This window comes from Dactylosporangium sp. NPDC051541 (genome assembly GCF_044454505.1).
GTDB lineage: Bacteria > Actinomycetota > Actinomycetes > Mycobacteriales > Micromonosporaceae > Dactylosporangium.
This window is the reverse complement of the sequence record NZ_JBITDU010000004.1, coordinates 506,151-560,807: the sequence shown is the minus strand read 5'-3', so window position 1 is coordinate 560,807 and position 54,657 is coordinate 506,151. Positions and strand designations below refer to the sequence as shown.

The 54,657-nt window shown below is 73.0% G+C and carries 58 protein-coding genes and 1 pseudogene; 37 read left to right on the top strand and 22 right to left on the bottom strand.

What is annotated here, in order from left to right; translation table 11 throughout:
- Positions 1-21: 21 nt before the first annotated feature.
- On the top strand, positions 22-630 hold the full coding sequence (locus tag ACIA8L_RS22090) for a pyridoxamine 5'-phosphate oxidase family protein (RefSeq protein ID WP_395907317.1): 609 nt from the start codon (positions 22-24) through the stop codon (positions 628-630).
- On the top strand, positions 627-815 hold the full coding sequence (locus ACIA8L_RS22085; protein ID WP_395907314.1) for an antitoxin: 189 nt from the start codon (positions 627-629) through the stop codon (positions 813-815). The genes ACIA8L_RS22090 and ACIA8L_RS22085 overlap by 4 nt, the downstream gene beginning before the upstream one ends.
- 48 nt (positions 816-863) lie before the next feature.
- On the opposite strand, the gene ACIA8L_RS22080 is transcribed toward ACIA8L_RS22085, so the two are convergent.
- On the bottom strand, positions 864-2,234 hold the full coding sequence (locus ACIA8L_RS22080; protein ID WP_395907312.1) for an MFS transporter: 1,371 nt from the start codon (positions 2,232-2,234) through the stop codon (positions 864-866).
- 80 nt (positions 2,235-2,314) lie between these two features.
- Between ACIA8L_RS22080 and ACIA8L_RS22075 the strand changes: the two genes are divergently transcribed.
- Complete coding sequence (locus tag ACIA8L_RS22075) at positions 2,315-4,933, top strand: AAA family ATPase (protein ID WP_395907310.1); 2,619 nt, start codon at positions 2,315-2,317, stop codon at positions 4,931-4,933.
- A gap of 39 nt (positions 4,934-4,972) precedes the next feature.
- The gene (locus ACIA8L_RS22070) at positions 4,973-5,566 is read left to right on the top strand and encodes a hypothetical protein (protein ID WP_395907307.1); all 594 of its coding nucleotides are present in this window, start codon (positions 4,973-4,975) and stop codon (positions 5,564-5,566) included.
- A 24-nt stretch (positions 5,567-5,590) separates the two neighbouring features.
- Here the strand turns inward: ACIA8L_RS22070 and ACIA8L_RS22065 are convergent, their stop codons facing one another.
- Complete coding sequence (locus ACIA8L_RS22065) at positions 5,591-6,355, bottom strand: SDR family NAD(P)-dependent oxidoreductase (protein ID WP_395907305.1); 765 nt, start codon at positions 6,353-6,355, stop codon at positions 5,591-5,593.
- A gap of 83 nt (positions 6,356-6,438) precedes the next feature.
- Here ACIA8L_RS22065 and ACIA8L_RS22060 point away from each other — a divergent pair, with 83 nt between their 5' ends.
- The gene (locus ACIA8L_RS22060; RefSeq protein ID WP_395907303.1) at positions 6,439-6,867 is read left to right on the top strand and encodes a MarR family winged helix-turn-helix transcriptional regulator; all 429 of its coding nucleotides are present in this window, start codon (positions 6,439-6,441) and stop codon (positions 6,865-6,867) included.
- Complete coding sequence (locus tag ACIA8L_RS22055; protein ID WP_395907301.1) at positions 6,860-7,762, top strand: aminoglycoside phosphotransferase family protein; 903 nt, start codon at positions 6,860-6,862, stop codon at positions 7,760-7,762. Before ACIA8L_RS22060 ends, ACIA8L_RS22055 begins: the two co-directional genes overlap by 8 nt.
- A 3-nt stretch (positions 7,763-7,765) precedes the next feature.
- Here the strand turns inward: ACIA8L_RS22055 and ACIA8L_RS22050 are convergent, their stop codons facing one another.
- The 4 genes from ACIA8L_RS22050 to ACIA8L_RS22035 all read right to left on the bottom strand — a co-directional run bounded on the left by ACIA8L_RS22050 (position 7,766) and on the right by ACIA8L_RS22035 (position 12,219).
- Complete coding sequence (locus ACIA8L_RS22050) at positions 7,766-8,356, bottom strand: phosphoesterase PA-phosphatase (protein WP_395907298.1); 591 nt, start codon at positions 8,354-8,356, stop codon at positions 7,766-7,768.
- Between the two features lie 93 nt (positions 8,357-8,449).
- Positions 8,450-9,685, bottom strand: coding sequence for a hypothetical protein (locus tag ACIA8L_RS22045; protein ID WP_395907295.1), 1,236 nt, complete (start codon positions 9,683-9,685; stop codon positions 8,450-8,452).
- Entirely contained in the window at positions 9,682-10,218 is a 537-nt protein-coding gene (locus tag ACIA8L_RS22040; protein WP_395907293.1) for a SigE family RNA polymerase sigma factor, read from the bottom strand. Before ACIA8L_RS22040 ends, ACIA8L_RS22045 begins: the two co-directional genes overlap by 4 nt.
- Before the next feature lie 171 nt (positions 10,219-10,389).
- A complete protein-coding gene (locus ACIA8L_RS22035; RefSeq protein WP_395907290.1) occupies positions 10,390-12,219 on the bottom strand; it encodes a hypothetical protein in 1,830 nt (609 codons plus the stop codon).
- 366 nt (positions 12,220-12,585) lie between these two features.
- Between ACIA8L_RS22035 and ACIA8L_RS22030 the strand changes: the two genes are divergently transcribed.
- The 10 genes from ACIA8L_RS22030 (at position 12,586) to ACIA8L_RS21985 (ending at position 20,208) form a co-directional block, all read left to right on the top strand.
- Positions 12,586-13,248 carry a DUF1775 domain-containing protein gene (locus tag ACIA8L_RS22030; protein WP_395907287.1) on the top strand — a complete coding sequence of 221 codons (663 nt, stop codon included), beginning with the start codon at positions 12,586-12,588 and terminating at the stop codon, positions 13,246-13,248.
- Between the two features lie 69 nt (positions 13,249-13,317).
- Positions 13,318-14,211 carry an ABC transporter ATP-binding protein gene (locus ACIA8L_RS22025; RefSeq protein ID WP_395907284.1) on the top strand — a complete coding sequence of 298 codons (894 nt, stop codon included), beginning with the start codon at positions 13,318-13,320 and terminating at the stop codon, positions 14,209-14,211.
- A complete protein-coding gene (locus tag ACIA8L_RS22020) occupies positions 14,208-14,930 on the top strand; it encodes an ABC transporter permease (RefSeq protein WP_395907282.1) in 723 nt (240 codons plus the stop codon). Before ACIA8L_RS22025 ends, ACIA8L_RS22020 begins: the two co-directional genes overlap by 4 nt.
- A 20-nt stretch (positions 14,931-14,950) precedes the next feature.
- Positions 14,951-16,078, top strand: coding sequence for a sensor histidine kinase (locus ACIA8L_RS22015; RefSeq protein WP_395907281.1), 1,128 nt, complete (start codon positions 14,951-14,953; stop codon positions 16,076-16,078).
- Positions 16,079-16,101: 23 nt separating this feature from the next.
- Positions 16,102-16,761 carry a GntR family transcriptional regulator gene (locus ACIA8L_RS22010; protein WP_395907279.1) on the top strand — a complete coding sequence of 220 codons (660 nt, stop codon included), beginning with the start codon at positions 16,102-16,104 and terminating at the stop codon, positions 16,759-16,761.
- Between the two features lie 94 nt (positions 16,762-16,855).
- Positions 16,856-17,281: a MarR family winged helix-turn-helix transcriptional regulator gene (locus tag ACIA8L_RS22005; protein WP_395907277.1), complete on the top strand. Its 426-nt coding sequence runs from the start codon at positions 16,856-16,858 to the stop codon at positions 17,279-17,281.
- A gap of 97 nt (positions 17,282-17,378) precedes the next feature.
- Positions 17,379-18,281, top strand: a complete 903-nt coding sequence (locus ACIA8L_RS22000) for an NmrA family NAD(P)-binding protein (RefSeq protein WP_395907275.1) — start codon at positions 17,379-17,381, stop codon at positions 18,279-18,281.
- Positions 18,282-18,285: 4 nt separating this feature from the next.
- Complete coding sequence (locus tag ACIA8L_RS21995) at positions 18,286-18,720, top strand: hypothetical protein (RefSeq protein WP_395907273.1); 435 nt, start codon at positions 18,286-18,288, stop codon at positions 18,718-18,720.
- Positions 18,672-19,664, top strand: coding sequence for an NAD(P)/FAD-dependent oxidoreductase (locus ACIA8L_RS21990; RefSeq protein WP_395907270.1), 993 nt, complete (start codon positions 18,672-18,674; stop codon positions 19,662-19,664). Before ACIA8L_RS21995 ends, ACIA8L_RS21990 begins: the two co-directional genes overlap by 49 nt.
- Positions 19,665-19,764: 100 nt before the next feature.
- On the top strand, positions 19,765-20,208 hold the full coding sequence (locus ACIA8L_RS21985; protein ID WP_395907268.1) for an Hsp70 family protein: 444 nt from the start codon (positions 19,765-19,767) through the stop codon (positions 20,206-20,208).
- Here the strand turns inward: ACIA8L_RS21985 and ACIA8L_RS21980 are convergent.
- Positions 20,205-21,125 carry a polysaccharide deacetylase family protein gene (locus tag ACIA8L_RS21980; RefSeq protein WP_395907265.1) on the bottom strand — a complete coding sequence of 307 codons (921 nt, stop codon included), beginning with the start codon at positions 21,123-21,125 and terminating at the stop codon, positions 20,205-20,207. The two genes, ACIA8L_RS21985 and ACIA8L_RS21980, sit on opposite strands and share 4 nt — an antisense overlap.
- Positions 21,126-21,192: 67 nt before the next feature.
- Between ACIA8L_RS21980 and ACIA8L_RS21975 the strand changes: the two genes are divergently transcribed.
- From ACIA8L_RS21975 to ACIA8L_RS21955, 5 genes are all read left to right on the top strand, one after another.
- The gene (locus ACIA8L_RS21975; RefSeq protein WP_395907262.1) at positions 21,193-21,621 is read left to right on the top strand and encodes a helix-turn-helix domain-containing protein; all 429 of its coding nucleotides are present in this window, start codon (positions 21,193-21,195) and stop codon (positions 21,619-21,621) included.
- A 10-nt stretch (positions 21,622-21,631) separates the two neighbouring features.
- The gene (locus tag ACIA8L_RS21970; RefSeq protein WP_395907260.1) at positions 21,632-22,048 is read left to right on the top strand and encodes a VOC family protein; all 417 of its coding nucleotides are present in this window, start codon (positions 21,632-21,634) and stop codon (positions 22,046-22,048) included.
- Positions 22,049-22,057: 9 nt separating this feature from the next.
- Complete coding sequence (locus ACIA8L_RS21965; RefSeq protein ID WP_395907257.1) at positions 22,058-22,720, top strand: hypothetical protein; 663 nt, start codon at positions 22,058-22,060, stop codon at positions 22,718-22,720.
- The gene (locus ACIA8L_RS21960; protein WP_395907254.1) at positions 22,717-23,238 is read left to right on the top strand and encodes a GNAT family N-acetyltransferase; all 522 of its coding nucleotides are present in this window, start codon (positions 22,717-22,719) and stop codon (positions 23,236-23,238) included. Before ACIA8L_RS21965 ends, ACIA8L_RS21960 begins: the two co-directional genes overlap by 4 nt.
- Positions 23,239-23,320: 82 nt before the next feature.
- Entirely contained in the window at positions 23,321-23,953 is a 633-nt protein-coding gene (locus ACIA8L_RS21955; protein ID WP_395907253.1) for a DUF998 domain-containing protein, read from the top strand.
- A gap of 303 nt (positions 23,954-24,256) precedes the next feature.
- Here the strand turns inward: ACIA8L_RS21955 and ACIA8L_RS21950 are convergent.
- Positions 24,257-24,436 (bottom strand): annotated as a pseudogene (locus ACIA8L_RS21950) (helix-turn-helix domain-containing protein); the annotation flags it as partial.
- A 24-nt stretch (positions 24,437-24,460) separates the two neighbouring features.
- Here ACIA8L_RS21950 and ACIA8L_RS21945 point away from each other — a divergent pair.
- Entirely contained in the window at positions 24,461-25,666 is a 1,206-nt protein-coding gene (locus tag ACIA8L_RS21945) for an MFS transporter (protein ID WP_395907251.1), read from the top strand.
- Here ACIA8L_RS21945 and ACIA8L_RS21940 read toward each other — a convergent pair.
- From ACIA8L_RS21940 to ACIA8L_RS21930, 3 genes are all read right to left on the bottom strand, one after another.
- Entirely contained in the window at positions 25,629-26,117 is a 489-nt protein-coding gene (locus ACIA8L_RS21940) for a metallophosphoesterase family protein (protein ID WP_395908057.1), read from the bottom strand. The two genes, ACIA8L_RS21945 and ACIA8L_RS21940, sit on opposite strands and share 38 nt — an antisense overlap.
- Before the next feature lie 14 nt (positions 26,118-26,131).
- Positions 26,132-26,686, bottom strand: a complete 555-nt coding sequence (locus tag ACIA8L_RS21935; protein ID WP_395907248.1) for a TetR/AcrR family transcriptional regulator — start codon at positions 26,684-26,686, stop codon at positions 26,132-26,134.
- Between the two features lie 72 nt (positions 26,687-26,758).
- On the bottom strand, positions 26,759-27,190 hold the full coding sequence (locus ACIA8L_RS21930; protein ID WP_395907246.1) for a hypothetical protein: 432 nt from the start codon (positions 27,188-27,190) through the stop codon (positions 26,759-26,761).
- Between the two features lie 86 nt (positions 27,191-27,276).
- Here ACIA8L_RS21930 and fdh point away from each other — a divergent pair, with 86 nt between their 5' ends.
- The 3 genes from fdh (at position 27,277) to nrfD (ending at position 32,413) form a co-directional block, all read left to right on the top strand.
- Positions 27,277-30,480, top strand: a complete 3,204-nt coding sequence (gene fdh, locus ACIA8L_RS21925) for a formate dehydrogenase (RefSeq protein ID WP_395907244.1) — start codon at positions 27,277-27,279, stop codon at positions 30,478-30,480.
- A 17-nt stretch (positions 30,481-30,497) separates the two neighbouring features.
- On the top strand, positions 30,498-31,247 hold the full coding sequence (locus tag ACIA8L_RS21920; RefSeq protein WP_395908055.1) for a 4Fe-4S dicluster domain-containing protein: 750 nt from the start codon (positions 30,498-30,500) through the stop codon (positions 31,245-31,247).
- Between the two features lie 122 nt (positions 31,248-31,369).
- On the top strand, positions 31,370-32,413 hold the full coding sequence (gene nrfD / locus ACIA8L_RS21915) for an NrfD/PsrC family molybdoenzyme membrane anchor subunit (RefSeq protein ID WP_395907241.1): 1,044 nt from the start codon (positions 31,370-31,372) through the stop codon (positions 32,411-32,413).
- On the opposite strand, the gene ACIA8L_RS21910 is transcribed toward nrfD, so the two are convergent.
- The 5 genes from ACIA8L_RS21910 to selD form a co-directional block, all read right to left on the bottom strand.
- Positions 32,410-32,928, bottom strand: a complete 519-nt coding sequence (locus ACIA8L_RS21910) for a hypothetical protein (RefSeq protein WP_395907239.1) — start codon at positions 32,926-32,928, stop codon at positions 32,410-32,412. The genes nrfD and ACIA8L_RS21910 overlap by 4 nt on opposite strands.
- Positions 32,925-33,482 carry a hypothetical protein gene (locus ACIA8L_RS21905; protein WP_395907237.1) on the bottom strand — a complete coding sequence of 186 codons (558 nt, stop codon included), beginning with the start codon at positions 33,480-33,482 and terminating at the stop codon, positions 32,925-32,927. The genes ACIA8L_RS21910 and ACIA8L_RS21905 overlap by 4 nt, the downstream gene beginning before the upstream one ends.
- Positions 33,483-33,560: 78 nt before the next feature.
- The gene (locus ACIA8L_RS21900; protein WP_395907234.1) at positions 33,561-33,962 is read right to left on the bottom strand and encodes an RDD family protein; all 402 of its coding nucleotides are present in this window, start codon (positions 33,960-33,962) and stop codon (positions 33,561-33,563) included.
- A gap of 23 nt (positions 33,963-33,985) precedes the next feature.
- On the bottom strand, positions 33,986-34,387 hold the full coding sequence (locus tag ACIA8L_RS21895; RefSeq protein WP_395907232.1) for a DUF2752 domain-containing protein: 402 nt from the start codon (positions 34,385-34,387) through the stop codon (positions 33,986-33,988).
- Positions 34,388-34,497: 110 nt separating this feature from the next.
- Positions 34,498-35,496: a selenide, water dikinase SelD gene (gene selD / locus ACIA8L_RS21890; RefSeq protein ID WP_395907230.1), complete on the bottom strand. Its 999-nt coding sequence runs from the start codon at positions 35,494-35,496 to the stop codon at positions 34,498-34,500.
- 125 nt (positions 35,497-35,621) lie between these two features.
- Between selD and ACIA8L_RS21885 the strand changes: the two genes are divergently transcribed.
- The 6 genes from ACIA8L_RS21885 to ACIA8L_RS21860 all read left to right on the top strand — a co-directional run bounded on the left by ACIA8L_RS21885 (position 35,622) and on the right by ACIA8L_RS21860 (position 40,438).
- On the top strand, positions 35,622-36,281 hold the full coding sequence (locus ACIA8L_RS21885) for a GntR family transcriptional regulator (protein WP_395907228.1): 660 nt from the start codon (positions 35,622-35,624) through the stop codon (positions 36,279-36,281).
- Positions 36,278-37,066, top strand: a complete 789-nt coding sequence (locus ACIA8L_RS21880) for a DUF1932 domain-containing protein (protein WP_395907226.1) — start codon at positions 36,278-36,280, stop codon at positions 37,064-37,066. Before ACIA8L_RS21885 ends, ACIA8L_RS21880 begins: the two co-directional genes overlap by 4 nt.
- Before the next feature lie 103 nt (positions 37,067-37,169).
- On the top strand, positions 37,170-38,126 hold the full coding sequence (locus ACIA8L_RS21875; RefSeq protein WP_395907224.1) for an ABC transporter substrate-binding protein: 957 nt from the start codon (positions 37,170-37,172) through the stop codon (positions 38,124-38,126).
- Positions 38,123-38,887: an ABC transporter permease gene (locus tag ACIA8L_RS21870; protein WP_395907222.1), complete on the top strand. Its 765-nt coding sequence runs from the start codon at positions 38,123-38,125 to the stop codon at positions 38,885-38,887. The genes ACIA8L_RS21875 and ACIA8L_RS21870 overlap by 4 nt, the downstream gene beginning before the upstream one ends.
- Complete coding sequence (locus ACIA8L_RS21865) at positions 38,884-39,657, top strand: ABC transporter permease (protein WP_395907219.1); 774 nt, start codon at positions 38,884-38,886, stop codon at positions 39,655-39,657. Before ACIA8L_RS21870 ends, ACIA8L_RS21865 begins: the two co-directional genes overlap by 4 nt.
- On the top strand, positions 39,644-40,438 hold the full coding sequence (locus ACIA8L_RS21860) for an ABC transporter ATP-binding protein (protein ID WP_395907217.1): 795 nt from the start codon (positions 39,644-39,646) through the stop codon (positions 40,436-40,438). The genes ACIA8L_RS21865 and ACIA8L_RS21860 overlap by 14 nt, the downstream gene beginning before the upstream one ends.
- On the opposite strand, the gene ACIA8L_RS21855 is transcribed toward ACIA8L_RS21860, so the two are convergent.
- Positions 40,394-40,921, bottom strand: a complete 528-nt coding sequence (locus ACIA8L_RS21855; RefSeq protein WP_395907214.1) for a helix-turn-helix domain-containing protein — start codon at positions 40,919-40,921, stop codon at positions 40,394-40,396. The two genes, ACIA8L_RS21860 and ACIA8L_RS21855, sit on opposite strands and share 45 nt — an antisense overlap.
- 36 nt (positions 40,922-40,957) lie before the next feature.
- Between ACIA8L_RS21855 and ACIA8L_RS21850 the strand changes: the two genes are divergently transcribed.
- From ACIA8L_RS21850 to ACIA8L_RS21830, 5 genes are all read left to right on the top strand, one after another.
- A complete protein-coding gene (locus ACIA8L_RS21850) occupies positions 40,958-41,851 on the top strand; it encodes an alpha/beta fold hydrolase (RefSeq protein WP_395907212.1) in 894 nt (297 codons plus the stop codon).
- Between the two features lie 26 nt (positions 41,852-41,877).
- Entirely contained in the window at positions 41,878-42,435 is a 558-nt protein-coding gene (locus ACIA8L_RS21845; RefSeq protein WP_395907210.1) for a CGNR zinc finger domain-containing protein, read from the top strand.
- A 44-nt stretch (positions 42,436-42,479) separates the two neighbouring features.
- The gene (locus tag ACIA8L_RS21840) at positions 42,480-42,971 is read left to right on the top strand and encodes a hypothetical protein (protein WP_395907208.1); all 492 of its coding nucleotides are present in this window, start codon (positions 42,480-42,482) and stop codon (positions 42,969-42,971) included.
- Positions 42,972-43,038: 67 nt separating this feature from the next.
- Positions 43,039-44,553, top strand: coding sequence for an MDR family MFS transporter (locus ACIA8L_RS21835; protein WP_395907206.1), 1,515 nt, complete (start codon positions 43,039-43,041; stop codon positions 44,551-44,553).
- 44 nt (positions 44,554-44,597) lie between these two features.
- Positions 44,598-47,807 carry a DUF4132 domain-containing protein gene (locus ACIA8L_RS21830; RefSeq protein WP_395907204.1) on the top strand — a complete coding sequence of 1,070 codons (3,210 nt, stop codon included), beginning with the start codon at positions 44,598-44,600 and terminating at the stop codon, positions 47,805-47,807.
- A 298-nt stretch (positions 47,808-48,105) separates the two neighbouring features.
- Here ACIA8L_RS21830 and ACIA8L_RS21825 read toward each other — a convergent pair whose 3' ends face one another.
- The 4 genes from ACIA8L_RS21825 to ACIA8L_RS21810 all read right to left on the bottom strand — a co-directional run bounded on the left by ACIA8L_RS21825 (position 48,106) and on the right by ACIA8L_RS21810 (position 51,626).
- Positions 48,106-48,333 (bottom strand): hypothetical protein, encoded by a 228-nt coding sequence (locus tag ACIA8L_RS21825; protein ID WP_395907202.1) that lies wholly within the window; start codon positions 48,331-48,333, stop codon positions 48,106-48,108.
- Positions 48,334-48,405: 72 nt separating this feature from the next.
- Positions 48,406-48,993 (bottom strand): dihydrofolate reductase family protein, encoded by a 588-nt coding sequence (locus ACIA8L_RS21820; protein ID WP_395907200.1) that lies wholly within the window; start codon positions 48,991-48,993, stop codon positions 48,406-48,408.
- A 260-nt stretch (positions 48,994-49,253) separates the two neighbouring features.
- The gene (locus ACIA8L_RS21815) at positions 49,254-50,048 is read right to left on the bottom strand and encodes a hypothetical protein (RefSeq protein WP_395907198.1); all 795 of its coding nucleotides are present in this window, start codon (positions 50,046-50,048) and stop codon (positions 49,254-49,256) included.
- 789 nt (positions 50,049-50,837) lie between these two features.
- Positions 50,838-51,626 carry a hypothetical protein gene (locus ACIA8L_RS21810; protein ID WP_395907196.1) on the bottom strand — a complete coding sequence of 263 codons (789 nt, stop codon included), beginning with the start codon at positions 51,624-51,626 and terminating at the stop codon, positions 50,838-50,840.
- Positions 51,627-52,303: 677 nt separating this feature from the next.
- Here ACIA8L_RS21810 and ACIA8L_RS21805 point away from each other — a divergent pair.
- Positions 52,304-52,528, top strand: coding sequence for a hypothetical protein (locus ACIA8L_RS21805; protein WP_395907194.1), 225 nt, complete (start codon positions 52,304-52,306; stop codon positions 52,526-52,528).
- A 254-nt stretch (positions 52,529-52,782) separates the two neighbouring features.
- Here the strand turns inward: ACIA8L_RS21805 and ACIA8L_RS21800 are convergent.
- Positions 52,783-54,657 (bottom strand): fibronectin type III domain-containing protein (locus ACIA8L_RS21800; RefSeq protein WP_395907192.1); only part of this gene is annotated, 1,875 nt, incomplete at its 5' end.

The following is a 54,657-nucleotide window of genomic DNA, read 5'->3' as shown; positions in this document are numbered from 1 at the left end:
ATGGGAGGCGATCACGGACTCATGGCGGGATCGGCCGGCGAACGGCTGATGCAGGAACGAGCGGGGACGGTGGAGCGGGCCGAGCGCTTCTATCGGCAACAGGTGTTGCCGGCACTGAACGAGCACATGATGGAGTTCGTCGGGCGGCAGGAGATGATGTTCGTGTCGACGGCCGACGCGCTCGGGCACTGCGACTCCACGTTCCGGGCCGGGCCGCCCGGCTTCGTGAGCGTGCTCGCGCCGGGCCGGTTGGCGTGGCCCGAGTACCGCGGCAACGGCGTGATGGCCAGCGTCGGCAACCTGGTCGAGAACCCCAACGTCGGGCTGCTGTTCGTCGACTTCTTCCGGGACGTGATCGGCCTGCACGTCAACGGGCACGCCACCGTCGCCTCCGACGTGGAGATGCGCCGGGACCACCCGCACCTGCCGGCCGACGAGGTGCCGGGGCGGCGGGCGGAGCGCTGGGTGAACGTGTTCGTCGAGGAGGCGTACATCCACTGCGCGAAACACATCCCGCGGCTGCGCAAGGTCACGGCCGAGGACCGAGCGTGGGGGACCGACGACACACGGCGCAAGGGCGGGGACTTCTTCCACGCCGCGGCCGAGGGGTTGGGTACGGTAGGCCGATGAACAGCTTCTTCGACAAGGTCAAGGATCTCGCCGACCAGCACGACGAGAAGGTCGACCAGGCTCTGGACAAGGTCGGCGACGTCGTCGACGACAAGACCGGCAACAAGTACAGCGACCACATCGACAAGGGCGTCGACTTCGCGCAGGAGCACACCGGCGAGGGCGACACGGCCCGGCCGGCCTGACACCCCGAAAGGGCCTCCGCAGCGGTACCGCGCGGAGGCCCGTCGAGCTCACCGGCGCGGCAGGAGCCGCGTCAGCAGGGCCAGCGCCAGCTCCAGCACCACCAGCGCCACCAGACTCGCGCGGAAGCCATCCGTGATCGTGGCGGCGGAGTAGAACACGATCCCGATGAGCGCCACCCCGAGCGCGTTGCCGGTCTGGTTCACGGTGGACAGGACGCCCGCCGCCGCTCCGGTGTGTTTCGGGGGCACCGTCGACAGCGCGAGCGTCGTCAGGGGCGCGAGGGCGAGCCCCATCCCGAGCCCCTCCAGCGCCAGCCCGGGCAGCAGCCAGCCGAGCCCGCTCCCGGCCGCGAGCGCCATCGCCCCCAGCCCGGCGGCCATCACCAGCCCGCCGACCGTGACCGTGGCCCGCCCCAGCCGGGCGGCGACCCGGTGCGCGTTCAGGGACGTGAGCAGATACCCGGCGCCGACGGCCATGAACACCGCGCCCGACCCGAGCGCCGACAGCCCCCGCCCGGACTGCAGGTACAGCGCCAGGACCAGGAAGAACGACGCCTGCCCCATCCAGAACGCCTGCACCGCGACCAGCCCCGCGGCGAACGCCCGGCCCTGGAACAGCCCGGGGTGCACGAGGGGCTCGGCCCGGTACCGCTGCAGCATCATGAAGGCGGCGAACAGCCCGGCCGCGACCGCCAGGCTCACCCACGTCCACAGCGGCCAGCCCTGCTCGCGCCCCTGGATCAGCGGCAGCAGCAGCGCGACCAGCGCCGCCGTCACCAGACCGGCCCCGGCCAGGTCGAGCCGCGTCCCGCCGCCCCGCGACTCGGGGACGGCCCGGAGCATCACGAGCGCGGCCGCGCCGACCGGCAGGTTGATCAGGAAGCAGGTGCGCCAGTCCAGGCCGAACACGTCGGCGCGGATCAGGACGCCGCCGACGGCCTGGCCGAAGACGGCACCCAGGCCGAGGGTGAGGGCGTAGCGGGCGAACGCGCGCGGCTGGGCGGCGGCCGGCACGGCGATGCGGAGGATCGCCAGGGTCTGCGGCATGATCAGAGCCGCGCCGGCCCCCTGCAGGACCCGGCCGGCGATGAGCAGGCCCGGCCCCGGCGCGAGGCCGCACAGGACCGACGCGACCGTGAACGTGACCAGGCCGATCGCGAGGACCCGGCGGCGGCCGTACAGGTCACCGAGGCGGCCGCCGGTGATCAGACCGGCCGCGAGGGCCAGGCCGAACCCGGCCACGACCCACTGCAGGGCGGCCGGGCCCGCGCCGAGGTCGAGCTGGATCGCCGGCAACGCCACGTTGACGATGAAGAAGTCCAGCGCGGTCAGGAACGTCACGGTCAGCAGGGCGGGCAGCACACCCCGCGGCGCGGCCGGGTTCGGGGCCGGCGGGGCGGAGATCGCGGTACTCGTCATGGCGGCGACGCTATGGATTGGCACACCCGTTGCGAATCGGGAACGCTTAGGTAATCGTCACCGGCATTAGAGTCGGTCCCGTGTTGGTCGGCCGGTCCCACGAGCAGGCGCGGCTGGCCGCCCTCGTCGAGGCGGCCCGCGACGGCACCGGTGGCGCCCTCGTCCTGCGCGGCGACCCCGGCATCGGCAAAACGGCCCTCCTGGACTGGGTCGCGGCACTGCCGACCACGACACTGCCAGATGCGACGTTGGTACTGCGTGCAGCCGGCGCCGAGTTCGAAGCCGACCTCCCGTTCGCCGGCCTGACGCAGCTCCTGCGCCCCGTCCTGGACCGCCTCGACCGCCTGCCCGGCCCGCAGCGCACCGCCCTGGCCACCGCCTTCGGCCTCGAGCCACCCACCGGCGCCCGCGACCCCGCACAGCCCGTGGACCGGCTGCTCGTCGGGCTGGCGGTGCTGTCGCTGCTGGCCGACGGTGAGCCCGATCGGTCGAGCCCGGAGCCCCGACCGGAGGTACGGTCGAGCCTGAAGCCCCGGCCGGAGGTCGTCGTGTGCCTCGTCGACGACGCGCAGTGGCTGGACTCCGTGTCCGCGGACGCGCTGCTGTTCGCGGCGCGGCGGCTCGGGGCCGAGGGCATCGCCATCGTGTTCGCCGCCCGGGACGGTGCGTTCCCGGCCCCCGGGGTGCCGTCGCTGGAACTGCAGGGCCTGGCCGACGCCGACGCCGTGCGGCTGCTCCAACCCGGGTTGGCACAGACCGTACAACTGCGGCAATTGGCTCTGGCTCATGGCAATCCACTCGCGCTCCTCACCGGTGGGGCACCACCCGCGGCGTTCCGGGATCAGGTCGCGGCACTCCCGGCGGGCACGCGGGCGGCCCTGCTGCTGGCCGCCGCCGACGACTCCGGGGAGCTCGGGCCGGTGCTGCGGCTGGCGTCGGCCGAGGACCTGCGGCCGGCCGAGGAGGCGCGGCTGGTCGAGGTCGGCGACGGGCGCATCCGGTTCCGCCATCCGCTGGTGCGGGCCGCGGTGTACAACGGGGCCGCGCTGGCCGAGCGGGTCGCCGCGCATCGGGCCCTCGCCGGCGAGCTGACCGGGGCCGGGTCGGCCGACCGGCACGCCTGGCACCGGGCGGCCGCCGCGACCGGGCCCGACGACGAGGTCGCGGCCCTGCTGGAAGCGTCGGCCGACACGGCCCGGGCCCGCGGCGGCTACAGTGCGGCGGCGGCCGCGTGCGAACGGGCGGCCGAGCTCAGCACCGACCCGAAAGCCCGGGCCCGGCGGCTCCTGCTCGCGGCCGAGAACGGGCTGCACGCGGGCGCGCACGGTGCGGCCGTCCGGCTGGCCGAGCGGGCCGCGGGCTTCGACGACGACCCGGCGTTCCTGGCCCGTGTCGGCGCGGTCGAGGGCATGGCCTGGTTCTGGCAGGGCGACTTCCGGGCCGCGTACGACCTCATCGCCTACGGCGGTCACCACCGCAACGCGCTGCACCCGGCCTGGTACCTCGGCGAGCCCACCATCGGCGAATGCCTCGACCGGCTCGCCGAGGCCACCGACGACCCGGTCGCGCGGTACATCGTCGCCGCCGCCCGCGGCCGCCCCCTCCCACCCGTCGCCGACCGGCGCACCGCGCACGACCCCGCCGTGGCCCCGCGCGACCTCGTCGAGCTGTGCGGGTTCGGCTTCGTCGCCGGCCAGGACAGCGAAACCCACGAACTGGCCGCCGCCCTGACCACCCGCTGCCGCGCCGAAGGCCTCGCGGGTCTCCTGCCGACGTTGCTGTTCTACCTGGCCGAGGCCGAACTGTTCGCGGGCCGCCACCGCGACGCGGCCGTGAGCGTGCACGAGGGCCTGGCGCTGGCCCGCGACGCCGGGCAGGCGCTGTGGGTGGGGCAGCTGTCGGCGGTACGGGCCGTGCTGCACGCCCTGGCCGGTGACGACGACGAGTGCCGGTCCGCGGCCGCCGACGCCCTCGCCGCGACCGCCCCCGGTGCCGAGCCGGCCGGCTACGCCTGGACCCAGTGGGCGCTGGCCCTGCACGACCTGGGCCGCGGCCGCCCCGAAGCCGCCGTGCCGCGCCTGGCCGCGCTGCAGGCGGACCCGTACGCGCACCAGGTCGTCGCCTACCGCAGCATCCCCGACCTGGTCGAGGCGGCCGTCCGCGCGGGCCGCGACCCGGAGGCCGACCCGGCCGTGGCCCGCCTGGCCGCGTTCGCCGACCGCACCGCCCAGCCGTGGGCCCAGTCCCTCGTCCACCGCTGCCGCGCCCTGCGCTCGGGCGACGAACACGAGTTCCTGATCGCCCTGAAGCTCCCGTCCCGCCCGTTCGAACGAGCCAGGACCGAGTTGTTGTACGGCGAGTGGCTGCGACGGGCCCGCAGAAAGTCCGACGCCCGCCCGCTGCTGCAACAGGCCCTGGAAACCTTCGACCGCCTCTCGGCCCGCCCGTGGTCGGCCCGCGCCCGCACCGAACTCGAGGCCACGGGCCTCCCGTCGGCCGCGGCCCGCCCCGAGCCGGCCGCCGCCCGCCTGACACCGCAGGAGCTGCAGATCGCCCGCCTGGCCGCGCAGGGCCTGTCCAACAAGGACATCGCCGCGCAACTGTTCCTGAGCCCGAAGACGGTCGCCTACCACCTGTACAAGGCCTACCCGAAACTCGGCGTGACCGCCCGCACCGACCTGGCCGCCCTGCCGTTGTGACGCCTTACACTCTTCGGCGCACGTCGATACGATGGGTGGATGACAGTTCGGCCGGCCGCACTCATCGCGCTGCTGCCGGTGCTGTCGGTCGTGGCTGGCTGTGAGGTCGGGCCGCCGGAGGGGGCGGCCCCCGGTGCGACCGCTGTTGCTTCCACAAACGGGTCGACCGAGGATCTGCCGGGCTCGACGCCGGTCGGCACCCGGCTGCGGTTCGGCGAGAAAGCGGTCATCACGGTCGGCGTGGGAGACACGCGGACGCGGGTCGGGGTCGTCGTCACCGGTGTGGAGCAGGGCGCGTCGGAGGACGCCGCAGCGCTCGCGACGATGGTGCCGGACCGTTCGGCCGCCGACCCGGTGTACTTCATCCGCGCGGTACTGACCAACGACGACGGCATGAGCAGCGGCGGTTCCTACAGCGGCCCATTGCTGTACGGCGACCTGGCCGACGGCGGCGACGCCGGCGGATTCCAGCTGATCGGCTCGACGGTGGCGCTGCCGCACTGCGTGTCGGTGTCCCGGCAGCCGCCCGAGTGGAACGTGGTGGGCGCGCGTAACGAGATCTGCCGGATCATCTTCGCGCGCCCGGAGGCCGTCAGGCTGCCGGTTGGCCGGGGTTCCATCCGTTGGTCGTAGGCCACTCCGTGCTGCGCCCGGGCTTTACGCGGGGGTCAGGAAGTGGCCGTCGGCGCGGATGAGTTCGCCGGTGACGTTGCTGTTGGCGGCTGAGCACAGGAACACGACGACGCGGGCGATCTCGTCGGCGGTGCTGACCCGGCCGGTGGCGGCGGCCGTCTCGGCGGCCCGGAGCGCCTCCGGCGGCCATTGCCGCTCGCCCGGCACGAAGCCGGCCATGACCACGTTGGTGAGGACACCGTCGGCGGCCAGTTCCCGGGACATCGTGCGGGCGAGGCCGTGCAGGCCGGCCTTGGGGGTCGTGTACGGCGCGCTGCCCGGGCGGCCGTCGACGACGAGGCCGGTGGAGACGTGCACGATCCGGCCCCAGCCGCGGGTCCGCATCCCGCCGGCGACGGCCTGGGACAGCAGGTAGGGACCGAGCAGGTTCACCGTGAGGGAGTCTCGCATCTGCCGCGCCGGCACGGTCTCGAAGCGCTCGCCCGGCGCGGGGAACGGCGGCCAGCCCACGGCGTTGTTGACGAGCACGTCGACGCCTCCGAAGGCGTCCCCGACCGCGGCCACCGCGCGGGCTACGGCGTCCTCGTCGGCCAGGTCGACGGGCACCGGCACGGCCTGCCCGCCGGCCCGTTCGGCCGCGGCGGCCACGGCCTTGGCGCCGGGCTCGTCCCGGTGGTAGCCGACCGCGACCCGTGCCCCTTCGGCCGCGAAGGCGACCGCTACGGCCCGGCCGATGCGCCCCGATGCCCCGGTGACGAACACCCGGCGGCCCTGGAGTCCCAGATCCATCACGCACTCCCCGTCTCGATTGGTTAGCCGGCTAGATAATTACTTAGCCGGCTAAATGAAGTCAAGTGGTCTATCGTTCCGGCATGGCACGGGCGCTCGACCGGGAGTACTCCGCCGCACTCATGCGGGCGTCGCGGGGCATCAAGACGGCCTCGGCGGAGGCGCTGCGGGCGCTGGGCGTGCACATCGGCCAGAACTTCCTGCTCGACCAGCTGTGGCAGCAGGACGGCCTGACCACCGGCGAGCTGGCCCGGCGGCTCGAGGTCGAGGTCCCCACCATCACCCGGATGACCCAGCGGATGGAGGCGGCCGGCCTGGTCACCCGCGGCCGCGACGAGACCGACAAGCGGGTGGTCCGCATCGAGCTGACCCCGCAGGGCGAGGCACTGCGCGACCAGGTGCCGGCGGCCCTGGACGCCGTCGCGGCCCGGTCGCTGCAGGGCCTCAGCGACGAGGAGTGCCGGCAGCTGATCGGCCTGCTGGAGCGCGTGGCCGGAAACCTGCGTGCTTGAGGTTCCGCAAGTCGTACGCCGCAAGGCCGAGGCCGCCGGTGCCCACGGCTGGCTCGCGGAACTGCCCGCGCTCGTCGGCGGGCTGGTGCGGGACTGGGGGCTGCGGGTCGGCGCGGTGTACTCGGGCGGCACCGAGGCCCTGGTCGTCGCGGTACACCTGGACGACGACCGCCCGGCGGTGCTCAAGCTGCTGATCCCGCGGCCCGGCGACCACGCGCGGCACGAGGCCACGGTGCTGCGCCTGGCCGGTGGCTCCGGCTGCGCTCACCTGCTGCGGGCCGACCTGGACCGCTCGGCCCTGCTGCTGGAGCGCTTGGGGCCGGCGATGGCGGATCTGGCAGTACCAATGCCGCAGCGTCTGGAGCTTTTGACGGACCTCGCCGCAAGCGTGTGGCGGCCGGCTCCGGACGCGGGCCTGCCGACCGGGCGGTGGAAGGCGCAGTGGCTGGCCGGGTTCATCACGGCCACGTGGGAACGCCTCGACCGGCCGTGCCCGGAGCGGACGGTGGCCAACGCCCTGGACTGCTGCGCGCGCCGGGCCGCCGCCCACGACGACGAACGGGCCGTGCTCGTGCACGGCGACGTCCACCAGTGGAACGCCCTGCGCGCCCCCGACGGCACCTACCGCCTGGTGGACCCGGACGGGCTCCTCGCCGACGCCGAGTACGACCTGGGCGTCCTCATGCGCGAGGACCCCGACGACCTGCTCGCCGCCGCCGACCCGCGCACCCGCTCGCGCTGGCTGGCCGCCCGCACGGGCCGCGACGAGCGGGCGATCTGGGAGTGGGGCAACGCCGAACGCGTCTCCACCGGCCTCCTGCTCACCGAGATCGGCCTCGAACCGGTCGCCGGTGAGATGCTCGCCGCCGCCAACCGCATCGCCGCTCTCACCTGATGCTCAGCGCAGCAGCGCGAAGACCGGGCCGGTCGTGAGCAGCCCGACGACCGCGCCCGCGATGACCTGTGGTGTGGTGTGGTCGCGCAGCCGGACACGGGACCAGCCGACCGCGGCCACCAGCACCGCCGTGCTCAGCAGGGCCGGGCCCAGCGCGAGCGCGAGCACGGCCATCGTCCCGGCCGCGACGGCGGCGTGCACGGAGAGCTTCCAGAAGTGGTTGACGACGGTCGCGACGAGGCCGCCGAGGAAGTGGGCGACCACGAGCGCGACGAGTTCCCGCGGCGCGTGCAGCGCGAGCTGCAGGCCGAGGCCGACCAGGACCAGGACCAGCCCCACCGCGAGCGGCTTCGTGCGCTGCTCGCGGTGGCCGATGTGCCGGTCGCTGAGCCGGCCCCGGCGCACGCCGTACCAGATCAGCGTGTACGGCAGGATCGCCGAGAACAGGCTGGCCAGCAGCCCCCAGGCCAGGCCGCGCGGCACCGAGCCGGTCGCGTGCACCCCGATGACCAGCGGCAGCAGGCTCGCCAGGACGGCCGGCGCGAACACCTCGGTGAGTAGCCGGGCCAGGCGGTTCGGGAACGCTTTCGTCATGGCCGGCCAGCATAGAGGGTGCCCGATCGATCGGTTGGCCCGGCGTGACGCCCGCCGGACCACCACGGCGGTGGGTCCGGCGGGGTCATCGGACTACGCGGCGGAGCCGCAGTGCCAGATCACCGGCGTGTACGACGCCTTCGTCGGCCCGTAGTAGGTGCCGAACACGTCGCCGTTGTCGGTCACGCCGCCGGTTGCGGTCTTGGTGTCGCCGGGCGCGGCCAGCCGCACCGGGGTGCCGTCCGGGCGGTAGGCGACCTGGACGCCGTCGGTGATCCAGCCGGTGGCGCTGATCTGCATGCCCAGCGCTCGGTTCTGGCCGTCCGGCACGGCCGGGACGGTGGTCAGCTGGTTGGTGGTGAGGTCCCACTTGGGGATGTAGCCGGGGATCCAGCCCGTGGCGTAGTTCCCGGCCGTCGGCCCGGCCGCGACCGTCCAGCCCTGGGGGTTGGAGAGCTTGGTGTCGTTGCCGGTGAGGTCCCAGAGGTGGATGTCCCGCATCTTGCCGTCGCCGATGTACCCCAGGAGGCGGGTGTCGGCGGTGACTGCGGCGACGCTGCCCAGCGGCGGCAGGGGTACCAGGGTCGGCTTCGTGCTCCCGGCCTTCCAGACGATGCCCTGAGTGGCGCCTTCGGGCTGGTCGTTCTCCGGCTTGATGGTGTCGGCGATGTCACCGTGCTCGTTGATCGTGACGTTGCCGAACTGCCGCCATCCGTCCGGGACCCCCTCGAGCCGGGTCATGACACCGTCGGCGTATCGGAAGTACCACCCGGCCGAGTTCGGATCGCTGTCGCCGGCCTCGCCCACCGCCACGCCGTGCGAGTTGATCGACTTGATCTGGACGCTGGCCGCGAACCGGAGGTTCTTCGGCACGCCGTCGACCCACAGGACGCTGCTGAAGTTCTCGCTGTCGTCGATCGCGTGGGCACTGACGTAGCGGCCGGACGGGTCGACGGTGTCGATCTGCAGACCGGCCGCCCCGGCCGGCTTCGTCAGGGGCGTCATCGGACACCGCGGCTTGACGTCGGTCACGCCCGACAGTCCCGGAGCCGACGGCGACGCCGGCGCGGCACTGCGCGATGGCGCCACGGCCGGTGCGCTCGTCTCCGGCCGGTCGGCGTCGGCCTTCGCGACGACGACGGCCATCGCCGCCACGAGCGCCACCGCGGCGACGCCGCTCGTCACGCCCGCGGCCCGCCGCCAGGCCGACATGCGCCGGCCGGTGCGCATCGCCGCCGCCAGGTCGACGCCGGCCCGCGGCGCCGGCACGCCGTGCAGCAGCGCGCGGACGTCGTCCTCGTCGAGCAGATCCGGTGGTGTCTTGGTCATGCGATCAGCCTCATCGTGGTCGTGCTCGGACGATCGGAACCCGGTTCGGGGCCGGACGCGGTGAGCGCGTCGCGGAGCGCGGCCAGGCCGCGCGAGCACTGGCTCTTGACGTTGCCCTCGGAGCAGCCGAGGGCCCTGGCCGTGTCCTGGACGCTCAGGTCGGCGAAGTACCGCAGCACCAGGGCGGCGCGCTGACCTTTGGGCAGCCCCCGCAGCGCGGCCAGGACGTGGTCGTACTCGCCGGCTTCGCTCGGCCCGGTGACCCGGTCCGGCGGTGAGGCCCGCAGCAGGACCCGGGACCAGCGCGACCGGCGCTCGTCGACGATCCGCCGGGTGAGGATCCGGTGGACGTACCCGTCCAGGTTCTCGACCGCGCTGACGTGCCGCCACTTGCTGTAGAGCACCGCGAGGGTGGCCTGCACGGCGTCGTCGGCCAGGTGCGGATCACCGCAGATGAGCCAGGCCGTGCGGTGCAGCCGGGGCAGGCGAGCACGTACGTATTCCACGTACTCGTCCTCTTTGTTCCGGTCCATGCAGCTCCTCAGAAGGGGATAACGAGCAGCGATCGCTGCCCCTTATCGCGCGGCACCCCTCCAGAGGTTGCACGCCCTACGCGATGGGCTCCACGCTCGACCGGTCGACGGGGCCGGGTGGGGTCGACCGGCCGGCCTCGGAGGGGGGCGGCGCGGCGACGGCCGGGGCCATCAGTTCTGGCGTTCGCGGTCGTCCTGCGAACGAAGAGCCTGCTCCGGTACCGCCGCCGCCGTCGAATCGGCGAGCAGCGCGTGCCTGGCCGCCTGGGCGCGCAGCAGGTGGGCGATCTCGGCCTCCGGCACGCCCGTGCGCAGGCAGGTGCGGCGCAGCTGGTCGTCGAGGGCGTAGTGGCCGGGGCGGAGCCGGTCCAGGCGGCGGCCGGCCAGGTTCAGGACGCTCGCCAGGACGTGTTCGCGGCGGACCGGGGCCGGGGTCTCGCCGGCGCCGGGCAGGGCGCTGTGCCACTGGCGCAGCCGTCTGGTCAGGACGACGCCGGCGACGGCCAGGGCGGCCAGGGTCGCGGCCGTCGCCGCCGTCGGGGTGACGTGGCCGGAGTGCCGGTGGCCGATGCTCAGGGCCAGCAGGGCGGCCGCGATCGCGCCGGTGGCCGCGCCGGGGAGGGCGGCCAGGACGATCGGGGCCGGGGACGACGGTGGGTGGATCTGCGCGAGGGTGGCCAGGAGCGGGGCCGTGTGGGGTGGCCAGGTCCAGGGGCGGGTCAGGACGTCGTCCAGGAGCCGGCCGTACGCGGTGCCGCGGGTCATGCGGAACGTCTGCCAGCGGCCGGCGGCCAGGGGCGGGTCGTTGTGGTCGCGGCCGGCGAGCAGGGCCGTGGCCACGCCGCGGTCGAGCTGGGCGCGGTGGATGAGGGCCGTCGGCCAGGCCGGCTGCTGCCCGCAGCGGTCCAGGATGGTGCGCAGGACCTGTGGTTCGTCGGCGGCCCGGGCCACGGCCTCGAAGTCGAGGGGGTCGGCCGCGGTCTCGGCCAGCAGGACCGCGGTCTCGGGGGCGCGGCGGGCCAGCAGGGTGAGCGGGGCCGAGCCGGGGCCACCGGTGCCCGCCATCCGGCGCAGGACGTCGCCGGCCGACGGGACCTCGGGGCTGGGGTCGTCGGCGTGGCCGCCCGCGTCCAGCAGCGGCAGGAGCGTGAGCAGGCGGGACAGCCAGCGCGGGTCGCGGGCGGCGGGTGCGGTGCCGGCCAGGGACTCGATCTCGGTGCGGGCGGCGCGGCGCACGCCGTCGTCGTCGCACGCCCCCGCGGCCAGGGCGGCCCGGAACAGCAGGCGGCGGTCCGGGAGCGTGGCCAGGTCGTCGATGATCTGCCAGCGCAGCTCCTCGGGGGCCGCCCGGCAGGCGTCGACGGCCTGGGTGAGCAGGTGGGCGGGCCACGGGCGCTGGGTTTTCAGACGGTCGCCGAGGGTGTCCCAGGTGCCGGTGCCGCTCGACGGGGATTCGGGGGCGACCGGGAGTACCACCGCCGGAATGTGAAATCCGGGAACGGGCTCGGCGTGCGAGAGGGTGACGACGGTCGAGGCCGGCGCCGCGTGCGTCAGCGGCCCCGGAAGCCCGGCGACGGCGGCCCGGACCGCGCCGCCGGCGTCGTCGAGCCCGTCGAGCAGCACCAGGTACCCGTGCTCGGTCGCCTCCTCGGCCGTGATCGCCGCGAGGATCATGTCGGCGGTGACGGGCCCGTCCGCGGCGAGGCGGGACAGGTCGACGTACACCGGCCGCTGCGCCGCGGCGGGGTCGGCGGCGGCCCGGCGCCAGGCGGCCCGCAGCAGCCACGGCAGCGGCCGCGGCCCGGCCGGCCCGGGCGCGGTGAGCAGCCATAGGCGTTCGCCGCGGCGGTCGAGGAGCGCGGCCGGGTCGACGCGCTCGCCGCCGTGGCCCAGCAGACCCGGCGCCTCGGCGCGGTCACCGGGCCCGGCTTCCAGGTGATGATCGGCTTGCCGGCGCAGCGCGCGTCGCGCCGCGTGCCGCTGCATCCGGTTCGCGGGCATCGACGTCGAAGCTCCGAAACGGTGGGGGACGGGACAATGTCCCCCCAATCGTGCGGTCGGCGATCACGAACCGTAGCCGGATCGGCCACCCGGTCCATCGAACGGGGGTCGCCCGTTCGTGGCATCAAGCGCTTGGCGGCGCCCGTTCGCCATCTCCACCTGGTCCCGCCATGCGCGTCCCCGCGCCGTCCGCACCCGCCGCCTGGTCTCCCTGCTCGCCGGCGGTGAGCACATGAGCCACATCGGCGAAAAGCTCGGCCGGAGTCGCGGGAACTTTTTGCTCCCGCGCGGCGACTATAGAAATCAATGCCGTCTGGGGAGGATCGGTCCGTGCAGATTCGCCGTGTTCTGAGAGCAGCGCCGGTCGTGCTCGCTGCCACCGTGGCCGGGCTGGTCCTCACCGCCCTGCCCGCCGCCGCCCACGTGGCCGTCAAGGCCGACAAGGCGCAGGCCGGCGCGGCCGACGTGACCATCTCGTTCAGCGCCGAGGGCGAGAGCTCCAAGGCCGGCATCGCCTCGGTCAAGGTGGCGCTGCCGGCCGGGATCGCGCCCGCCGACGTGTCCTACGTGTCGGGGCCGGCGGGCTGGACCCTCGCCGCGGACGCGGACGGCTACACCGTGAGCGGGCCGGCCCTGGCGGCCAAGAAGAGCGCCGACTACGCCGTCAAGGTGGCGAAGCTGCCCGCCGACGCCGCCGAGCTGACCTTCAAGACGCTGGTGAACTACACCGACGGCAAGGTCGACCGGTGGATCGACGCGCCCGGCACCGACAGCCCGGCGCCGGTGCTCAAGCTGGCCGCGGCTGCGCCGGTGGCGACCACGGCCGCGCCCTCGGCCCCGGCGACGTCCGCGGCCGCGCCGAGCACCCAGGCCGCGGTCACGACCCCGATCACGGACCCGACCGACGCGGCCGCCGACGACACCGACAGCTCGGCCACCCCGTGGATCGCGCTGGCCGTGGTCGTCGTCGTGGCGCTGGCCGCCGTGCTGTTCTTCCGCTACCGGAGGCGCAACTCCGAGACCTCATGACAGATGTCATGGAGGTGCGGGTGACGCGATGCAGCCGCACCCGCATCGATCCGCGGCCATGCTGAGGGCATGACGAACGAAGCAGTCCAGCTGACCGGCCTGACCAAGCGGTTCGGGCCGGTCACCGCCGTCGACGGCCTGGATCTGACGATCCGGCGGGGCGAGGTCGTCGCGCTGCTCGGGCCGAACGGGGCCGGCAAGTCCACGACGATCGACATGCTGCTCGGGCTGGCCCGCCCGGACTCCGGGGACGTCCGGCTCTACGGCGAGGCGCCGAGCCGGGCCATCGCCCGTGGTGCCGTCGGCGCGCTCATGCAGTCCGGCGGGCTGCTGCCCGACCTGACCGCCGAGGAGACCGTCCGCCTCGCCGCCGGCCTGCAGCGCGACCCGCGGCCGGTCGCCGAGGTCATCGCCCGCTCCGGGGTCGCCGAGTTCGCCAAGCAGCGGGTCGGCGGGCTCTCCGGCGGCCAGCAGCAACGCATCCGCTTCGCGATGGCCCTGGTGAGCAACCCCGAGCTGCTGGTCCTGGACGAGCCGACGACCGGCATGGACGTCGAGACCCGCCGGGCCTTCTGGACCTCGATGCGCGAGGAGACCGCGCAGGGGCGCACCGTGCTCTTCGCCACGCACTACCTCGAGGAGGCGGACGACTACGCCGACCGGATCGTGCTGCTGCGCTCGGGCCGCGTCATCGCCGACGGTACCTCCGCGCAGATCAAAGCGGCCGTCTCCGGGCGCACCATCCGGGCCACGATCCCCGGCGCCGACCTCGCGGGCCTGGCCGGGCTGCCCGGTGTCGAGCGGGTCGAGACCCGCGGCGACTCGGTGCTGCTGCACTGCGACGACTCCGACGCCGCACTGCGCGCCCTGGTCAACGCCACCGCCGCCCATGACATCGAGGTCACCAGCCGCAACCTCGAGGACGCCTTCATCGCTCTGACCGTCGCCGGGAGCCAGTCGTGAACCTCACCTACCTCCGCCTCGAAGCGGTCCGCCTGATCCGCAACAAGCGCGCCGTGATCTTCTCCACCCTGATGCCGGCCCTGCTGGTCGTCATCATCGGCGGGGTGTCCGTCGGCAACGACCCCGACGCGAAGGCGTACGTCATGGTCAGCATGGCGCTGTTCGGCGCCATGACGGCCGCGATGTTCGCCGGCGGCACCATCGCCATCGAGCGCGGCCTCGGCTGGAACCGCACCCTGCGGCTGACCCCGCTGTCGCCCGCCGCCTACGTGCTCAACAAGGTCCTGCTGTCGCTGGTCATGGGCATCCCGCCGGTGATCGTGACGTTCGCCATCGGCGCGCTCGGGCTGCACGTCCGCCTCACCGCGGCCGAGTGGGTGCTGTGCTTCGTGGGCTCCTGGCTCTCGTCGCTGCCGTTCGCCGCGCTCGGGGTGGTCGTGGGCTACCTCGCCAAGCCCGACAGCGTCCAGCAGGTCTCGGCACTGCTCAACCTGACCCTCGCGGCCTTTGGCGGCCTGTGGGTGCCGGTCACCCTGATGCCGCACGCGCTGCAGGTCATCGCCAAATTTACGCCGTCGTACTGGACCGGGCAGGTCGCCCGCAGCCCGCTCGACGGCGGCCACATCGACACCCAGGCCATCGTGGTGCTGCTGGGCTGGACCGTCGTGCTGGGTGTCATCGCCCTGCGCCGGTTCCGCGTGGACACCGCCCGCGCGTAGGACCGGTTACCTTGTTCGACATGCCGAACGCACAGCCCGCCGTCCGCTCCGGGCCCGGAAGGTTCTTCTGGCTCTGGGCGGCGGTATGGCTGTTCTACATGGCCGGCCCGATCCTCGACGCCTGGCACCGCCCCGCGGTGTGGGAGCGGATCGTGGGGCTGGTCGCCGCCCTGGTGTTCTGCGCGGTGTACCTCACCGGCTTCGTCGCCGTCCGCCGGCACTACCGGGCGACCGGCCGGGCGCCCACGGCGGCCGAGTCCGCGCTGCGGGTCGGCGGCCTCGTCGTCTCCGGCGCCGTCCTGACCCTCGTGGTCGGGGAGTCCGGGCTGACGACGCTGGTGTACATCGGGGTCACGGCCGTGTTCACCTACCCGCCGCGCACCGCGTGGAGCCTGGTGTTCGCGTCCGCGCTGACCGCCGGGGTCCTCCCGCGGATCGTCCCCGGCTGGGACGGCACGATCGACCTGGTCTTCGCGGTCATGGTCGCGGCCCTGGCCGTGTGGGGCGTGACCCGGGTCGTGCAGCGCAACGCCCAGCTCGCCGAGGCCCGCGAGGAGATCACCCGGCTGGCGATCGCGGCCGAGCGCAACCGCTTCGGCCGCGACATGCACGACCTGCTCGGCCACTCGCTGACCGTGGTGTCGGTGAAGAGCGAGCTGGCGGCCCGGCTGGTCCAGCTCGCGCCCGAGCGGGCGGAGGCGGAGCTGGCCGACATCCAGCGGCTGGTTCGCGAGGCCCTGGTCGACGTGCGGGCGGCCGTCGCCGGCTACCGCGAGATGTCCCTCGCCACCGAGCTGGCCTCGGCCCGCAGCGCCCTGGACGCGGCCGGCATCGAGGCCGACGTGCCCGTCACCGGCGAGGCCGTCGACCCGGACCGGCAGGAGCTGTTCGCCTGGGTCGTGCGCGAGGGCGTCACCAACGTCGTGCGGCACAGCGAGGCCAAGCACTGCTGGGTCCGCCTCGACCGGGCGGCCGTCGAGATCAGCGACGACGGCCGCGGCCCGGCCGGCCTCGACGCGCAGCCGGCCGAGGAGAGCGCCGGCCACGGCCTCGACGGACTCCGGGAACGCCTCGACGCGGCCGGCTGCGCGCTGACGGTCGGCCGCCGCGACGGTGGCGGCTTCCTGCTCCGCGCATCGTCGGCCTGACCGAAGGCGATATCGTCCAGATCGTGCCCCCACGAGAGGAACGAGACCGGGCCGGCTCGGCCGCCGCCCGCGACGCGCTGCGCGCGGCGATCCTGGCGGGGGAGTACTCGCCCGGCGAACGCCTGGTCGAGGCCCAGCTCAGCGTCCGTCTCGGGGCGAGCCGGTTCAACGTGCGGATCGCGCTGCAGGACCTGGCGGCCGAGGGTCTGGTCGAGATCCAGCGCAACCGCGGCGCCCACGTCCGCAAGGTCTCCATCGACGAGGCGATCGAGATCACCGAGGTCCGGATGGTCCTCGAGGGCCTGGTCGCGGCGCGGGCGGCCGAGCGGGTCGGCCCGGACCAGGCGACCGAGCTCGACGAGATCGGCCTGCTCATGCGGCGCGCGGTGACCGCCGGTGAGTACCGCCGCTACAGCGACCTCAACCACCGCCTGCACGCCCTGATCCGCGAGATCGCCGGCCACCGTACCGCCGACAGCATCATCGAAACCCTCCGCGGCCAGCTGGTCCGCCACCAGTTCATGCTGTCGCTCCTGCCGGGCCGCCCGCAGACGTCACTGCCCCAGCACGAGGCCGTGATCGCCGCGATCCGGGCCGGCGACCCGAAGGCCGCCGAGGACGCGATGCGCGAACACATCGCCAGCGTCATCGAAGCCCTCCGCTCCATAGACGCCCTGGGCTGATGCCATTATCCGGTCGTGCCGCCTCGGACGCCGCCGGGGTTGTCGTGGCCACGGCGGTAGACTGGCATCCGGCACCGGACGAGGGCAGGCGGCCATGGACTACGGCGACAAGCTCTTCTGGCTCTCGGTGTTGATTCAGCGCAAGTATGCGCAGATCTGCGCCGAGCTCGACCTGACCCCCATGCAGGCCACGCTGCTGTGCGCGATCAGGGACGAGCCGCGGCGGATGACGTACCTCGCCGCCTCGCTCGGCATGACCAAGAACGCGTTGAGCCAGCTCGTCGACCGCACCGAGCGGCGCGATCTGGTCAACCGGATGGGCTCCGAACAGGACCGGCGGGTCATCATGCTCGGCGTCACGCCGGCGGGGAAGGTGCTCGCCGAGGCGGTGTACGCCGAGACCGTCAAGCGCCTGCCCGACATCGCGGCGAGCCTCGACGCCGACGACCAGCGCGCCCTCGAGCGCGTGGCCACTGCCGTCGTCGACGCGTCCGGTGTCCGGGCGTCGACCTCAAGCTGACCTGCCGCGCTGGGCCCGCGGTACACGTGCGGCCTTGTATTGGTTCATGGCATGAACTAGATTAGTTCATGCCATGAATCAATGAAGGGCGGGCGACGTGACATCGCAGGACAGTGGCACGGTGGTGGTCTTCGGTGCGACGGGGCAGCAGGGTGGGGCGGTGGTCGACGGGCTCCTGGCCCGGGGAGCGCGGGTGCGGGCGCTCGTTCGCACGCCCGAGTCGGACAAGGCGCGGGCGCTGGCCGCCCGGGGCGTCGAGCTGACCGCGTTCCGGATCGACGACCCGGCGGCACAGGTCGCCGCGCTGGAGGCGGCCGGCGCGTTCTCCTTCATGACCCCCGACAGCAGCAGCCCCGCGGAGATCGAGGATGAGGTCCGGCTGGGCGCCGCCCTCGTCGACGCGGCGGTCGCGGCGCGCGTGCCGCACGTCGTGTTCAACTCGGTCAGCGGCGCGGAGCACGACTCGGGCGTCGCGCACTTCGCGTCGAAGGGCCGGGTCGAGGAGTACCTGCGGCAGTCCGGCCTGCGGGTCACGGTGGTCCGGCCGACCGCTTTCATGGAAAGCTTCTCGTTCGTGCCGCTGACCGTGGAAGACGGCGAGCTCGTGCTGAAGATGCCGTTTCCGGACGGCGTCGGCCTCAAGCTGGTCGCGCTCAAGGACATCGGCAACGTCGCCGCCGCGATCCTGCTCGGCCTCGCGAACGTGCCCGGCGGAGCCATCGAGGTCGTGGCCGACCAGCTGACGGGCAGCGAGATCGCCGCCGCGTTCGGCGCGCGGGCGGGGCTGCCGGCGCGCTACGAGGCCCGGCCGCTGAGCGACGTCAGCGATGTCGAGGACCGGGCGATGTTCCGCTGGTTCGCGCAGGCGTCCGCCTACCCGGCCGACCTCGCGGCGGTGCGGGAGATCGAGCCGGCCGTCTGGGACCTGCCCGAGTGGATTCGCTGCTCCGGCTGGACGGCGCCCGCGGACAGCGGCCGCCGGGACCAACGGGCTGGGTGATCGTGTGCGGCCGGTGATGCTGGTGCTGTCAGCCGCGGGTGAAGCGCTGGCCTCGGCCCTGCGCCGGCGATTCGGCGCGGACTACGAAGTCGTCGCGTTCACCGAACCGGGTGAGGCGCTGGCCGCGCTCGGCGCGATCACCGATCCGGTCGCGCTGCTGATCGCCGGGCCGGGCCAGGAGGACTTCCTGGTGGAGGCGCACGAGGAGCATCCCGGGGCGAAGCGGGTGCTGCTGGTCGCCCGGGGTGACTGGTCGGCCGGGCATCCGGCGACTCCGCCGCGGGCAAGGCGCTGCTCGAAGGGACCGCACGCGCCGGCGGCCGCCTGCCGGTGGCGTTTCATCGTGACGGGGCGGTGCTGGTCCGACCCGGTTGGCGTGACCTCGCGGACGTGCTCGGTCTGCCGACGTCGGCACCCGTCGACGGCTGCGACGTGGTGATCGTCGGGGCCGGACCGGCCGGGCTCGCCGCCGCGGTCTACGCCGCGTCCGAGGGTCTGCGCACCGTCGTGCTGGAGCCGCTGGCACCGGGCGGGCAGGCCGGCACCAGTTCGCTGATCCGCAACTACCTCGGGTTCCCGCGCGGCGTGTCCGGCGAGGAACTGACCAACCGGGCGTTCGAGCAGGCCTGGTTGTTCGGCGCCCACCTGGTGGTGTCGGCCGCGGCCACCCGGATCGCCGCCGACGGCGACGAGCGCCTGGTCTGGACCGGCGCCGGACCGCCGTTGCGGGCCCGGGCGGTGGTCATCGCGGCCGGCGTGTCGTGGCGGCGGCTGGGCGTCCCGGCGCTGGAGGACCTGATCGGGGCCGGGGTGTTCTACGGTGCGGCCGGGGCTGAGGCCGGGGCGCTCACCGGCGGCCGGGCGTACGTCGTGGGCGCGGGTAACTCGGCCGGCCAGGCCGCGCTGCACCTGGCCCGATACGCGGCCGAGGTGACGCTGGTGGTGCGCGGGGACAGCCTGGCCGCGACGATGTCGGATTACTTGATCACCGAGATCGACCAGCACCCGGCCATCCGCATCCGCACGTCGACCGAGGTCAGCGACGGCGGTGGCCGTGGCCGGCTGGAACACCTCGAACTCCGCGACCGCCGGACCGCCGCGGTTGTCACCGAGGACGCCGCAGCGCTGTTCGTGATGATCGGCGCCGTGCCCCGGACGGACTGGCTCGAGGGCGTCGTCGACCGCGACGAGCACGGCTTCATCCGCACCGGCGACTCCCTGGAGACGAGCCTCCCCGGCGTCTTCGCCGCCGGTGACGTCCGCGCCGGCTCGGTCAAGCGCGTCGCCTCCGCCGCCGGCGAGGGCGCCATCGCCATCCAACTGGTCCACCGCTACCTCGCCGACCACGACGGTCAAGCGGGAGGCGGTCCCTCGGGCCGATGACCTCGAGACCGGGGTCATCCTCAGGGCGACAGACGGGGCAGTCGAGCGTTTCGACGGGAGTCCGGTCCTGCCGTCGGCGGTGTGTGCCGATGCCGCGGGGGTGCTCCTGACCGGTCGTGACGCGGTCCTGCCGGGCCGGGTCCGGCCGGCGAACCTGGAGGGTGTTCCGAAGGGGTGCATCGACCAGGACCTGGTCTGGCTGGGCGATCGGGAGGTGCCGGTCGTCGAGCTGGTGGCGGCCGTGCTGCGGCGCGTCCGGGTCGAGGCGGAGCGGGTCGCGGGCGGAGCGGTTGCCGAGGCGGTGCTGACGTATCCGTCGGCCTGGGGTGAGGCCCGCTGCGCGCGGCTGCGGGCGGCGGCCCGAGCCGCCGGGTTCGCGGCGGTGACGCTCGTGCCGGAGCCGGTGGCTGCCGCCGCGTGGTTCGCCCGCGCCGGTTCCGGCGATGCCGGGACGGGTGAGCCCGTCGTCGTCTACGACTTCGGGGCCGGCACCTTCGACGTCGCCGTGGTGCGGCTCGGCGACGCCGCGAGCGCCGTTCGCTAGGCCGGCAGGTTCTCGAGGGTGTAGTACTGCTTCAGCCACGGAATGAGCTGGCGGTACGCCACGATCGTGTCCGGCTGCGCGTTGTCGTGGGACAGGATGATCGAGCCCTGCCGGACGTGCTTCTTGATCTCGGAGATCACCCGGTCGATGTGGGCCTGGTCGTTCTTGTCGGGCTTGTGGTTCCAGTCCTGCGGGTCGACGTCCCAGTAGATCGACTCCATGCCCATCGCCTTGGCCTTCGCGACCAGGTCGGCGCTGAAGTTGCCGCCGGGGGCGCGGAAGTACTTGATCGGGGCGTCCGCGCCGACCGCCGCGTGGATCGCGTCGTTCGTGTGCTGCAGGTCCCAGTCGATGTACGACGGGTCGCGCTTGGCCAGGTCGGTCAGGTGCTGCCAGGAGTGGTTGCACAGGGTGTGACCGTCGGCGTAGATCTGGCGGACCAGGTCGGGGTGGTCGCGGACCCGGAAGCCGACCATGCAGAACGTGGCCTTGACCCCGTTCTCGCGCAGGACCTGCAGGATCGCCGGCGTGTTGGCCGGGTCGGGGCCGTCGTCGAAGGTCAGCGCCACGTTCGTGCCGCCGGTGCGGGACAGCGAGGCGGCCGGGCCGTGCCCGTTGCCGGGCGGCCGCGCCGCGTAGCCGCCGCCCTCGGTCTTCGGCGGGGTCTTGCTCGGGGTGGGCTTCGCGGTCGTCTTCGTCGCGGACGGTGACGGCGGGGCGGCGGAGGTGGGCACGACCGGCGGCTCCGGCGACAGCGCGGGGCCGTCGCTGACGTGGGTGCCGACCGGGTAGGCCGGCTGCGCGTCACTGTGCGGTGGCTTGTGCGAGCCGCACGCGACCGCGCCGACCAGCACTCCGAGCAGCACCGCCGTCCCTGCGGCCACGGCGACGTATCGAGACCTCTGGTTGCCGAGCACTCGGCTACGCTAGCGGACCGGCACCGCTGCGCGCATCCCCCAAGCCGCCGCCCGGTACCGTGACCAGGTGTCCGTGCCCGTGGAACTGCTGCCGCATCTGCGCCGTGCGCGGGACCACATCGACCGGCACTACCGGGAGCCCCTCGCACTCGACGGGGTCGCGGCGGTCGCCGGAGTCTCGAAGTACCATTTCATCCGCTCCTTCGATGAGTCCTATGGTGAGACGCCGATGCGCTATCTCACCCGGCGGCGCATCGAACGGGCCCAGGACCTGCTGCGCAGCGCCAACCTGACGGTCACCGAGATCTGCATGGCGGTCGGTTTCACGAGCCTCGGGTCGTTCTCGGCGAAGTTCACCCGGATCGTGGGGGAGAGCCCGGTGGCCTACCGCAGCCGCTGGGCCGCCGCCGGGTCCGGGCACATCCCGGGGTGCTGGCTGTTCATGGCCGGCGTGGTCCGCAATTTCCGAGAAGGCGATCCCGGTCACCCCCGGTAACGTCGCGGCCATGATTACGAACGTCAACCTGGTCACCGTCTACTGCCTCGACCAGGACGCGACCCGCGACTTCTACGTGAACGTGCTCGGCTTCGAAGCGAGCCAGGACGTGACCCTCGGTGAGTTCCGCTGGGTGACCGTCAAGCACCCCAACCAGCCGGAGCTCGACATCACCCTCATGACCCCGGGCCCGCCGCTGGACGACGAGGCCGCCGCGTTCATCCGCCGCCAGCTCGGCAAGGGCGGCCTCGGCGGCCTCGGCCTGCGCGTCGACGACTGCCGCAAGACCCACGCCGAGCTGGTCGCGAAGGGTGTCGAGTTCGTGCAGGAGCCGGAGGATCGCCCGTACGGTGTCGAGGCCGTGCTCCGCGACAACAGCGGCAACTGGCTGGTGATCGTCCAGCCGTTCGCGCCCCCGGCGTTCTAAGGTCTGCGTATGGGTCGGCGGGCGGAGCACACGGCACGGCTGCGCTCGCTCCCGCTCGCCGACTGGCCGGCCTACCTGCGTGAGCACGGCGGGCTGCCGGGGCCGCGGGCCGACCTGGAGCTCGCACAGGCCGTCGCCGACACCGCGGACCCGGCGACCGCCGAGCGGCTGATCGACACCGACGAGGAGTACCTCGTGCTGTGCGGGACGGTCGCGCTGAGCCACGACCCGGCCCGCCTGCGGGTCCTCGCGACCGACAAGCGCTGGCGGGTCCGCGAGGGCGTCGCCATCGCCCTGCAGCGCATCGGCGACGCCGACCCGGCCCGTCTGCAGGCCCTCGCGGCCGACTGGGCCGGCGACCCGCACCCCCTCGTGCAGCGGGCCGCGGTCGCCGGCCTGTGCGAGCCCCGGCTGCTCAAGACCTCCTCCGCCGCCGCGGCCGCGATCGCGGTGTGCCGCAGCGTCACCGACTCGTTCACGGCCCGGCCCGCGCAGCAGCGCCGGGACGAGGACGTCCGCACTCTGCGCAAGGCACTCGGGTACACCTGGAGCATCGCCGTTGCCGCGGACAAACCGCACGGCCGGCCGGCGTTCGACCGGCTGGCGGCGTCGACCGATGCGGACGTGGCGTGGATCGTCCGCGCGAACCTGGGAAAGGCCCGGATGCGATGAGGACCGTCCACACCGCCGACCTCACCGCGGGGGACCGGGCGGAGCTCCGGGTGCTGCTCGACACCGCATACGCGGGGGACTTCAGCGACGCCGACTGGAGCCACGCCCGGGGCGGCCTGCACGTCCTGGCCGAGGCCGGCGGGCGGATCGTCGGGCACGCGGCCGTCGTGCAGCGGTCGCTGCTGCTCGACGGGGTGCCGGTGCGCGGCGGGTACCTCGAGGCGGTCGCCGTGCACCCGGACCATCAGCGGCTCGGGTATGCCGCGGCCGTCCTCGACGAGGCCGAGCGGATCATCCGGGCCGGGTACGACCTGGGCGCCCTGTCGGCCGGGCCGGACGCGGCCGGGCTGTACACGCGGCGCGGCTGGACCCGGTGGCCGGGGACGACGGCCGTGCTGACCCCGAAAGGGCTGACCGCGACGCCCGGTGACGACGCCACCACATTTGTGCTGCCGGTCGCCGGTGTGCCGATTGCGGGGGTACTGGCCTGCGACTTCCGATCCGGCGACGCCTGGTAGCAAACAATGTCGGCGGGCCATGTCGGATCCGGGCGGCCGCGTTCGAGGCATGGGTGAAGGACCCACCCGAGGAAGGACCGCCATGACGACCACCGCCGCCGTGACCCCCGAGATCCGCGCCAACCGCGTCACCCGCTCGCTGCTCGGCTACGGCGTCCTCGCCGGGCCGCTCTACGTCGGCGTGAGCGTCGCCCAGGCCCTGACCCGCGATGGCTTCGACATCACCCGGCACGCCTGGAGCCTGCTCAGCAACGGCTCCCTCGGCTGGCTGCAGATCACCAACTTCATCCTCACCGGGCTCATGGTCGTGGCCGCGGGCGTGGGACTGGCCCGGGCCGGTGGCCGCTGGACCGGCCGGCTGGTCGGCGTGTTCGGCCTGAGCATGGTCGCGGCCGGAGTCCTGCGGGCCGACCCGGCCCAGGGCTTCCCCGCCGGCACCCCCGACGGGGTGGGCGAGGTCACCTGGCACGGCGTCGGGCACCTGGTCGCGGGCGCGATCGGCTTCCTGTGCGTCGCCGTCGCGGCCTGGCTGTCGCCGGTCCTGAAGCTGTACTCACGGCTGTCCGGCACCGTGTTCCTGCTCGCGTTCGCCGGCATCGCCTCGGGCGCCGCGAGCCCGCTGCTGGTCCTCGGCTTCGTCGCCGGCGTCGTCGTGATCTTCACGTGGCTCGCGGTCGTGTCGATCCGGTGGTACCGCGGCCTGTCCGGCCAGTAGCCGGAACGCGTGGACGGTCACGGCGACGGGGACGGCCCCGGGGGTGTGCGCCGGCCGGGCGGCCGCGTGCAGGGCGTCACCCAGGGCCTGGATGCCTTGGCGGTACCGCTCCCAAGCCTCCGGCGCCACCCACAGTTCACCGTCCGTGGTGACGCCGGGCTGCTCGGGGTCGCGCCGGGCGGCCCGCTCCCGCAGTCCGTGCACGAGGGTCTCGGCCAGGAACGCGGTCCCCGCGCGCACGTCGGACAGCGGTGACCCGGGCACCGTGCGGTATCGCCGCTCGTGCCCGCCCCGCCGCTGGCGCTCCTCGGCCAGCTCGACCAGCCCGGCCGCGGCCAGCCGGCGCAGGTGCTGGCTGGCCAGGGCGTGCGAGACGGCCAGCTCCCGGGCCAGCTCGGCCGCCGACATCGGGCCCGGCCACATCAGGTTGAGCATGCGCAGCCGCACGGGATGGGCGAGGGCCCGCAGGACATCGTCAGCCATACCCCCAATTGTATGCTTGGGGGTATGGGGTGGCCGACGGCGCGGGTGCTGCGGGACCGCAACGCGCGGCTCTACCTGAGCGGTGTGTTCGTGTCCGGCTTCGGCGACTCGGCGATGTCCCTGGCCGCGGGCGTCTGGGTGAAGACCCGGACCGGCTCCGACGCCCTCGCCGGGGTGGTCGCGGCCGGGCTGTGGTTCGCGCTGCTGCTCGGGCCGGTCCTCGGCGGGGTCGCCGACCGGGTCGACCGGCGCCGGCTGCTGGTCGTCGTCAACCTGGCCCTGGCCGCGGTGATGGCCACGGTCGCGGCCGGGCACGTCTGGCTGATCTTCACCGCCCTGACCCTGGTCGGGGTCGGTGCGGTCCTCCTGGAGGCGGCGGAGGCGGCGCTGCTGCCGGCGGTCGTCGAGGCCGACCTGCGCGGCGACTTCAACGGCTTGACCCGCACAGTCACGGAGGGCATGAAGCTCTTCGCCCCGGCCGCCGGAGCCGCGCTGTTCACGGTGCTCGGCGGGCCCTCGGTGGCCCTGCTCAACGCGGCGACGTTCGTGCTCGCGGCCCTCGCCTTCGCGCGGCTGCGGCCCCGTCCGGCGGCGACTCCCGACGGGCCGGCGACCGACACGCCGGCGACCGACGAGCCCTCGACCGGTCGGCCGCGGCCGGCCTCGGTCCTGCGCGATCCCGAGCTGCGGGTGCTCATCCTGGTCGCGGCGGTGACGATGGTCGCCTCCAGCCTGTCCAGCAGCGCCACCTACGCCCTGCTCGACGCGATCCACCGGCCGCCCGCGTTCGCGGGGGTCCTCACCCCGGCCCAAGGCCTCGGATCGGTGGTCTGCGGGCTGCTCGCCGGGGCGCTGATGCGGCACCTGGGGGAGCGCGGCTACTCGGCGCTCGGGCTGGTCCTGGTCGCGGCCGGGGCAGTGGGCCGGGCCACGCCGTGGACCGGGGTGGTGATCGCCGGGTGCGTGCTGATGGGGCTGGGGCTGCCGGCGCCGCTGATCGCCGCCATCACCGCCGTGCAGCGGGTGATACCGCAGGAGCGGCTGGGGCGGGCGGCGGCGACCGCCAACTCGGTGATGTTCGTGCCGACCGGGCCGGCGCTGCTGCTCGGCGGGGTCGCGGTGGCGGTCGCCGACTACCGGGTGCAGACCCTGGCCGCGGCCGGGCTCGCGGCCCTCGCGGCCCTCGCGGCGGTCACGGTCGGGGCAGGCGGTGCAGTTCGACGGCGGTGACGGTACCCCCGGAGAAGGTGGCCGTCATGAAGGTGCAATGGGGCTGGCGGCGGCGGTCGGTCGGGGAGCCCGGGTTGAGCAGGCGCAGGCCGCCCGGGGCGACGGTGTCCCACGGGATGTGGGAGTGGCCGAAGACGAGCAGGTCACGGCCCGGGTAGGCGGCCGCGCACCGCTGCTCCCGGCCGGCCGCGGGGCCGGTCTCGTGCACGACCGACACCCGGACGCCGTCGAGCTCGGCCTCCGCGACCTGCGGCAGACGGGCCCGCAGTGCCGGACCGTCGTTGTTGCCGTACACCCCGATGAGCTTTGTGGCTCTTGCCTCGAGGGCGTCGAGGAGGGCTGTGTCGACCCAGTCACCCGCGTGGATGACAACGTCGGCCGCGCCGACCGCGGCCCAGACCGGCGCCGGCAGGTCCCGGGCCCGCTTCGGCACGTGGGTGTCGGCCAGCATCAGCACACGCACGGCTACGCGAACCCCTTGAGCAGCGCGGTCAGGCCCGCGTCGAACCAGGTGTCGTAATACGGAGCGGTCTCCGGCTCCGGGGGTTCGCCGCCGACCTGGGCCAGGGCGTGACCGAGCGTGAACACCGCGACCGACTGGACGATGGTGACCGCCCGCTCGTCGTCGACCCCAGCCGCGGCGAACCCGTCCAGCAGCGGTGCGATCAGTTCGCGGCCGCGCTGCTGGTCGATCGGGTGGGTGGCCAGGAGCGCGACGGCTCGGGGGTGGTTGAGGAGCATCTCCCGGTAGCCCCGCGCGAAGCTCCGCAGCGTCTCCGGCCACTTCTTGTGCGGGACGAACTCGACCGTGGCGGCCAGGAAGTCGACGACGGCGGCGAGGACGGCGTCGCGGCTGTCGAAGTGCCGGTACAGTGACATCGCGGTCACACCCAGTGCCGAGCCGAGGCGCCGCATCGTGAGCGCCTCCAGGCCCTCGGCGTCGATGACGGTGACCGCGGCGATCAGGACGTCATGGCGGTGGATGGTCGGCGGGCGGCCGGGGCGCCGGGCGGTGTCCACCCGGAAACCCTACGCGGGCCGCGGCGCCAACCGCCCGCCGCCGCGACGGATCACCACGCAAGAGATCGCGGCTCATGCGATCGTGGCCAGGATCGTCGTTCCCGCCATGGCGACGGTCAGCAGGCCGACGACCATGTGCTGCACGTCGATGACCACGGCCCGGCCCGCGGTCGGCAGGAGTTTCACCGTGCGGGCATAGTCGCGCCGGTACCGCTCCCGCTGCGCGTCGGACGCCGAGCCGAAGTAGGGCACCCACCAGCTGCGCACGTGGCCGAGCACCATGAGCGCGCAGAGGGCCAGGGACACGGCCAGGGACCACGGCCGGTGCAGGGCCACCCCGGCCGCCACGGCCAGGGGGAACGGGTAGTTGATCGCGGCCGCGAGGCGCCGGTCGTGGACGTTGTCCCGGCGCAGGTCGTTCAGCGGGAACATCGGCACCCAGTCGGTCACGACCAGCCAGAGCAGCCAGACGACGGGCACGGCGACACCCAGGGAGATGATCATCATAATTTCCTTACGTTGTAAACATACGTTGTACACAAATATGGAGCACCGGGCGGCGGGGCGCAAGAGGGAGTAGGGTCCAGGGCATGGAGTGGCTTCGGAAGTGGCCGGTTTACCGGCAGCTGACCGGGCCCGATCCGACCGGCCGCGGGGAGGCGGTGCGCTCGGCCGGGACCGCGGCCATCACCGCGCGGACCACCCAGGCCGACTCCGTCGCCAAGTCCGTCTGCCCCTACTGCGCCGTCGGCTGCGGGCAGAAGATCTTCGTCAAGGACGGCAAGGTCACCCAAATCGAGGGCGACCCCGACAGCCCTATCTCCCGCGGGCGGCTGTGCCCGAAGGGTTCGGCCAGCAAGAGCCTCGTCACCAGCCCGCTGCGGGCGACGAAGGTGCGATACCGGCGGCCCTACGGCACCGAGTGGGAAGAGCTCGACCTCGACACGGCCCTGGAGATGATCGCCGACCGGGTCGTGGCCGCGCGCGAGCAGACCTGGCAGGACAAGGACGAGGAGGGCCGGCCGCTCAACCGGACCCTCGGCATCGCCAGCCTCGGCGGGGCGACGCTGGACAACGAAGAGAACTACCTCATCAAGAAGCTGTTCACGGCCATCGGTGCGCTGCAGATCGAGAACCAGGCGCGCATTTGACACTCCGCCACCGTCCCCGGTCTGGGGACCAGCTTCGGTCGCGGCGGCGCCACGGGATTCCAGCAGGACCTGGCCAACGCTGACTGCATCGTGATCCAGGGATCGAACATGGCCGAGGCCCACCCGGTGGGCTTCCAATGGGTCATGGAGGCCAAGGCCCGCGGGGCCAAGGTCATCCACATCGATCCCCGCTTCACGCGCACCAGCGCCGTCGCCGACAAATTCGTGCCGATCCGGGCCGGGTCGGACATCGCGTTCCTCGGTGGTGTGGTCAACCACATCCTGAGCAACGAACTGGACTTCCGTGAATACGTCGTGGCCTACACCAACGCGGCCACGATCATCGGCGAGGAGTTTCGCGACACCGAGGACCTCGAGGGGCTGTTCTCCGGCTTCGATCAGGACAAGCAGGCCTACGACCCGCAGTCCTGGCAGTACGAGGGCCACGGCGAGGGCGAGGGCGAGCAGCACCACGACCCCGAGCACGGGCAGGACACCCGGGAGACCGCGGGCGGGCTGCAGCACGAGTCGCACGGGCCGCCGGTGCCGTCGAAGGTGGAGCGGGACGAGACGCTGCAGCACCCGCGCTGCGTCTACCAGATCCTCAAGCGGCACTTCGCGCGCTACACGCCGGAGGTCGTGCAGCAGGTCTGCGGCATCGACCCGGCGGACTTCGCGGCCGTGTGCGAGGCGTGGACCCGCAACTCCGGCCGCGAGCGCACGACCGCCCTGGTCTACTCGGTCGGCTGGACGCAGCACTCGGTCGGGGTGCAGTACATCCGCACCGGCGCCATCATCCAGCTCCTGCTGGGCAACATGGGGCGCCCCGGCGGCGGCATCATGGCCCTGCGCGGGCACGCCAGCATCCAGGGCTCGACCGACATTCCGACATTGTTCAACCTGCTGCCGGGGTACCTCCCGATGCCGACGGCCGGCAAGCACGACACCTTCGACGACTGGGTCGACTCGATCCGGCACCCGGGGCAGAAGGGGTTCTGGGGCAACGCGAAGGCCTTCGCGGTCAGCCTGCTGAAGGCCTACTTCGGCGACGCCGCCACCGCCGGGAACGACTACGGCTACGGCTACCTCCCGCGGATGACCGGCGACCACGGCACCTACCAGCAGGTGCTGTCCATGCTCGACGGCAAGATCAAGGGATACTTCCTGCTCGGCCAGAACCCGGCCGTCGGCTCCGCGCACGGCCGGGCCCAGCGGCTCGGGATGGCCCAGCTCGACTGGCTCGTGGTCCGCGACCTCTACGAGATCGAGAGCGCTACCTTCTGGCGGGACGCGCCCGAGGTCGAGACCGGCGAGATCGTCACCGAGGAGTGCAAGACGGAGGTGTTCCTGCTGCCCGCCGCCGCCCACGTGGAGAAGGAGGGCACGTTCACCCAGACCCAGCGGCTGCTGCAGTGGCGGCAGAAGGCCGTCGACCCGCCCGGCGACTGCCGCTCCGAGCTCTGGTTCTTCTACCACCTCGGCCGCCTCCTCAAGGACCGGCTGGCCGGGTCCACATTGGAGCGTGACCGGGCCGTGCGGGACCTGGCCTGGGACTACCCGACCCACGGCGTCCACGGCGAGCCGTCCGCCGAAGCCGTCCTGTGCGAGATCAACGGCTACGACGTCGCCTCCAGGGACCCGGTGTCCGGGTTCATGGAGCTCAAGGACGACGGCTCCACGGCCTGCGGCTGCTGGATCTACTCCGGGGTCTACGCCGACGGCGTCAACCAGGCCGCCCGCCGCGAGCCCGCCACCGCCGACGACCCGATCGGCCTCGAGTGGGGCTGGGCGTGGCCGATGAACCGCCGGATGCTCTACAACCGCGCCTCCGCGGACCCGCAGGGCCGGCCGTGGAGCGCGCGCAAGGCCTACGTCTACTGGGACGAGGCGACGGGGGAGTGGACCGGGCCGGACGTGCCCGACTTCGAGAAGACCAAGCCGCCGTCGTACCGTCCGGAGCCGGGGGCCGCGGGGCCGGCCGGGATCGCCGGCGACGACCCGTTCATCATGCAGGGCGACGGGAAGGGCTGGCTGTTCGTGCCCAGCGGCCTCGTCGACGGGCCGATGCCCACGCACTACGAGCCGGTCGAGTCGCCGGTCGAGAATCCGCTGTACAAGCAGCAGGCCAACCCGACCCGCAAGCGCTACCAGCGCTCCGAGAACCCGATGAACCCGGCCCGCAGCGAGGTCTTCCCCTACGTCTTCACCACCAGCCGGCTCACCGAGCACCACACCGCCGGCGGCATGAGCCGCACCCTCGACTACCTCTCGGAGCTACAGCCGGCGATGTTCGTCGAAGTCTCACCGGCCCTCGCCGCCGAGCGCGGCCTCGAGCACATGGGCTGGGCGCACGTCGTCACCAGCCGGTCCGCGGTCGAGGCCCGGGTCATGGTGACGGCCCGGATGCGGCCGCTGCGCATCGACGGGCGGCCCGTGCACCAGCTGTGGCTGCCCTACCACTGGGGCGGCTCCGGCCTGACCACCGGCGACTCCGCCAACGACCTGATCGGCATCGTGCTCGACCCCAACGTACTCATCCAGGAGAGCAAAGTCGGCACCTGCGACATCCGCCCCGGCCGCCGCCCGCGCGGGGCCGCGCTGCGGGCCCTGGTCGACGACTACAACCGGAGGGCCGGGCTGTGACGCAGACTCCCGAGCGGATGGGCTTCTTCACGGACACGAGCGTCTGCATCGGCTGCAAGGCCTGCGAGGTCGCGTGCAAGGAGTGGAACGCCGTCCCCGCCGACGGCCTCGACCTGCTCGGGCAGTCCTTCGACAACACCGGCCAGCTCGACGCCAACTCGTGGCGGCACGTGGCGTTCATCGAGCAGCCCGCGCCCGACGACTCCGGTGACATGCGCTGGCTGATGATGTCGGACGTGTGCAAGCACTGCACCCACGCGGCCTGCCTCGACGTGTGCCCGACCGGGTCGCTGATGCGCACCGAGTTCGACACCGTCATCGTCCAGGCCGACATCTGCAACGGCTGCGGCTACTGCGTCAGCGCCTGCCCCTACGGCGTCATCGACCGCCGCGAGGGCGACGGGCGGGCCTGGAAGTGCACGCTGTGCTACGACCGCATCGGCGACGGCCTGCAACCCGCGTGCGCCACCGCCTGCCCGACGGAGTCGATCCAGTACGGCCCCCTGGACGAACTGCGGGAACGGGCCCAGCTCCGCCTCGACCAGCTCGACCGCCCCGAGGCCCGCCTCTACGGCCACGACCCGGACGACGGCGTCGGCGGCCAGGGCGCGTTCTTCCTGCTCCTTGATGAGCCGGAGGTCTACGGCCTGCCACCCGCGCCGGTCGCCACGACGCGTAACCTGCCAGGCATGTGGAAGCGCGCCGGCTTCGCCGCGTTGACAATGGCGGCCGCGGTCGCCGTCTCGTTCCTGGGCCGCCGCCCGTGAGTGAGCCTTCGCCAACACGTGAGCCGTCGCCCGGGAGCGAGCCTTCGCCAACCCGTCCGCCATCGCCCGCGCGTGAGCCTTCGCCTGTGCGTAAGCCTTCGCCTGTGCGTAAGCCTTCGCCTGTGCGTGAGCCTTCGTCGACGCGTGAGCCTTCGTCGACGCGTGAGCCGTCGACCGTGCGGGGTCCGGGGCCGAGTGATGTGGCCGGCGCGGGCGTTTCGAAGCGAGGCGACCGGCGGCCGAAGCGGGAGCACGGCGGCGAGGACGTGCAGGTGCCGCGGGCCGACTTCAGGTCCTACTACGGGCGGCCGATCGTCAAGGCGCCGGTGTGGCGGCACGACGTTCCCGCATACCTGTTCACCGGCGGGCTCGCCGCCGGCAGCGCCCTGCTGGCCGCCGGGGCCGACCTCACCGGCCGGCCGAAGACCCGCCGCGCCGCCCGCCTGGCCGCTTTGGGCGCGCTCGGGGCCAGCACCTACTTCCTCATCAACGACCTCGGCCGGCCCGAACGGTTCCACCACATGCTGCGCGTGGCCAAGCCGACCTCGCCGATGTCGGTGGGCACGTGGATCCTCAGCGCGTTCGGCGCCGCCGCGGGCCTCGCCGCGACCACCGAGGCCCGCCCGCACGGCTTCGTCGGCGGGACCGGCCGGGCCGCCGGCATCGGGGCCGCCGCGCTCGCCCCGGCCCTGGCCACCTACACCGCCGTCCTCATCGCCGACACCGCCGCCCCGTCCTGGCACGCGGCCCGCGCCGACCTGCCGTTCGCGTTCGCCGGCAGCGCCCTGGCCAGCGGCGCCGCCGTCGGCCTGATCGCCGCGCCGACCGCCGAGGGCACCCCGGCCCGCACCCTGGCCGTCGCCGGCGTGGCCCTGGAGCTGACCGCCACCCACCGCATCGAACACAACCTGGGCCTGCTCAGCGAGCCCTACCGGACCGGCCGGGCGGGCCGCCTCCTGCGCGCCGCCCGCGGTCTGAACCTCGCCGGCGCGGCCGCCGCCGTCCTCGGCCGCCGCAGCCGGGTCCTGTCGGCCCTGTCCGGCGCCGCCCTCCTGGCCGGCTCCCTGGCCACCCGGTTCGGCATCTTCGCGGCCGGCGTGGAGTCCACGAAGGACCCGAAGTACATCGTCGAGCCCCAGAAGGCGAGCGGCCAGCACCGGGCCTAGACCCGCGCCTCGACGACGTCGAGGTAGCTCTGTGCGCGTTCGAGCCACTGCCCGACCTCGAGGTGCACGTCGCTGCGCCGCACGTCCAGGGCCGCGGCGCAGGCGGCGATCCGGGTGCGCAGGTCCTCGACCGTCTCCTCGAGGCTCGGCACCGCCGCCCGCGCGTCCCGCCGTTGCCAGAGCGCCCAGACGGCCGTGGCGGCCAGTGTCCCGGCGAGCGCGCACCCGACGAGGGCGAGCGCCAGGGCGGCGGGCCGGGCCGGGTGCGGCACCGCCAGCAGGATGGCCGCGCCGGTGACCGCGGCGACGGCCAGCTGCACCAGCCCCTGCACCGCCGGCCGCAGCGGCGGTGGCGGCGGCTCGAGGAGGCCGGCCGCGTGCATCAGCGTGTCGGAGACGAACTGCAGGCCGGCGAGGATCGCGGGCTCGGTGCCCGGATCGCGCTCCTGGAGGGTGTCGGCGGCGCGTTCGGCCGTCTCCGCGGCGGCCCGCATCCGCGCGGCGATGCCGGTCATGCGTCGTCCGTCGTGGGCCAGCCCTCGACCAGCCACATGATCTGGCAGAGCCGGCGGTCGACGCGCCGCCGCCAGTATCGCCGCACCGCGGAGGGGCGGCCGGCGGTGGCGAGGTCGGTGCGGGCCAGCCGCAGCAGGGCCAGGATCGCGGCCACCGGGCTCACCTGGGGCGGGGCCACGATCGGCGGCAGATCGGGGTGCGCGCGGGTGCGCCGCCGGCCGGCTCGGACGGCGGCCGCGGTCAGGACCCGGTCCAGCACGTAGGTCGCACCGATGGTGGCCAGGACCGCGAGGAGGATGGTCCAGCCGCCGGGGACGCCGAGGCCGTCGCCCGCGGCGGCCACCAGCCAGGCCGCGGCCCCGATCACGGCCAGGAAGACCGCGTTGCGGGTCCACGGCGACAGGGCGCCGGCCGCGTGGACGGCGGCCAGGTCGGCGGACTCCATCCGGTCGAGCGTGTCGGCGGCCAGGGGCGTGCCGGCGCCGTGGGTGAGGTCGGCCCAGCGGGCCTTCGCCAGGGCCAGGCGGTAGCGGACGAGCGTCAACTCGGACACGGGGTCATGGTCACACGGAGAAGCCGCGGTGCCGGAGGTCCGGCACCGCGGCTTGCGTGTTCCTTGACGAGCGGGTGGTTACTTGACGACCAGGCTGCCGGTGATCTTGTCGGCGAGGGTCTGACGCTTGGCGTCCCACAGCGGGAACAGGAAGCCGATGTAGCAGATGATGGCGTCGACGATGTGGGCGATGTCGCGGACGAACGCGCCGCCGAAGCCGAGGGGCTGGCCGGTCTGCTCCTTGACCAGGCGGATGCCGAGGGCCTTCTTGCCCAGGCTCTGGCCCTGGCCGCCGAGGTACCAGCGGTTGTAGATGGTGTAGGCCAGCGCGAGCAGGGCGAAGACGTAGTACAGCGGGCCGATGGTCGGGTCGTCGGCGGTCGGGCCGCCGAGCGCGTAGCCGATGCCACCGAGGATCGCCGCCGGAACGACGTCGACGAGGTAGGCGCCGACCCGGATGGGCCAGGTTGCGTAGTTCATGGGGGTTCTCTCCCTGCCAACGATCAGAAAAGGTCTGCACGGTGGAGCTGGAAAAGCCAGCTCGCCGTCGCGGCGGCGAGCATCGTCACGGCGACCCGGCGCCGGGCTTTCGCGGACCACGGCTCCGGAGGGCGCACGACACCGAGATGCCGGAGCGCCAGCAGTGGTACCGCGACCGCCGTCAGCAGCGCCAGCCCGAACACGGCCGGATTGGCGCCCAGCGCCGCGAGCGCGTGGCCGTGGACGAGGTCCACGGCCGCGGTCGTGAGGCCACAGGCCGGACAGGGCACACCGGTCGCCCAGCGCAGCGGGCAGGGCAGGCCGAGCCCGGTCCCGGTGGTGACCGCCGGCCAGGCCGCAGCCGCGCCCGCGACCGCCAGCCCGAACGCGCCGAGCCGCTCCGGAACCGAGTACTGCCTGCTCACCCCGCGACCCCGTCCTCGCAGTAACGAGAGGTGATCTTAGGAGGTGATCGTGATCACTGGCTGTCGGCTGATCGTCCGATGCCAAACGACTTACGCGGGGATCTTCCCGGTCAAACCACGCGCAGGGTCGGCCCTTCGGCCGGGATCAGCTCACCGATCACCGGATAGCCGGGGACCTCGCCGGCCACCAGCAGCCCGCCGGACGTCTGCGCGTCGGCCAGGAGCAGCAGCTCGTCCTCGCTCGCGGCGCCGGGGTCCAGGTGCGGCCGGACCCAGTCCAGGTTGCGCCGGGTGCCGCCGCTGACGAAGCCGTCGGCGAGGGCCCGGCGGGCGCCGTCGAGGTAGGGCACGGCCGCCGCCGACACCACGGCCGTCACCCCGCTGGCCCGGGCCAGCTTGTGCAGGTGGCCCAGCAGGCCGAACCCGGTGACGTCGGTGGCGCAGACGGCCCCCGCGGCGAGGGCCGCCTCCGAGGCGTCCCGGTTGAGGGTCGTCATGGCGGCCACCGCGTGCGGGAACGGCTCGCCGGTGGCCTTGTGCCGGCTGTTGAGCACGCCGATGCCGAGCGGCTTCGTGAGCGTCAGCGGCACGCCGGGGCGGCCGCGGTCGTTGCGCAGCAGGCGGTCGGGGTCGGCCAGGCCCGTGACGGCCATGCCGTACTTCGGCTCGGGGTCGTCGACGGAGTGTCCGCCGGCCACGTGACAGCCGGCCTCGCGGGCGATGTCGAGGCCTCCGCGCAGTACCGCTGCCGCCAGTTCCATCGACAGGAGATCGCGCGGCCAGGCGAGCAGGTTGACGGCCACCACCGGCCGGCCGCCCATCGCATAGACGTCGGAGAGTGCGTTGGCGGCCGCGATCCGGCCCCAGTCGTACGCGTCGTCGACCACCGGCGTGAAGAAGTCCGCCGTCGCCACGATGGCCGTGCCGTTGGCGATGGACACGACGGCCGCGTCGTCACCGTCGTCCAGCCCCACCAGCAGCTCGCCCGGCCCGCGGGGCGCGTTGTCGCCGGTCAGCCCGGCCACCACCGCCTCCAGCTCGCCGGGCGGGATCTTGCAGGCACAGCCGCCGCCGTGCGCGTAGCCGGTGAGCCGGAGAGTCTGCGTCACCACCCCACTCTATGCGCACTCCACGGTCGCGGATTGTCAACGATCCTCTGTGTTTTCCACAAGCATTTTTCGCGGGGGTACCGCCAATTGTTGACAATCGCGGCGAGCGTTGCGACACTTCGGCCGTGTCCGCACAGGCTCAACCGACGACGCCGGCCGCGCTGGCCCGCGAGGCGCTGCGGGCGGCGATCGCGCGCGGGGAGTATCTGCCGGGCGAGCGCCTCATCGAGGCCCAGCTGTGCCAGCGGCTGGGCGCCAGCCGGTTCACCGTCCGGGCGGCGCTGCAGGACCTGGCCGCCGACGGCCTCGTCGAGGTCCAGCGCAACCGCGGCGCCCAGGTCCGCAAGGTCTCCGTGGAGGAGGCGATCGAGATCAGCGAGGTCCGGATGGTCCTCGAGGGCCTGGTCGCGGCCCGGGCCGCCAGCCGGGTCACCGACGAGCAAGCCAGCGACCTCGACGAGGTGGCGCTGCTGATGCGGCGGGCGGTGGCGGCCGGGGAGTTCCACCGCTACTCCGAGCTCAACCAGCGCCTGCACGCCCTGATCCGCACCGTCGCGGCCCACCGCACCGCCGACGGCATCATCGAGACGCTGCGCGGCCAGGTGGTCCGCCACCAGTTCATGCTGTCGCTGCACCCGGGGCGTCCCGCGGTGTCCCTGCCGCAGCACGAACGCATCATCGAGGCCATCCGCCACCGCGACCCGAAAGCCGCCGAAGCCGCCATGCGCGACCACATCGCCAGCGTCATCGACCACCTCCGCTCCCTCGACGAGGTCCGGCCGTGACCCCCTCCGGGACCGGCGCCGGGAGCGGCCCCGTGATCGCGGTGCTGGGTCTGGGCGAGGCCGGGGGGCGGTTCGCGGCCGATCTCGTCGCGGCGGGGGCGTCGGTGCGGGGGTACGACCCGCGGGTGGCGGCGCCTCAGGGAGTACACCCGGCGGAAAATGCGGCCGAAGCCTGCCACGGCGCCGGGGTCGTGCTCAGCGTGAACAGTGCCGCCGACGCGCTCGACGCCCTCGCGCAGGGGCTGCCCGGCTGCGCGCCCGGGACGGTGTGGGGCGAGCTCAACACCGCGGCGCCGGCGGTGAAGGAGGCCGTCCGGCGGGCCGCGGGGGCGCGGGTGGTCGTCGCCGACGTGGCGATCATGGCGCCGGTGCCGCCGAAGGGCCTGCTGACGCCGATGGCCGTGAGCGGTCCGGGGGCCGTGGCGTTCGCGGCCGCGCTCGGGGCGTTCGGGACGCCGGTCGAGGTCCTGGACGGGCCGGTCGGGCTGGCCGCGACCCGCAAACTGCTGCGCAGCGTGTTCTACAAGGGACTGGCGGCGGCCGCGGTCGAGGCCCTCGCGGCGGCGGAGGCGGCCGGACTGGCCGAGTGGCTGGCCGGGAACATCGAACAGGAGCTGATCAAGGCCGACGCGGCGACCCTCGAGCGGCTCGTCACCGGCTCGCGCACCCACGCCGTGCGGCGCCGGCACGAGATGCAGGCCGCGGCCGAGCTCCTGGACGGGCTCGGCGTCCCGGCCCGCGTCGCCCGGGCGAGCCGGGACTGGCTGGCGGATCTCGCCGGCTGAAACCGGTTTTCCCGCTGGCCGGAAGCTTTCCGGGCGAATGGGCGACCATCCGGCCGGTGGAACTACGGTTCCGCCAAGGATCGCCCCGGAAGGCGGAAATCCAATGTCGCGCACTCGTCTGCTGCCGTTCGTGCTGGTCTTCGCCCTCGCCGCGGCCTGCGGCTCCGACCCGGCCACCAGCCCGCCCGGCGGGTCGTCGGCATCGCCGGACAAGGTCAAGGTCGGCGTGATCCCCATCGTCGACGTCGCCCCGATCTACCTCGGCAAGGCGCAGGGGTTCTTCAGCCGGCGCAACATCGACGTGAGCATGGAACAGGCCCAGGGCGGCGCCGCGATCGTGCCCGGCGTGGTCTCCGGGCAGTACCAGTTCGGGTTCAGCAACATCGTGTCGCTGCTCGTCGCCGGCCAGCAGAAGGTCCCCGTCAAGGTCGTCGCCAACGGCGTCAACTCCACCGGCGACGCGGCCAAGGACTTCGGGCAGCTGATCGTCAAGGACCCGGCCATCCGGACGGCGAAGGACCTCGAGGGCAAGACGGTCGCCACCAACACGGTGAAGAACATCGTCGACACCTCGGTCAAGGAGATCGTGCGCAAGGCCGGCGGCGACCCGGCGAAAGTGAGCTTCGTCGAGCTCGCGTTCCCCGACATGTCGGCGGCTCTGGACGCCGGGCGGGTGCAGGGGATGTTCGTCGTCGAGCCGTTCCTGGCCCCGGCCCTGGCCAAGGGCTGGCGGTCGCTCGGCGGCTACGCCGACGTCGACCCGAAGCTGTGCGTGGCCGCCTACTTCACCTCCAACCAGCGCATCGCCGAACAGGCCGACCTGGTCAAGCGGTTCACGGAGGCCATGCGGGAGTCGCTCGCCTACGCCGACGGGCACCCGGACGCGGTCCGGCAGATCGTGACGACCTATACCCAGATCAAGGCCGAAGCGGCGGCGGCGATGACACTGCCGAAGTGGTCGAGCACCATCGACACGGCGTCGGTGGGCAAGATGAACCAGCTCCTCGCCACCAACGGCGTGCTGAGCGCCCCGGTCGACACGGCGAAGCTGCTGCCGTGAAGGGTCTCGGCGGGCTGCTGGGATTCGCACTGCTGCTGGAGCTGCTGCCGCGGCTGGGTATCGTGCCGCGGCAGCACTTCCCGCCGTTCAGCGCCATGTGCGCGAGCCTGGCCGAGCAGGCCGGCCGGGGTGCGTTCTGGGCCGCGGTCGGCGGCACCCTGCGGATCTGGCTCCTCGGCCTGGCCGTCGCCGTCGCCGGTGGGGTCCTGCTGGGGCTGGTGATCGGGTCGGTGCCGGTGCTGCGGGCCGCGACCGCGTCGACGATCGAGTTTCTCCGCCCGATCCCGTCGGTGGCGCTGCTCCCGCTGGCCGTGGTGCTGTTCAGCGCGCCGGTGCGCTCGATCCTGCTGCTGGTCGTCTACGCCTCCCTCTGGCCGGTGCTGATCCAGGTCCTGCACGGCGTGGCCGACGTCGACCCGGTCGCCCGCGAGACGGCCGACTCGTATCGGCTCGGCCGCTGGGAGCGGACCCGCTACCTCGTGTGGCCGACGATGCTGCCGTACGCGATGACCGGCATCCGCCTCGCGACCTCGATCGCGCTGGTGCTCACCGTCACCGGGGAGCTGTTCATCGGCGGCACCGAAGGCCTCGGCGAGCAGCTGTCCCTGGCCCGCAACAGCGGCGACGACGGGGTGGCGCTGATGTACGGCCTCGTCATCGTCGCCGGTGTCCTCGGCGTCGCGGCCAACCTCGTCACCCGCCGGGCCGAGCGGGCCGTGCTGGCCTGGCACCCGTCGGTGCGCCGGGAGTTGCCGCTGTGAGCCGGGTCCTGACGCGGCTGGGCCTGGCCCTGGGGCTGCCCGTGGTGCTGCTGGCCGGGTGGTGGTTCGCCAGCGCCGGCAGCCTCGACTTCTACCAGCCGCCCCTGGAGACGATCCTGCGGTCGTTCCCGGACACCTGGACGCCGCAGCGGCTGCGCTCCGACGTGCTGCCCAGTCTGCTGCGCCTGTTCGCCGGCTACGGGCTCGCCCTCCTGCTCGGGGTCGCGCTGGGGGTGGCGATCGGGTCGTCGCGGACGCTGCGGGCCGTCACCGAACCGGTGCTGGAGTTCCTGCGGGCAGTACCCCCGCCGATGCTTGTGCCTGTGCTTGTGTTGTTGTCCGGGTTCTCCGACCGCACCAAGATTCTGGTGATCGTCTTCGGGGCGATCTGGCCCGTGCTGCTCAACACCGTCGAGGGCGTCCGCGGGGCCGACGAGGTGCTCGTCGACACCTGCCGCACCTATCGGATCACGGGCGGGCTGCGGCTGCGCGCGTTCGTGCTGCGGGCGGCCAGTCCGCAGATCGTGGTCGGGGCCCGGCAGGCGCTGTCGATCAGCATCATCATGATGGTCATCGGCGAGCTGCTCGGGACCACGAACGGGCTCGGGTACATCATCATCGATTTTCAACGCACGTATCAGATCCCGCAGATGTGGTCCGGGGTCTTCGTGCTGGGGCTGCTCGGCGTCGCGCTGTCGGCGCTGTTCGGCCTGGTCGAGCGGCGCGTGCTGCACTGGTACGGCTCGGGGGGTGCCGGTGCTCGACGTTGAGGCTCTGGCCAAGACCTACGACGGGCAGGGGCGCCGCGTCGAGGCCCTCGCCGACATCACGCTGCGGGTCGGTGCGGGCGAGTTCGTGTGCGTCGTCGGCCCGTCCGGGTGCGGCAAGACGACGCTGCTGCGCTGCCTCGGCGGGCTGCTGCGGCCCACGTCCGGCGCCGTGCGGGTCGGCGGCACCGAGGTCACCGGGCCGCCGGACGGGCTGGCGATCGTGTTCCAGGAGTACGGCCGCAGCCTCATGCCGTGGCTGCGCGTCGCCGAGAACGTCGAGCTACCGCTGCGGGCCAAACGCCGGCCCCGTCCCGAGCGGCGCCGCCTGGTCGCGTCGGCGCTCGCCGCGGTCGGCCTCGCCGACGCCGGCCGGGCCTATCCGTGGCAGCTCTCCGGCGGGATGCAGCAGCGGGTGGCGATCGCCCGGGCCATCGCGTTCGAGCCGCGGGTGCTGCTCATGGACGAGCCGTTCGCGGCCGTCGACGCCCAGACCCGCGCCGACCTCGAGGACCTGGTCCGCTCGGTCTGGCAGGCCACCGGTGTGACCCTGCTGTTCGTCACCCACGACATCGACGAGGCCGTCTACCTGGGGCAGCGGGTCGTCATCCTGTCGAAGTCACCGACCCGGGTCCTGGAGGATCTGCCGGTCGACCTTCCGCCCGTGCGTGACCAGCTGCTGACCCGCGCGGACCCGGCCTTCGTCCGGCTGCGCACCCACGTCTACGCGCAGATCAAATCAGTCGCGCAACGGGAAGAGGATCGGGCTCAGGAGATGTTGTGAGCGGCCGGCCGCCGGTTCGTTGCCGATGTGCGGCACGATCGCGGCCCGCATCCCGGCGATGAGCTCCGCGCGCTCCTGCGCCGTCAGCCACACGGCGTGCTGGCGGTAGCCGACCTGATCCTTCGCCGGGTCCGCGGCCGGGTCGTCGAGGTACGCCTGGTATTCGGCCAGGAGCGCCGCCATCGACGCCGCGAACGCCCGTCGATGCTCGTCGACCGTCGCCGCCGCGGCCCGCTCGGCGGTGACCGCGGCCCGGGCCGGCCGCAGGCGGTAGTGCCGCTCCACGAACCCCCGCACCTGCTGCTCGTGCGTCGTCTCCAGGATGCCGGCCTCGGCCAGGAGGGCGACGTGGCGATACACCGTCGCCTTCGACGCGTCCCCGATCCGCTCGCACAGCTGCTGCGTGGTCAGCGTCCGCCCGCCCGACAGCGCGTGCACGATCCGCAGCCGCACGGGGTGCAGCAGGAGCTCGACCGGGTCCATTGGCTAATATTCGCACACCTGATAATGTTCTCATTCATGAGAACATTGCCACGGGGTGAGCTCGTCACGGTCGGCGGTCGCCGGATCGCGCTGTACCGGGCCGGAGCGGGTGACCCGGCCGTCGTGCTCCTGCCCGGCGCGGGCCTGGTCGGCCTCGAGTACGACAACCTGCTGCGGGGCGCGGCCGAGCTGACCACCGCCGTCACCTACGACCGGGCCGGCACCGGCTGGAGCGACGACATCGCGCTGCCCCGGACGGCCGCGGCGGTCGCCGAGGAGCTGCACGAGGTCCTGGCCGCGGCCGGCATCGAGGGCCCGTACGTCCTGGCCGGGCACTCCATGGGCGCCGTCTACGCCCGCCGCTTCGCCCAGCTGCACCCGCACGACGTGGCCGGCCTGCTGTTCATCGACCCCGGCCACGAGGACATCCTGCGCCACCTGCCGCCCGAGGTCGTCGCACTGAACGAGCGCATGAAGCCCACCTGGGACGCGCTGCCGGACCTGACGCCGGAGCAGATCGAGGCTTCGCGACAGGCCCTTTCGCAGTTGTACGCCCAGTGGCCCGACGACATCCGCACGCCCTTGGTGGAGCATCGCCTGACGCACTGGCGCACCGGCATCGCGGAGGGGCGCAACCTCGAGGACGAGGTCTACGCGGAACTGTCCGCCGGCGGCCCCCTGCCCGACGTGCCCCTCATCGTGCTCACGGCGGCCGACAAGAACCCGTTCTGGGTCCAGCACATGCCGCCGGAGCTCCTGGAGGCCGCCCACGCCGGTGTGCTGGCCCTGCACGCGGCGATCGCGGCCTCGGTCCCGCGCGGCGAGCAGCGGCTGATCGCCGGGGCGTCGCATCAGTACCTCCACGTCCAGCAGCCCGGCCCCGTCCTGGCCGCTCTCCGCGACCTTCTCGCCCGCGTGGGTACCGGTTAAACCGGTGTAGGGTCTAGGCTGTGCCGATGGCCGATACCTTCCGCCAGGGTGCCGGGCGGCTCTGCCTCGACTTCACCCGCACGCTGCGCAACCGCGGCACCGACCACAGCGTCGACGAGCTCACCGACGGCCCGGCCCTGTCCGCCTGGGTCGGCCAGTGCGGCCCGGTCGCGCCCGTGCCCGGCAGCGTCGTGCCCGAGGCGATCGTGCGCGACGCCCAGCAGCTCCGCGAGGCCGTCTACGCCCTGGTCGAGGCGGCCCGCACGGACGGCGGCCCGGTCGCGGCCGGCGAGGCACCGCGCGAGCGCGTCAACCTGGCCGCGATGCGGACCGTCCCCGTGCCGGCCCTGGGTGAGCAGGGCGAGCTGCGCTGGTACGCCAACGACCCCGTGACCGGCACCCTGGCCCTGATCGCCCGCGACGCCCTGGACCTCGTCACCTCCCCGGCGGTGGCCCGCATCCGCACCTGCGCCGACCCGGCCTGCAACGCCCTCTTCCTCGACCTGTCCCGCCCCGGCCGCCGCCGCTGGTGCTCGATGGACAGCTGCGGCAACCGGGCCAAGAAGCAGCGCCGCCGCACCTGATTCCGGCTGTCCGTGCGCTCTCGCCGGTTGGGTACGCTGTGGCGATGCGTCGATCTTGGGTATTGATCGCCACCGTGCTGATGCTGCTGACCGCCTGCGGCGACCCGGTCGAGCAGTCCGGCGCAACCCAGTGGCAGATCCCGGCCGCCCCGCCCCCCGGCGAGCACTGGACAGGCAAGATCACGATTGACCGCTCGTCCGGCGCGATCGCGGCGCCCGGCTTCAACGACCTGATCGACCGCGCGTCCCCGCCCTGGTCCGATGCCCCCGACACCACGGCGGCGGAACTGCTGGCCCTCAACGGCCCGTTCGACGGCCGCCCCAAGATCTACCTGTCGCAGGAGCGCGACGGCGCGAAGACGATCGTCACCGCGACCGTCACCAACCTCGGCGACGACTCGATCAGCGCCGAACGGTACCGCGTCGAGCTCACCCCCGGCCCCGGCGGCCACTACCGGTTCACCTCGGGCCGGCAGACCCGCAAATGCCGGTCCGGCCGCGGCCACCAGGACTTCACCACGGAATTCTGCTCCTGACCGGGAGTGCGCAACCAGACAGCCGTTCGCCGCGCGGCCGGTGATCGGGAAGTCGTAAGGTGTGGCCATGCAAGAGGCCACTTTCACCAAGCCGGCCGCGGTCGGGCTGCGCTCGGAGCGCGGGCCGGTGCTGGGCTCGGTCATGCTGACCACCGGCCTGGTCGCGCTGGACAGCACGATCATCGCGACCGCGGTACCGTCGGTGGTGCGCGACCTCGGCGGGTTCTCGCACTTCCCGTGGCTGTTCTCGATCTACCTGCTGACCGCGGCCGTCACCACGCCGCTCTACGGCAAGCTCGCCGACGTGCTCGGCCGCAAGCCCGTCATCTTCTTCGGCATCGCCGTGTTCCTGGTCGGGTCGGTCCTGTGCGGGGCCGCGTGGAGCATGCTGACACTGATCATCTTCCGGGCCGTGCAGGGCATCGGCGCCGGGGCGATCCAGCCGATCAGCATGACGATCATCGGCGACCTGTACTCCGTCGAGGAACGGGCGCGGGTGCAGGGGTACGTCGCCGGCGTCTGGGGTGTGTCGTCGGTCGTCGGGCCGACCCTCGGCGGCGTGTTCGCCGACTACCTGTCCTGGCGCTGGATCTTCTTCGTCAACCTGCCGCTCGGCCTGTGGGCCCTGTGGATGTTCGCCCGCAACCTCAAGGAGAACGTCGAGCGGCGCGCCCACCGCATCGACTACCTCGGCGCGGCGCTGCTCATCGGCGGCTGCACGCTGCTCATCCTCGGCACGCTCGAGGGCGGCATCATGTGGGCCTGGGACAGCGCCCCCAGCATCGTGATCTTCGCGGTCGGCGCGGTGATGGTGACCGCGTTCGTGTTCGTCGAGCGGCGCGCGGCCGAGCCCGTCCTGCCGCTGTGGGTGTTCCGGCACCGCACGCTCGTCGGCGGCAACCTCGTCGCGCTCGCGGTGGGCGCGCTGGTCATCGGCCTGAGCTCCTACGTGCCAAATTTCTCTCAGGGGGTACTGGGCACAAGCGCGCTGGTCGCCGGGTTCGTGGTCGCGGCGATGACGCTGGGCTGGCCGATCACGGCGACGTTCTCGGGGCGCATCTACCTGCGCATCGGCTTCCGCAACACCGCGCTGATCGGTGGCGCCGTCATCATCGGCGGCACCGTCATGTGCGCGTTGCTCACCGAGGACACCACGGTCGCCATGATGTCGATCGCCTGCTTCGTCATCGGCGCGGGCCTCGGCCTCACGGCGGCACCGACGCTGATCGCGGTCCAGTCCGTCGTCGGCTGGGACCGCCGCGGCGTGGTGACCGGCACCAACATGTTCTTCCGCTCGGTCGGCAGCGCGGTCGGCGCGGCCGTGTTCGGGGCCATCGCCAACACGACCCTTGACGACCGCTTCGCCGCCGCCCCGCCGGACGTGAAGCCCGCGGTGAGCTCCGGGGCCGACGCGACAAGCATCGTGCTCAAGGCCGGCGACGTGCCCGCGATCGTCGCCGACTACGTCCGGGCGAGCCTGTATGCGGCCACCCACAACGTGTTCGTGGGGCTGGCGATCGTCGGCGTCTGCGGTGTCGCCGCGATCCTGCTGATCCCGCGGAAGATCGAGCAGCTCCCGTAGCTTTCGCGGGAAAAGTGTCGTACCCGGTCGTTAGTGTGACCGCCGTGACGTTCGTTCTGCCGCCTTCGTGGCTTCGCAGCATCCATCCGCGCCGCGGCGGCGTGCCGGTCCCATATGAGCCGGGCGCCGCACCGCCGCGGATACCGGAGCGCGCGGCCGCGATCCTGGCCCTCCCGGACACGCCGAGGGAGGCCGGCGAGGCGGGGCTGCTGGCGCTGCGTGGAGGTCCCGGCGTCACGCCGCTCGGTGTGGCCGCGCTGTGGGCCGTGGTGGTCCGCAATGAGCAGGAGTTTCGGCGCCCGGATCGGGCCGGCGACGTCGCCGACCACTGGGTCGCCCGGCACGGCCTGGCCTTCGCCGCCCGGACCGCGGCCGAGTTCGCCGAGCTCAAGGGGCCGCTCGGCGGCGATCGGCGGGCGACGGACTTCACCGAGCACCTGCTCGCGCCGCTGCGGGTGGCGCTGGCGGCGGCGGCCGACGAGGACTATGCGGCGGCCGTCGACGCGCTGCGGGCGGCCCGCGACAGCGGTTCGATGGACCGGCGGCTGGTCGCCTCGTTCCTGGCCCCGACCGAGGCGGAGTGGGTGCGGCGGGACATCGCCGAGATGCCCGCGCGGCACCGGCTCGGCTGGCTGCCGCTGGCCTCGGTGTCCACAGTGGACGAGGCGCTGGCTGTGCTCGACCGCTACGACGCCTACGAGCCCTGGGACCTCGTCGAGCCGCGCATGATGCACACCCTCGCGGAAGCGATCGGCGACGGGGTCCTCGACGTCTACGCGCAGGCGTGGACCGGGCGGTCGGTGGCCTACACGATGCGCGGGCAGCCCGAGTTCCTCCAGACCATGATGGCCACCCAGCCGCACATCCCGACCGACCGGGCGTTCCAGACCCTCGTCGACCAGGCCGAGCAGCGCGGCGTCCAGGCCGCGATCGCCGACGCCGCCGACCGCTACCCGGAGCGGGCCATGCGGCTGCTCGAGGCGTCGGCCGGCCGGCCCCGGGTCGCGGAGCTCCTGCGCCGCCACGTGGCCAAGCACCCCGACCTGGCACCACCGCACCTGCGGCCGGTGAGCGGCCCGCGGCCCGGCGAGGCACCGGCCGGGGCGCTGCCGGCGGTGCTCGCCGACCCGCCGTGGGTCAACCGCCCCAAGCCGGCCAAGCCCGTCGTGCTCGACCTGCACTGCCCCGACGAGCCCGCCGTGTCCTGGCCGCCCGGCGAGCGGGAGCGCCTGCTGGCGAAGCTGACGCCGGCCAGCCCTCACGTCGACTACGCCGCCTACGCCGAGGAGATCCGGGCCGGCGACACGTGGGACTGGCACGCCATCAAGGTGTTCGTCGAGGGGCCCGAGGACCTGGCGCTGTCGGTGATGGACCTCTACCGGCCCCGGCGGGTGTCGTTCGGCAAGTGGTGGCTGGACCGCATCGCCGCCCGGTTCGGCGTGCGGGCCTATCCGCTGGTGCTCAACACGGTGCGGGCCGACCCTGCCACCGCCCCCGTGCTGATGCCGTTCACCAGCCCGGAGATCGCGCTGCTCGTCGCCGACTGGCTGGCCCGGCTCAAGTCCGTCCGCCGAGAGGCCCACGCCTGGTTGCGGGCCCACCCGGCGGAGGCGTCCCGGGCCCTGATCCCGGCCGCGCTCGGCCGGGCCGGCGTCCAGCGGCGGCCGGCCGGTCTGGCCCTCGTCGCGCTGGCCGGCGCCGGGCACCGCGACGCCGTCCTGCTCGCGGCCAAGGACTACGGGGCCGAGGCCGAGGCCGGCGTCGCGGACCTGCTCGACGCCGACCCGCTGGTGCGCCAGCTCCCGCCCCGCATCCCGACCCCGCCGGAGTGGGCCGACCCGGTCGTGCTGCCCGCCGTGCGGCTGCGCCCGGCCGCCGACGGGGACTCCGCCGGGACACTGCCCGCCGCGGCGGTCAACGCGCTGCTGACGATGCTGATGATGTCGAAGGCCGGCGAGCCATACCCGGGGATCGCGCTCGTCCGGGACGCCTGCGAGCCGCACGACCTGGCCCGGTTCGGCTGGGAGGTGCTGTGCCGCTGGGAGGCCGCCGACGCCCCGCCCGCCGGCGGCTGGGCCCTCGACGCGCAGGCGTTCCTCGGCGACGACCAGACCGCGGCCGGGCTGGCCGCCGCGGTGCGGCGCTGGCCCTACGAGGGCGCCCACAAGCGCGCCGCGGCCGGCCTCGACACCCTCATGCACCTGGGCACCGAGGCGGCGCTGCGGGAGCTGCACGACATCGCGACCAAGGTCAAGGCGAAGGCCGTCCGGGCCCGGGCCGAGGCCAACCTGACCGGCGTCGCGGAGGCGATCGGCCTCACCGCCGAAGCCCTCGCCGACCGCCTCGTCCCGCACTTCGGCCTCGCCCCCGACGCGACGATGGTCCTCGACTACGGCCCCCGCAAGTTCGTCGCCGGCTTCGACGACCAGCTCAAGCCCTACGTCGCCGACGAGGACGGCACCCGCCGCAAGGACCTGCCACCCACCGCCACCCGCGACGACGCCGACCTCGCGGCCGCGGCCCAGGCCCGGTTCACGGCGGCGAAGAAGGGCGTCCGCAAGGTCGCCACCGAGCAGGTGCGCCGCCTCGAGCGGGCCATGGCCGCCGGCCGCCGCTGGACCGCACCCGAGCTGCGCACCGTGCTCCTCGAGCACCCACTCCTGTGGCCCCTGGCCCGCCGCCTGGTCTGGATCACCGGCGCCCCCGGCGCCCAAGGCACCGCCTTGCGCATCGCCGAGGACCGCACCTTCGCCGACGTCACCGACGCCCCGTGCACCCTGCCCGCCGACGCCGTCCTCGGCGTGGCCCACCCGGTCGACCTGGACGTGCCCGCGTGGACGGAGCTCTTCGCGGACTACGACATCCTGCAACCGTTCCCGCAGCTGCGCCGCAAGGTCCACACCCTGCACCCCGACGAATCCGCCGCCGTCCGCCTGACCCGATTCGACGACCGCCGCGCGCTGACCGTGAAACTGCTCGCCCTGGATTGGCGCGGCTGGCGACGCTCCGGCCTGGAGGGCGCCCACCAGGCGAGCATGGAGCGCGACCTGCCCGGCGGCCGCCTCCTCGTCGTCAACCTGGACCCGGGCATCACCCTCGGCCTGCCCAACGAACACCCGGACCAGCACCTCGCCGACATCTGGATCTGCCCGCCCGACACCAACCCCTGGACCACCGACCGCCCGCTGCCGTTCTCGTCCCTGGACGCGGCCTCAACCTCAGAACTCCTGGCCGACCTGGAGTCCACCCTGTAAACACCACCCCCGCCAACGCCCCCCGCCACGCTCGCCCCACGGCCGTGTCCGAGGCCGCCCGCGCCGGACTCGACCCGGCGCACCACAGCACCCAGCAACCGCGCTCGATCGAGGCGACGACGCGGGAGAACCTCGCCGAAGCACGCGACCACGTCAGCTCGGCACGTGAGCACGAGCGGCCGCCGGCCGGCTCCGTGCCACGCACGCTGCGACGCGAACCCTCGACCGCCGCACCGAGGACACGGGCCTTGACGTCATCGCCGAACATCGGCTCCCGGCAACTCCGCGCAATATCAACCTAGCCGCGATCAGCTTCACCGGTCTGCCGCCGCGGGCGCTCGACCGGCGCTCCGACGCTCGTCACCATCGCTGAGCGATCCCGGGTGAGGTCGGCCTTTCCGCTCATACCGATGACAGCGCACCTGACCTTCAACAGGGCGAAGCGCAGGATGTCTACCGCCGCGCAGACGGTAGACATCCGTTGATGCCGCAGATCTCGCGCAGATGACGATACGAAGATCGTCATCTTCTTGGAGTGACGGGCCGACCCCATCGGCACACGCTGGTGCCGATGCGCATGCATTGGTGACCGTCAGTCTCAGGTGACGACGTAGGTCACAATGATCGCGCCTGTGCTGGTCACTTCGCTTCTCGACAGCCGCAGCGGACGGTGCGTGGCGTCGTCGAGAAAGAGACGCTTGCCGCCGCCCACCACGAGCGGGTCGATCATCAGTTGGAGTTCATCCACCAGGTCCAGCGCCAACAGGCTCTGAACGAGCCCAGGACTGCCGATGATGTGCAGGTCCTTGCCGTCCTCCGCTTTGAGCGAGCGCACGGCTGCATCAACGTCATCGCGCAGGAGAACCGAATTCGACCAGGTCAACGGCTCTTCGAGGGTCGTGGACACAACGTATTTCGGCAACCTGTTCAAGGGTTCGGCGAGCACCTGCTGATCTTGCGGCGCGGTCGGCCAGTGGGCCGCGAAGATCTCGTACGTGCCACGCCCCAGCAGGTACCCTCCCGCTCCCCGGACGTTCTCGATCACCCAGTTCATCGACAACTCATCGAAGTAGCGGGCGTGCCACCCACCGTGCCGGAAAGCGCCGCTCGTGTCCTCATCGGGATAGCTGGGAGCTTGGACCACCCCGTCCAGCGTCATCCACTCGTTCGCGATCAACTTCCGCATCCTGCGTCCTCTCCTCGGTCGTGCGCCGCTCCAAGCCTGCGTGGAGCGGCCCTGACGCTGGGGGGACGGAGCGAGAGAGGCGTCCTCGACATGAATCGCAAACGCAGACTGGGCAGGCGCACGGATCTGGCGCGATCCGGTCGTCGCATAGCTAGACCGGCCGCTTGTCGCTCTCGCCGCGAACGTCGCTGTTCCCGCTTGCGGGATGTCGTCCAGGGAGGGGTCCACCTGGGTCGTGGACGATACTTGACCTGCTGGTCTCATCCGGTGTCCCGGCACAGGTTCGACGCTGTTCGTCCGATCGCCGGGTCGACGGCCCGGGCCAGGGCGTCGCGCAGTTGCCTGGGAGCGACTACGAGCGCTTCACGCAGCGTTGCCACCGCGTGCTGCCCGCGGGTGCGTCCGGCGACGAGCGGGAGGCACCATAACGCGGTCGGCAGGTAGCGTGCATCGGCCAGCACCCGAGTCCGCAGCGCTGCTCGGGAAGCGTCACGAACTTCGTCCACCCAGTCAGCCGACCGCAGCATGATGACCGGCATCAAGATCGCCAACGGTCCCGTGTCGGTGTCCGGCTCCAGGAAGTCCCAGGGGGACACCCAGCCACGGGTGGTCAGGAGATCTGTGGCGCCGACGCCGTCAGCCAGTCCAGGTGCCGGTTCCGGCATTGCGAGGGGGTCGGCGCAGATGATGTCGACCGCCCGTTGCCGGACACGGCCGTCCGGGTGCATCCCAGCCAGCACCCAACTCACCGGTCCCGCAGTCCCGTCGGAGAGTCGGCCGCCGACCTCGTCCATCGCCGTCGTATGCCATCCGAACCGCTGCCGCACGTGCCGATCCAGGTGATTCCACCCTGCCTGCCGTCCATGGAAATCGAGCAGCTGGCAGATCGACCGCACGGATTCCGACGGCTCCAACGCCACCAGGCCCTCGACGAACGACCGCAACGCTTCCGGATCCCCCAATGCTGCGGCGTCCTTCGCCTCGAGCAACCGGGCCAGCCAACGCGGCAACGCACCATAGGCCACCGAAGGATTGCGGTAGTACTGCGCGGACATACCGGCACTCTGCCCGCTGATGATCTGTCAACGCAACGCCGTCATGACGCATCGACTCGGCTGCTCATGACTAGATCAGATGCGCGGTCATGCCGCGGATGCTGCTCGGCGGCAGGACGGCATAGTCCACAGCCAGTGGCCGGTCGCAAGCTCCCACAACCCTGGCGACGTCAGTGCGCCCCTCCCTCGAGCGCGACGCCCTGCCGATGACACCCGCGCCTCGCTGACGCTCGCTGCTGGGGTTGACCTGGCCTAGCCAGCTGTGTCGTTGTCGTGGCTGTTGCCGGACTTGTCGCTGCGCCGCGAATCGCGGACCCGCCGTCGTAGAGCCAGGGCAGCGGCAAGACCAACGCAGCCAGCAGCCAATTGCACGAGCCCGCTCGCCAGGTCGACGAGTTCGGCCAGAACGTGGGGGACGCCCACCGCAGCCTCCGAGGTCGATTCCTCCCGTGCGCTATACGGCGCACGGTCCCCCCGAGGCCCGGCAGAGGTTTCACTCCACGGGCACCTGCGTCCAGTATGCCAGAGCCGCGCACGGACTTTCGAGCTCGCTACCGCCGCCGACACCGCCGCAGCCGGGCCCCGGATCGCGTCGCGCTGCTGGAGCGCCTCGGCGGTCGTGACGACACCTGAACCAGCCCGCCGCGGCATAGGAGTGAGGCGGTTCATCGATCTTGGCTACCGGATCTGGCCGCTGGTCGCTCGGGCGGTTTCTCACGTGGCGGCACGCTCGTGCTCGCGGACGTGGTGTCGGCGCCCGGCCCGACTACGTCGAGCTTGGTCCGGTCATTACGGCTCGGCGTTCCATCGCGATGCCAGCTTCTCGCATGCTGCGGCCAACTCGTCGCGGGGTGGCGATCCGGTGTACGCGGCCGCCTCGAGTTGCTCGCTGAACCGCAGATAGGCAAGCTCGCATGGGGAGAGGTCTCGCGCGAGACCGCGTATCTTTCCGCGTTCCATGATGGCGATCCGATTCGCGGCTCGGACGTCGGCTTGGAAAGCGAGCTGTCGCGCTGCCCAGAACGCATCATCGTGCGGGTCAATCAGCGGCGGGATCTCTCGTCCGGGCGGGAAACCGAGCGCCGCGAACAACGCCAACACCCGATTCTGCATCGGCGCCGAGCCGGGCCAGTCAGCATCGAGGGCAGCGGCGAGCGCCGCCAGGTCCGGTGACCGTCCGGCCGCAGCCGCCCACGCCTTGAACTCCGCCACGACGCGGCGTGGGACGAACGGGCCCGGCTGGCCCTCCCGATGCTCGTACGGGCACGCCTTGCGCAGATTGGGCAGATGGACAGCGATGGCCAAACCGTCTGGAGTGCACGCGTCGACCCGAGCACACCAGCTCTCGGAAACAGCCGCCACTATCACCGGTGCGCCGGTCGCCGCCGCGAGCTGCCCGACGCCGGCAGCATGCCGTGGTCGCTCACGGTAGAACGGCACGACCACAACCCGCTGCCAACCCTCACCCAGATCGTGCAGCCCACCGAACCGGGACCCGAAAGCCTCCCGCACGCCCGGGTACGCCGGAAGCCATTCGCCGCCGGGCCGCGCGACCAGGATCGTTCCATACCAGCCCATGACGCGGACTGTAGCCGAGCCCGCACCACCCCAGAGCCGAGTCGGCATCCATTGCGCGATCCCCGCCCACAAGCAGCCGTCCCGGAGATCGTCATGACACCCGCGTCGCGATCTTGGCTTACGCACATGCCGCTGCGGGCGCTTGCGAGGGACCGGCCTTCGTCACCGCCGGCGAGTCGCCCCCGGCCGGGCAGCCCTTGCGCACGTGCCGATGATCGGAAAACGTGATGTTGTGGTTGGCGATCTGTTTGAGGTCCAGGTGCTGGCGGAGCCGTCACCGTCGGGATGGGCGGTGTTGCCGGCACTGTAGGAGATGCTTGCCGGGCCGTGCCCCTCGGGCGACATCGATCTCCGGAAATCCCTCCGGCGACCGCCTGGCGCCGGCCGGTTCGGTCGGTGGTGTGACGTTCCGGCGTGATGGTGCACTAGACGGATGGTGACGATCCGCGCTCGATTCGCCGCCGCGCGGGCCGCGTGGATCGGCCCCAGAGCTGCGACGGTGCCAGCGCGGCGGCCTAGGAACTGCGGCGGGCGGCACGGCCCAGCACGGCCCGGGCCGCAGCTCGCGCGGTGCGGACACGACAGCGGCGGTACCACTCCGACAGCGCCTCCGCCCCGGTCGAGCTGAAGATCCGCCAGGACTGGCCGCAAACGCTCACCGCGCCTTGGCCGGGATCTTGTCGGTTCTGCTCGTTGCGGCTGGGCTGATCTACACCAACGACGCCAGTCGCAAGCAGCAGCGCGCCACCCAGGACCAGATCCGCATCACCGAACAGGGCCAGCTCACCGACCGCTTCACCAAGGCCGTCGAGCAACTCGGGCAGGAGGGACCCGCAAACGTCGGACTTCGGCTCGGCGGCACCTACGCCTGCGCGGCGCGGATCTCGGCGGCGCCGACCTGAGCTAGGGCGAGTGCTTCGTCGCCGGGGCGGTGTGGCGTGAGGTGCCGGGCGGCCTCGGCGGCTGGCGGGTCCGGTGCTGCGGTCGCCCGGTACCGGGCTACGGCAACGCCCCGCCGATCCGGCCACCGGGCCAGGCCTGCATGAGCCGCTCCGGCGGGTGTTTGCGGGTGCGGTGGGACAGCGTCCGGCGGGGAGCGGGACGGCGGCCCGGGCGCGTAGAGCGTGGCCGGGCCGCCGGTCGTGTGGTGTGGGCGTCAGTGCGTTCGCGGCCGCCGGTAGCCGAGGGCGACGAGGCCGATGCCGGTGGCGGTGATCAGGCCGGCCCAGATGGTGAGGCCGGTGATCGGGGCTCCGGTGACCGGCAGTGCGCCGCTGCCGGTCGAGGTGGCCGTGGTGGTCGTGACCGGCATCCGGATCTGGTGGATGTTGCCGTTGGTGTCGACGCCGGAGGCGACGAGGTTGTGCTGGCCGGCCGCGACGGTGGCGGGGATGGTGACCTGCTTGGTGAAGCTGCCGCTGGCGTCGGTGGTGGCCGTGCCCAGGACCACCGGGGTGCTGTAGAGCACGACGGTGGCCGTCGAGTGCGGCGCGAAGCCGGTCCCGACGACGGTGATCTGCTGTGACGGCGCGACCTGGCTCAGGACGCCTTCGGTGGTGGAGAGTGTGGTGGGCGCGGCCACCGGGGCGGTGGCGGGCACCTCGGGTGCGGCCGCCGTGACAGGGATCGACGCGGGCGAGTCGGCTGAGTCGCCGGACGGGCTGTGGGCGACGACGGTGTAGGTGTAGGCGGTGCCGCTGACCGCACCGATGACGCACGACGTGGCGGTGACGGCCGTGGTGGTGCACGTGGCCGGTCCGGGATGGGCGTACACGGTGTAGCCGGTAACGGTGCTACCGGTGGCCTGCGGCCAGGTGACGACGGTCGATGCGGTTCCCGCGGTGGCTGTTGGCGTCCCGGTGGCCGCGGGCACGGTGGTCAGCGTGGTGCTGGCGCTCGCCGGACCGGTACCGGTGGCGTTGATGGCTCTGACCTGCACCTGGTAGGCGGTCTCCGGGGTCAGGCCGGTCACGGTGCCGGTCACCGTCGGCGCGGACGCGGTGGACAGCGTGACCCAGGTCTGCCCTCCGTCGGTGGAGATCTCGTAGCCGGTGATAGCCGCCCCGCCGGTCGACGGCTCGGGGAAGGCGATCGTGGCCGAGGTCGCCGCGGGGGTCAGGGTCAGCGGCGACGGCGCGGCCGGCACGGTGGCCGGGGTGACCGACGTGGACGGGCCCGACTCCGCCGAGTTGCCGGCGCTGTTGGTGGCGTGGGCCGTGAAGGTGTACGCCGTGCCATTGGTCAGGCCCGTGACGGTGCAGGGACTGGACGGGCAGGTCGCGGTGAGCCCGCCCGGCGTCGAGGTCACCGTGTAGGCGGACACGGGTGCGCCCCCGGTGCTGCCGGGTGCGGTGAACGCCACCGAAGCCGAGGCGTTGCCCCGCGTGGCAGTGACGTTGCCGGGCGCGCCGGGCACCGTGGCCGGGGTGAGGGACTGCGCCGTGGATGGGTTTCCTGTCCCCTTGGCGTTGATCGCACGCACTTGCACCGAGTAGGCGGTGCCGTTGGTCAGGCCCGAGACGGTGCCGCTGAGCAGGCCGTTGGTGCTTGTCGTCGTCAGCGTCGTCCAGGAGGAGCCGCCGTCGGTGGAGACCTCGTAGCCGGTGATCGCCGAGCCCTGGTTGCCGGGCGCGGCGAACTGGACGCCGACGCTGCCGTTGCCCGCGGTGGCCGTGACGGCCGGGGCGGCCGGTACGTCCGCCGGGCTGACCGAGTTGGAGGAGCCGGACTCCCCGGAGCTGCCCACGGCGTTGGTCGCGTGGACGGTGAACGTGTAGGCGGTGCCGTTGGTCAGGCCGGTCACGGTGCACGGGCTCCCCGGGCACGTCCCGGTGAGACCGCCCGGGCTCGACGTGACGGTGTAGCCGGTGATCGCCGACCCGCCGTCGTTGCCGGGGGCGGTGAAGGTCACCGACGCCTGCCCGGCGCCCCCGGTCGCGGTCCCGATCGCCGGGGTGCCGGGCGGCGACGCGGGCGTGACGGCGTTCGAGGCGGACGACTCGGCCGAGTCGCCGACGGTGTTCGTGGCGTG

What these genes read in the sequence shown, in the direction of transcription:
- ACIA8L_RS21955 (WP_395907253.1), top strand. Translation starts at nt 23,321, where the DNA reads ATGACGACCACCGCCGCCGTGACCCCCGAGATCCGCGCCAACCGCGTC.
- ACIA8L_RS22005 (WP_395907277.1), top strand. Translation starts at nt 16,856, where the DNA reads ATGGACTACGGCGACAAGCTCTTCTGGCTCTCGGTGTTGATTCAGCGC.
- ACIA8L_RS22070 (WP_395907307.1), top strand. Translation starts at nt 4,973, where the DNA reads ATGACAGTTCGGCCGGCCGCACTCATCGCGCTGCTGCCGGTGCTGTCG.
- ACIA8L_RS21965 (WP_395907257.1), top strand. Translation starts at nt 22,058, where the DNA reads ATGGGTCGGCGGGCGGAGCACACGGCACGGCTGCGCTCGCTCCCGCTC.
- ACIA8L_RS21820 (WP_395907200.1), bottom strand. Translation starts at nt 48,993, where the DNA reads ATGCGGAAGTTGATCGCGAACGAGTGGATGACGCTGGACGGGGTGGTC.
- ACIA8L_RS21815 (WP_395907198.1), bottom strand. Translation starts at nt 50,048, where the DNA reads ATGTCCGCGCAGTACTACCGCAATCCTTCGGTGGCCTATGGTGCGTTG.
- ACIA8L_RS21945 (WP_395907251.1), top strand. Translation starts at nt 24,461, where the DNA reads ATGGGGTGGCCGACGGCGCGGGTGCTGCGGGACCGCAACGCGCGGCTC.
- ACIA8L_RS22035 (WP_395907290.1), bottom strand. Translation starts at nt 12,219, where the DNA reads ATGCCCGCGAACCGGATGCAGCGGCACGCGGCGCGACGCGCGCTGCGC.
- ACIA8L_RS21835 (WP_395907206.1), top strand. Translation starts at nt 43,039, where the DNA reads ATGCAAGAGGCCACTTTCACCAAGCCGGCCGCGGTCGGGCTGCGCTCG.
- ACIA8L_RS21910 (WP_395907239.1), bottom strand. Translation starts at nt 32,928, where the DNA reads ATGACCGGCATCGCCGCGCGGATGCGGGCCGCCGCGGAGACGGCCGAA.
- ACIA8L_RS21875 (WP_395907224.1), top strand. Translation starts at nt 37,170, where the DNA reads ATGTCGCGCACTCGTCTGCTGCCGTTCGTGCTGGTCTTCGCCCTCGCC.
- ACIA8L_RS21850 (WP_395907212.1), top strand. Translation starts at nt 40,958, where the DNA reads ATGAGAACATTGCCACGGGGTGAGCTCGTCACGGTCGGCGGTCGCCGG.
- ACIA8L_RS22065 (WP_395907305.1), bottom strand. Translation starts at nt 6,355, where the DNA reads ATGGATCTGGGACTCCAGGGCCGCCGGGTGTTCGTCACCGGGGCATCG.
- ACIA8L_RS22025 (WP_395907284.1), top strand. Translation starts at nt 13,318, where the DNA reads ATGACGAACGAAGCAGTCCAGCTGACCGGCCTGACCAAGCGGTTCGGG.
- ACIA8L_RS21900 (WP_395907234.1), bottom strand. Translation starts at nt 33,962, where the DNA reads ATGAACTACGCAACCTGGCCCATCCGGGTCGGCGCCTACCTCGTCGAC.
- ACIA8L_RS22060 (WP_395907303.1), top strand. Translation starts at nt 6,439, where the DNA reads ATGGCACGGGCGCTCGACCGGGAGTACTCCGCCGCACTCATGCGGGCG.
- ACIA8L_RS21960 (WP_395907254.1), top strand. Translation starts at nt 22,717, where the DNA reads ATGAGGACCGTCCACACCGCCGACCTCACCGCGGGGGACCGGGCGGAG.
- ACIA8L_RS22080 (WP_395907312.1), bottom strand. Translation starts at nt 2,234, where the DNA reads ATGACGAGTACCGCGATCTCCGCCCCGCCGGCCCCGAACCCGGCCGCG.
- ACIA8L_RS21970 (WP_395907260.1), top strand. Translation starts at nt 21,632, where the DNA reads ATGATTACGAACGTCAACCTGGTCACCGTCTACTGCCTCGACCAGGAC.
- ACIA8L_RS22040 (WP_395907293.1), bottom strand. Translation starts at nt 10,218, where the DNA reads ATGGACCGGAACAAAGAGGACGAGTACGTGGAATACGTACGTGCTCGC.
- ACIA8L_RS22085 (WP_395907314.1), top strand. Translation starts at nt 627, where the DNA reads ATGAACAGCTTCTTCGACAAGGTCAAGGATCTCGCCGACCAGCACGAC.
- ACIA8L_RS21930 (WP_395907246.1), bottom strand. Translation starts at nt 27,190, where the DNA reads ATGATCATCTCCCTGGGTGTCGCCGTGCCCGTCGTCTGGCTGCTCTGG.
- ACIA8L_RS21920 (WP_395908055.1), top strand. Translation starts at nt 30,498, where the DNA reads ATGGGCTTCTTCACGGACACGAGCGTCTGCATCGGCTGCAAGGCCTGC.
- ACIA8L_RS21855 (WP_395907214.1), bottom strand. Translation starts at nt 40,921, where the DNA reads ATGGACCCGGTCGAGCTCCTGCTGCACCCCGTGCGGCTGCGGATCGTG.
- ACIA8L_RS21840 (WP_395907208.1), top strand. Translation starts at nt 42,480, where the DNA reads ATGCGTCGATCTTGGGTATTGATCGCCACCGTGCTGATGCTGCTGACC.
- ACIA8L_RS21825 (WP_395907202.1), bottom strand. Translation starts at nt 48,333, where the DNA reads ATGACGATCTTCGTATCGTCATCTGCGCGAGATCTGCGGCATCAACGG.
- ACIA8L_RS21810 (WP_395907196.1), bottom strand. Translation starts at nt 51,626, where the DNA reads ATGGGCTGGTATGGAACGATCCTGGTCGCGCGGCCCGGCGGCGAATGG.
- ACIA8L_RS22090 (WP_395907317.1), top strand. Translation starts at nt 22, where the DNA reads ATGGCGGGATCGGCCGGCGAACGGCTGATGCAGGAACGAGCGGGGACG.
- ACIA8L_RS22015 (WP_395907281.1), top strand. Translation starts at nt 14,951, where the DNA reads ATGCCGAACGCACAGCCCGCCGTCCGCTCCGGGCCCGGAAGGTTCTTC.
- ACIA8L_RS22045 (WP_395907295.1), bottom strand. Translation starts at nt 9,685, where the DNA reads ATGACCAAGACACCACCGGATCTGCTCGACGAGGACGACGTCCGCGCG.
- ACIA8L_RS21940 (WP_395908057.1), bottom strand. Translation starts at nt 26,117, where the DNA reads ATGCTGGCCGACACCCACGTGCCGAAGCGGGCCCGGGACCTGCCGGCG.
- ACIA8L_RS21845 (WP_395907210.1), top strand. Translation starts at nt 41,878, where the DNA reads ATGGCCGATACCTTCCGCCAGGGTGCCGGGCGGCTCTGCCTCGACTTC.
- ACIA8L_RS22050 (WP_395907298.1), bottom strand. Translation starts at nt 8,356, where the DNA reads ATGACGAAAGCGTTCCCGAACCGCCTGGCCCGGCTACTCACCGAGGTG.